Annotated in this window: 53 protein-coding genes and 2 tRNA genes (2 of these 55 only partly in view); 41 read left to right on the plus strand and 14 right to left on the minus strand. The window is 67.9% G+C overall.

Annotated elements, in window-relative coordinates; genetic code table 11:
* On the minus strand, positions 1–1,967 hold the 5' portion of the coding sequence (gene mfd, locus QTH87_RS11780; RefSeq protein WP_286609146.1) for a transcription-repair coupling factor. 1,519 nt of this gene lie to the left of the window's left edge; the window shows 1,967 of its 3,486 coding nt (coding positions 1–1,967); it begins with the start codon at positions 1,965–1,967; the stop codon falls past the left edge of the window.
* Between the two features lie 104 nt (positions 1,968–2,071).
* On the opposite strand from mfd, the gene ispD reads away from it, so the two are divergent.
* Positions 2,072–2,782 carry a 2-C-methyl-D-erythritol 4-phosphate cytidylyltransferase gene (ispD, locus tag QTH87_RS11785; protein ID WP_286609148.1) on the plus strand — a complete coding sequence of 237 codons (711 nt, stop codon included), beginning with the start codon at positions 2,072–2,074 and terminating at the stop codon, positions 2,780–2,782.
* Positions 2,779–3,282, plus strand: coding sequence for a 2-C-methyl-D-erythritol 2,4-cyclodiphosphate synthase (gene ispF / locus QTH87_RS11790; protein ID WP_286609149.1), 504 nt, complete (start codon positions 2,779–2,781; stop codon positions 3,280–3,282). The genes ispD and ispF overlap by 4 nt, the downstream gene beginning before the upstream one ends.
* 18 nt (positions 3,283–3,300) lie before the next feature.
* On the opposite strand, the gene QTH87_RS11795 is transcribed toward ispF, so the two are convergent.
* A complete protein-coding gene (locus QTH87_RS11795; protein WP_286610365.1) occupies positions 3,301–4,725 on the minus strand; it encodes a sensor histidine kinase family protein in 1,425 nt (474 codons plus the stop codon).
* Between the two features lie 97 nt (positions 4,726–4,822).
* Positions 4,823–5,554 carry an osmolarity response regulator transcription factor OmpR gene (ompR, locus tag QTH87_RS11800; protein WP_028250078.1) on the minus strand — a complete coding sequence of 244 codons (732 nt, stop codon included), beginning with the start codon at positions 5,552–5,554 and terminating at the stop codon, positions 4,823–4,825.
* Positions 5,555–5,726: 172 nt separating this feature from the next.
* Here ompR and QTH87_RS11805 point away from each other — a divergent pair, with 172 nt between their 5' ends.
* Together QTH87_RS11805 and QTH87_RS11810 are read left to right on the plus strand one after the other, a co-directional pair.
* Positions 5,727–6,026 carry a hypothetical protein gene (locus tag QTH87_RS11805; RefSeq protein ID WP_286609151.1) on the plus strand — a complete coding sequence of 100 codons (300 nt, stop codon included), beginning with the start codon at positions 5,727–5,729 and terminating at the stop codon, positions 6,024–6,026.
* 70 nt (positions 6,027–6,096) lie between these two features.
* Positions 6,097–6,792, plus strand: a complete 696-nt coding sequence (locus QTH87_RS11810; protein ID WP_286610367.1) for an SIMPL domain-containing protein — start codon at positions 6,097–6,099, stop codon at positions 6,790–6,792.
* 9 nt (positions 6,793–6,801) lie between these two features.
* Here QTH87_RS11810 and QTH87_RS11815 read toward each other — a convergent pair whose 3' ends face one another.
* Positions 6,802–7,572, minus strand: coding sequence for a 3-hydroxybutyrate dehydrogenase (locus QTH87_RS11815; protein ID WP_286609152.1), 771 nt, complete (start codon positions 7,570–7,572; stop codon positions 6,802–6,804).
* Positions 7,573–7,826: 254 nt separating this feature from the next.
* On the opposite strand from QTH87_RS11815, the gene QTH87_RS11820 reads away from it, so the two are divergent.
* The gene (locus tag QTH87_RS11820) at positions 7,827–9,968 is read left to right on the plus strand and encodes a RelA/SpoT family protein (RefSeq protein ID WP_286610369.1); all 2,142 of its coding nucleotides are present in this window, start codon (positions 7,827–7,829) and stop codon (positions 9,966–9,968) included.
* Between the two features lie 49 nt (positions 9,969–10,017).
* Positions 10,018–10,094, plus strand: a tRNA-Val gene (locus QTH87_RS11825).
* Positions 10,095–10,226: 132 nt separating this feature from the next.
* Here QTH87_RS11825 and QTH87_RS11830 read toward each other — a convergent pair.
* Entirely contained in the window at positions 10,227–11,141 is a 915-nt protein-coding gene (locus QTH87_RS11830; protein ID WP_286609154.1) for a LysR family transcriptional regulator, read from the minus strand.
* A gap of 213 nt (positions 11,142–11,354) precedes the next feature.
* On the opposite strand from QTH87_RS11830, the gene QTH87_RS11835 reads away from it, so the two are divergent.
* Entirely contained in the window at positions 11,355–12,596 is a 1,242-nt protein-coding gene (locus QTH87_RS11835; protein WP_286609155.1) for an acyl-CoA dehydrogenase family protein, read from the plus strand.
* Positions 12,597–12,612: 16 nt separating this feature from the next.
* On the opposite strand, the gene gdhA is transcribed toward QTH87_RS11835, so the two are convergent.
* A complete protein-coding gene (gene gdhA / locus QTH87_RS11840; RefSeq protein WP_286609157.1) occupies positions 12,613–13,956 on the minus strand; it encodes an NADP-specific glutamate dehydrogenase in 1,344 nt (447 codons plus the stop codon).
* A 234-nt stretch (positions 13,957–14,190) separates the two neighbouring features.
* Between gdhA and QTH87_RS11845 the strand changes: the two genes are divergently transcribed.
* The 5 genes from QTH87_RS11845 to QTH87_RS11865 all read left to right on the plus strand — a co-directional run bounded on the left by QTH87_RS11845 (position 14,191) and on the right by QTH87_RS11865 (position 18,325).
* A complete protein-coding gene (locus QTH87_RS11845; RefSeq protein WP_286609159.1) occupies positions 14,191–14,559 on the plus strand; it encodes a hypothetical protein in 369 nt (122 codons plus the stop codon).
* Between the two features lie 114 nt (positions 14,560–14,673).
* Complete coding sequence (gene phaR, locus QTH87_RS11850) at positions 14,674–15,207, plus strand: polyhydroxyalkanoate synthesis repressor PhaR (protein WP_286609160.1); 534 nt, start codon at positions 14,674–14,676, stop codon at positions 15,205–15,207.
* Between the two features lie 39 nt (positions 15,208–15,246).
* Positions 15,247–16,653 (plus strand): 30S ribosomal protein S12 methylthiotransferase RimO, encoded by a 1,407-nt coding sequence (rimO, locus tag QTH87_RS11855; protein ID WP_286609162.1) that lies wholly within the window; start codon positions 15,247–15,249, stop codon positions 16,651–16,653.
* An 11-nt stretch (positions 16,654–16,664) separates the two neighbouring features.
* Positions 16,665–17,882, plus strand: coding sequence for a GAF domain-containing sensor histidine kinase (locus QTH87_RS11860; protein ID WP_286609164.1), 1,218 nt, complete (start codon positions 16,665–16,667; stop codon positions 17,880–17,882).
* 53 nt (positions 17,883–17,935) lie between these two features.
* On the plus strand, positions 17,936–18,325 hold the full coding sequence (locus QTH87_RS11865; protein WP_286609167.1) for a DUF1090 domain-containing protein: 390 nt from the start codon (positions 17,936–17,938) through the stop codon (positions 18,323–18,325).
* A 31-nt stretch (positions 18,326–18,356) separates the two neighbouring features.
* Here the strand turns inward: QTH87_RS11865 and QTH87_RS11870 are convergent, their stop codons facing one another.
* Together QTH87_RS11870 and QTH87_RS11875 are read right to left on the minus strand one after the other, a co-directional pair.
* Entirely contained in the window at positions 18,357–18,698 is a 342-nt protein-coding gene (locus QTH87_RS11870; protein WP_286609169.1) for a DUF1090 family protein, read from the minus strand.
* Positions 18,699–19,186: 488 nt separating this feature from the next.
* A tRNA-Leu gene (locus QTH87_RS11875) sits at positions 19,187–19,271 on the minus strand.
* A gap of 90 nt (positions 19,272–19,361) precedes the next feature.
* On the opposite strand from QTH87_RS11875, the gene rnr reads away from it, so the two are divergent.
* A complete protein-coding gene (gene rnr, locus QTH87_RS11880; RefSeq protein ID WP_286609171.1) occupies positions 19,362–21,701 on the plus strand; it encodes a ribonuclease R in 2,340 nt (779 codons plus the stop codon).
* Between the two features lie 26 nt (positions 21,702–21,727).
* Positions 21,728–22,489 carry an SDR family oxidoreductase gene (locus QTH87_RS11885; RefSeq protein WP_286609172.1) on the plus strand — a complete coding sequence of 254 codons (762 nt, stop codon included), beginning with the start codon at positions 21,728–21,730 and terminating at the stop codon, positions 22,487–22,489.
* 30 nt (positions 22,490–22,519) lie between these two features.
* Here the strand turns inward: QTH87_RS11885 and QTH87_RS11890 are convergent, their stop codons facing one another.
* The 3 genes from QTH87_RS11890 to QTH87_RS11900 form a co-directional block, all read right to left on the minus strand.
* Positions 22,520–23,986 carry an NAD(P)H-hydrate dehydratase gene (locus QTH87_RS11890; RefSeq protein ID WP_286609174.1) on the minus strand — a complete coding sequence of 489 codons (1,467 nt, stop codon included), beginning with the start codon at positions 23,984–23,986 and terminating at the stop codon, positions 22,520–22,522.
* 21 nt (positions 23,987–24,007) lie between these two features.
* Complete coding sequence (locus tag QTH87_RS11895) at positions 24,008–25,264, minus strand: D-amino acid dehydrogenase (protein WP_286609176.1); 1,257 nt, start codon at positions 25,262–25,264, stop codon at positions 24,008–24,010.
* Positions 25,265–25,329: 65 nt separating this feature from the next.
* Positions 25,330–26,649: an amidase gene (locus tag QTH87_RS11900; RefSeq protein WP_286609177.1), complete on the minus strand. Its 1,320-nt coding sequence runs from the start codon at positions 26,647–26,649 to the stop codon at positions 25,330–25,332.
* Positions 26,650–26,873: 224 nt separating this feature from the next.
* Between QTH87_RS11900 and rpsB the strand changes: the two genes are divergently transcribed.
* From rpsB to QTH87_RS12005, 21 genes are all read left to right on the plus strand, one after another.
* The gene (gene rpsB / locus QTH87_RS11905; RefSeq protein WP_286609178.1) at positions 26,874–27,629 is read left to right on the plus strand and encodes a 30S ribosomal protein S2; all 756 of its coding nucleotides are present in this window, start codon (positions 26,874–26,876) and stop codon (positions 27,627–27,629) included.
* Positions 27,630–27,743: 114 nt separating this feature from the next.
* Positions 27,744–28,667, plus strand: coding sequence for a translation elongation factor Ts (gene tsf, locus QTH87_RS11910; RefSeq protein ID WP_286609180.1), 924 nt, complete (start codon positions 27,744–27,746; stop codon positions 28,665–28,667).
* A gap of 92 nt (positions 28,668–28,759) precedes the next feature.
* The gene (pyrH, locus tag QTH87_RS11915) at positions 28,760–29,482 is read left to right on the plus strand and encodes a UMP kinase (protein WP_286609181.1); all 723 of its coding nucleotides are present in this window, start codon (positions 28,760–28,762) and stop codon (positions 29,480–29,482) included.
* Between the two features lie 13 nt (positions 29,483–29,495).
* Entirely contained in the window at positions 29,496–30,056 is a 561-nt protein-coding gene (gene frr / locus QTH87_RS11920; RefSeq protein ID WP_286609183.1) for a ribosome recycling factor, read from the plus strand.
* A 2-nt stretch (positions 30,057–30,058) separates the two neighbouring features.
* Complete coding sequence (uppS, locus tag QTH87_RS11925; protein ID WP_286609185.1) at positions 30,059–30,796, plus strand: polyprenyl diphosphate synthase; 738 nt, start codon at positions 30,059–30,061, stop codon at positions 30,794–30,796.
* Between the two features lie 4 nt (positions 30,797–30,800).
* Entirely contained in the window at positions 30,801–31,646 is an 846-nt protein-coding gene (locus QTH87_RS11930; RefSeq protein WP_286609187.1) for a phosphatidate cytidylyltransferase, read from the plus strand.
* Positions 31,643–32,830: a 1-deoxy-D-xylulose-5-phosphate reductoisomerase gene (gene ispC / locus QTH87_RS11935; protein WP_286609189.1), complete on the plus strand. Its 1,188-nt coding sequence runs from the start codon at positions 31,643–31,645 to the stop codon at positions 32,828–32,830. Before QTH87_RS11930 ends, ispC begins: the two co-directional genes overlap by 4 nt.
* A 23-nt stretch (positions 32,831–32,853) precedes the next feature.
* Positions 32,854–34,224, plus strand: coding sequence for an RIP metalloprotease RseP (gene rseP, locus QTH87_RS11940; RefSeq protein ID WP_286609190.1), 1,371 nt, complete (start codon positions 32,854–32,856; stop codon positions 34,222–34,224).
* Positions 34,225–34,264: 40 nt separating this feature from the next.
* Complete coding sequence (gene bamA / locus QTH87_RS11945; RefSeq protein WP_286609191.1) at positions 34,265–36,682, plus strand: outer membrane protein assembly factor BamA; 2,418 nt, start codon at positions 34,265–34,267, stop codon at positions 36,680–36,682.
* Positions 36,682–37,248: an OmpH/Skp family outer membrane protein gene (locus QTH87_RS11950; protein ID WP_286609193.1), complete on the plus strand. Its 567-nt coding sequence runs from the start codon at positions 36,682–36,684 to the stop codon at positions 37,246–37,248. The genes bamA and QTH87_RS11950 overlap by 1 nt, the downstream gene beginning before the upstream one ends.
* 14 nt (positions 37,249–37,262) lie before the next feature.
* On the plus strand, positions 37,263–38,246 hold the full coding sequence (gene lpxD, locus QTH87_RS11955) for a UDP-3-O-(3-hydroxymyristoyl)glucosamine N-acyltransferase (protein WP_286609195.1): 984 nt from the start codon (positions 37,263–37,265) through the stop codon (positions 38,244–38,246).
* On the plus strand, positions 38,243–38,689 hold the full coding sequence (fabZ, locus tag QTH87_RS11960; protein ID WP_286609197.1) for a 3-hydroxyacyl-ACP dehydratase FabZ: 447 nt from the start codon (positions 38,243–38,245) through the stop codon (positions 38,687–38,689). Before lpxD ends, fabZ begins: the two co-directional genes overlap by 4 nt.
* Positions 38,690–38,711: 22 nt before the next feature.
* Entirely contained in the window at positions 38,712–39,500 is a 789-nt protein-coding gene (gene lpxA, locus QTH87_RS11965) for an acyl-ACP--UDP-N-acetylglucosamine O-acyltransferase (protein WP_286609199.1), read from the plus strand.
* Positions 39,501–39,503: 3 nt separating this feature from the next.
* Positions 39,504–40,661: a lipid-A-disaccharide synthase gene (lpxB, locus tag QTH87_RS11970; RefSeq protein WP_286609201.1), complete on the plus strand. Its 1,158-nt coding sequence runs from the start codon at positions 39,504–39,506 to the stop codon at positions 40,659–40,661.
* Positions 40,633–41,370 carry a ribonuclease HII gene (gene rnhB, locus QTH87_RS11975; RefSeq protein WP_286609203.1) on the plus strand — a complete coding sequence of 246 codons (738 nt, stop codon included), beginning with the start codon at positions 40,633–40,635 and terminating at the stop codon, positions 41,368–41,370. The genes lpxB and rnhB overlap by 29 nt, the downstream gene beginning before the upstream one ends.
* A 55-nt stretch (positions 41,371–41,425) precedes the next feature.
* The gene (locus tag QTH87_RS11980) at positions 41,426–42,205 is read left to right on the plus strand and encodes a TrmH family RNA methyltransferase (protein WP_286609205.1); all 780 of its coding nucleotides are present in this window, start codon (positions 41,426–41,428) and stop codon (positions 42,203–42,205) included.
* A 136-nt stretch (positions 42,206–42,341) separates the two neighbouring features.
* Positions 42,342–43,526, plus strand: coding sequence for a glutamine-hydrolyzing carbamoyl-phosphate synthase small subunit (carA, locus tag QTH87_RS11985; RefSeq protein ID WP_286609207.1), 1,185 nt, complete (start codon positions 42,342–42,344; stop codon positions 43,524–43,526).
* Positions 43,519–46,746 carry a carbamoyl-phosphate synthase large subunit gene (gene carB / locus QTH87_RS11990; protein WP_286609209.1) on the plus strand — a complete coding sequence of 1,076 codons (3,228 nt, stop codon included), beginning with the start codon at positions 43,519–43,521 and terminating at the stop codon, positions 46,744–46,746. The genes carA and carB overlap by 8 nt, the downstream gene beginning before the upstream one ends.
* Positions 46,747–46,756: 10 nt before the next feature.
* Complete coding sequence (kdoO, locus tag QTH87_RS11995; protein ID WP_286609211.1) at positions 46,757–47,626, plus strand: Kdo hydroxylase KdoO; 870 nt, start codon at positions 46,757–46,759, stop codon at positions 47,624–47,626.
* 64 nt (positions 47,627–47,690) lie between these two features.
* Complete coding sequence (gene greA, locus QTH87_RS12000) at positions 47,691–48,167, plus strand: transcription elongation factor GreA (RefSeq protein WP_286609213.1); 477 nt, start codon at positions 47,691–47,693, stop codon at positions 48,165–48,167.
* A 14-nt stretch (positions 48,168–48,181) separates the two neighbouring features.
* Entirely contained in the window at positions 48,182–48,586 is a 405-nt protein-coding gene (locus tag QTH87_RS12005; RefSeq protein ID WP_286609214.1) for a DUF4149 domain-containing protein, read from the plus strand.
* 29 nt (positions 48,587–48,615) lie between these two features.
* Here the strand turns inward: QTH87_RS12005 and QTH87_RS12010 are convergent, their stop codons facing one another.
* Together QTH87_RS12010 and QTH87_RS12015 are read right to left on the minus strand one after the other, a co-directional pair.
* Positions 48,616–49,365: a glycosyltransferase gene (locus tag QTH87_RS12010; protein ID WP_286610371.1), complete on the minus strand. Its 750-nt coding sequence runs from the start codon at positions 49,363–49,365 to the stop codon at positions 48,616–48,618.
* A gap of 17 nt (positions 49,366–49,382) precedes the next feature.
* The gene (locus QTH87_RS12015) at positions 49,383–49,862 is read right to left on the minus strand and encodes a YhbY family RNA-binding protein (RefSeq protein WP_286609216.1); all 480 of its coding nucleotides are present in this window, start codon (positions 49,860–49,862) and stop codon (positions 49,383–49,385) included.
* 20 nt (positions 49,863–49,882) lie between these two features.
* On the opposite strand from QTH87_RS12015, the gene QTH87_RS12020 reads away from it, so the two are divergent.
* The 6 genes from QTH87_RS12020 (at position 49,883) to QTH87_RS12045 (ending at position 55,955) form a co-directional block, all read left to right on the plus strand.
* Entirely contained in the window at positions 49,883–50,551 is a 669-nt protein-coding gene (locus QTH87_RS12020) for an RlmE family RNA methyltransferase (protein WP_286609218.1), read from the plus strand.
* Between the two features lie 151 nt (positions 50,552–50,702).
* A complete protein-coding gene (ftsH, locus tag QTH87_RS12025) occupies positions 50,703–52,619 on the plus strand; it encodes an ATP-dependent zinc metalloprotease FtsH (RefSeq protein ID WP_286609219.1) in 1,917 nt (638 codons plus the stop codon).
* A 70-nt stretch (positions 52,620–52,689) separates the two neighbouring features.
* Entirely contained in the window at positions 52,690–53,565 is an 876-nt protein-coding gene (folP, locus tag QTH87_RS12030; protein ID WP_286609220.1) for a dihydropteroate synthase, read from the plus strand.
* A complete protein-coding gene (glmM, locus tag QTH87_RS12035) occupies positions 53,562–54,896 on the plus strand; it encodes a phosphoglucosamine mutase (RefSeq protein ID WP_286609221.1) in 1,335 nt (444 codons plus the stop codon). The genes folP and glmM overlap by 4 nt, the downstream gene beginning before the upstream one ends.
* A gap of 31 nt (positions 54,897–54,927) precedes the next feature.
* The gene (locus tag QTH87_RS12040; RefSeq protein WP_286609223.1) at positions 54,928–55,476 is read left to right on the plus strand and encodes an MOSC domain-containing protein; all 549 of its coding nucleotides are present in this window, start codon (positions 54,928–54,930) and stop codon (positions 55,474–55,476) included.
* Entirely contained in the window at positions 55,473–55,955 is a 483-nt protein-coding gene (locus QTH87_RS12045; protein ID WP_286609224.1) for a GNAT family N-acetyltransferase, read from the plus strand. Before QTH87_RS12040 ends, QTH87_RS12045 begins: the two co-directional genes overlap by 4 nt.
* 71 nt (positions 55,956–56,026) lie before the next feature.
* On the opposite strand, the gene QTH87_RS12050 is transcribed toward QTH87_RS12045, so the two are convergent.
* Positions 56,027–56,300, minus strand: the final stretch of a protein-coding gene (locus tag QTH87_RS12050; RefSeq protein ID WP_286609225.1) for an acyl-CoA dehydrogenase family protein. 1,001 nt of this gene lie beyond the right edge of the window; 274 of the gene's 1,275 nt are visible here — the last part of the coding sequence; its start codon lies beyond the right edge, outside the window — the gene reads right to left on this strand; its stop codon occupies positions 56,027–56,029.

A 56,300-nucleotide genomic window follows, 5' to 3' on the forward strand; every position in this document is an offset into this window, starting at 1 on the left:
GTGACCGCCACGAAGGCGGCGCGCAAGGCGACTTCGGTCTTGCCGAAGCCGACGTCGCCGCAGACCAGCCGGTCCATCGGCTGCGGCGAGATCAGGTCCTGGATCACGGCATGGATCGCGGCCTTCTGGTCGGCCGTCTCGTCGAAGCCGAAGTCGTTCGCGAACACCTCGTAGTCGGCAGCCGAGAAGCGGAAGGCATGGCCCTCGCGCGCCGCTCGCCGTGCGTAGATGTTGAGCAGCTCGGCGGCCGAGTCGCGCACCTGCTCGGCGGCTCGGCGCTTGGCCTTCTCCCACTGGCCCGAGCCCAGCTTGTGCAGCGGCGCCTCGTCGGCGCTCACGCCCGTGTAGCGGCTCACCAGGTGCAGCTGCGACACGGGCACGTAGAGCGTGGCCTTGTCGGCGTACTCGAGGTGCAGCATCTCCTGCAGCAGCGGCTTGCCCTCGGCGTCCTTGCCCTGGCCGAGGTCCATGTTGATGAGACCCCGGTAGCGGCCGATGCCGTGCGCCGAATGCACCACCGGATCGCCGATCGCGAGCTCGCTCAGGTCCTTGATCAGCGCCTCGACGTCGCTGACCTGTTCCTGCTTCTTGTTGCGCCGACGCGTGCTCGGCGCCGTGGCGAAGAGCTCGGTCTCGGTCACGAAATCGATCGCCTGCTCGCGCCACGCGAAGCCGGCCACCAGCGCCGCGGTCGCGATGCCGACCTTCTCGTCGCTCGCGGCCTCGAACTCGGCCAGCGAGTCGAAGGCCGGCGGGCTCACGCCGCTGGCGCGCAGGAAGTCGAGCAGGCTCTCGCGCCGGCCGTTGCTCTCGGCGATGACCAGCACGCGGTGCGGCGTCGCCGCGATGTGAGCCTTCAGCCGCACCAGCGGGTCGTCGGCGCCGCGCACCACTGCGAAGGGCGGCAGCAGGTCGAACTCGGCATAGGGCGGCGCATCGGCGTCGGCCTGCCCGCGGATCGCGAGCTGCGCGTGCGGCTTGGCGCGCTGGTAGAACTGCTCGGCATTGAGGAACAGGGCCTCGGGCGGCAGCGCCGGCCGCTCGGGATCGCCGCGCACCAGCCGGTAGCGCTCGGCCGTGTCCTGCCAGAAATGCTGGAACGCGGGTTCCAGTTCGCCGTGCATGACCACCGTGGCGTCGGCGCCCAGGTAGTCGAAGACCGTCGCGGTCTCCTCGAAGAAGAGCGGCAGGTAGTACTCGATGCCGGCCGTGGCGACGCCGTTGCCCATGTCCTTGTAGATGCGGCTGCGCGTCGGGTCGCCCTCGAGCAGCTCGCGCCAGCGGCTGCGAAAGCGCGCGCGGGCATCGTCGTCCATCGGGAACTCGCGCCCGGGCAGCAGCCGCACCTCGGGCACCGGGTAGAGGCTGCGCTGGGTGTCGGGGTCGAAGGTGCGGATCGAGTCGATCTCGTCGTCGAACAGGTCGACCCGGAACGGCACCGGCGAGCCCATCGGGAACAGGTCGATCAGGCCGCCGCGCACCGCGTACTCGCCGGGGCTCACGACCTGCGTCACGTGCGTGTAGCCGGCCAGCGTGAGCTGCGCCTTGAGCTTCGAATCCTGCAGCTTCTGGCCGCTCTTGAACTGGAAGGTGTAGCCGGCCAGGAAGGCCGGCGGTGCCAGCCGGTAGAGCGCGGTGGTCGCCGGCACCAGCACCACGTCGGCTTCCTTCTGGCTGATGCGCCAGAGCGTCGCCAGCCGTTCGCTGATCAGGTCCTGGTGCGGCGAGAAGGCGTCGTAGGGCAGGGTCTCCCAGTCGGGAAACAGCGCGCAACGCAGCTCCGGCGCGAAGAAGGCGACCTCGTCGATCAGCCGCTGGGCGTCGTTGGCGTCCGCGGTGAAGACCGCGGTGGCGCGGCCGGCGGCCTTCTCGCGTTCGGCCAGCCGGGCCAGCATCAGCGCGTCGGCCGACAGGGGAGGGCGCGGCAGCGTGAAGCGCTTGCCCGCCGTGAGGTGGGGGAGATCCATGGAATGCCTGGAGAAATGCAGCACACCCCGCGCCGGTCGGCGTGGGGTGTGCCAGGGCCGATTCTAGAATGGCAGCCCCTTCGTCGCTGGCCGCCTTCGCATCCATGTCCGCTTCCCGTCTCTACGTCGTGATCCCGTGCGCCGGCTCCGGCAGCCGCGCGGGTGGCGCGCTTCCCAAGCAATACCAGCGAATTGCAGGCCGGCCGATGGTCGAGCACACGCTCGAGGCCTTTCGCGCGCTGCCGGGTACCTTCGCGGGCCTGGCGCTCGTGGTGGCGCCCGCGGATTCCGAGGTCGGCGCCGTGCTGCCGCGCTTTCCTGCCCCCGGCGAGCACCTGCTGCGGGTCGGCGGTGCGACCCGTGCCGCGAGCGTGCGCAACGGCCTGCGCGCGCTGCGCGATCTCGGGGCCGGCGCCCATGACTGGGTGCTGGTGCACGATGCGGCCCGCTGTCTGGTCACGCCGAGCCAGATCGAGGCGCTGATCGCCGCCTGCCAGCACGACGCGGTGGGCGGGCTGCTCGCGCACCGGCTGGCCGACACCCTCAAGGTGGCTTCGCCCGAAGGCCGGGTCGCGAGCACGCCGACCCGCGCCGACAAGTGGCTGGCCCAGACGCCGCAGATGTTCCGCCTCGGCATCCTGCTCGACGCGCTCGAGCGCAGTGGCGACACGGTCACCGACGAAGCCAGCGCGATCGAGGCGATCGGCCTCGCGCCGCTGCTGGTGCCCGGCAGCGCCCAGAACTTCAAGCTCACGCAGGCCGAGGACTTCGCCCTCGCCGAGGCCGTGCTGCGCAGCCGGCGGAGCGTGCCATGAGCGGCTTTTCGATCCGTGTCGGCGAAGGCTGGGACGTCCACCAGCTCGTGGCGGGCCGCAAGCTGATCCTCGGCGGCATCGAGATCCCGCACGTCACCGGCCTGCTGGGCCATTCGGACGCCGACGTGCTGCTGCACGCCATCACCGATGCGCTGCTCGGCGCCGCCGGCTTGGGGGACATCGGCCGCCACTTCCCCGACACCGATGCGCAGTTCCGCGGCGCCGATTCCGCGGTGCTGCTGGCCGAGGCGGCCCGGCGCGTGCGCGCGGCAGGCTGGGCGCTCGGCAATGTCGATGCCACGGTGATTGCGCAGGCGCCCAAGCTCGCGCCGCATATCGGGGCCATGTGCCAGCGCATCGCCGACACGCTCGGCATCGCGGCCGACCAGGTCAACGTCAAGGCCAAGACCGCCGAGAAGCTCGGTCCCGTCGGCGAGGGCAGGGCGATGGAAGCACGCGCTGTGGTGCTGCTGCACCGCCAGCCCCAGCCGGGCCGGTAGCGCGCCCGGGTCGGCTTCTCAGGCCTTGCGGTGCCCCGACCCGGGAGCGGGCGGCGCGGCCTTTTCCTTCGCAGCGTCCGGGCCCGCCTTGGCCGCCGCAGCGCGCGGCATGCGGATATGGGCGGCCAGCCCGCGGCCCGGCGTGCTGGTGAGCGCGAAGGTGCCGCCCATGCGCTCGATGTTCTTGGTCACGATCGACAGCCCGAGCCCGGCTCCGGCCGCCGAGGTGCGCGCCGCATCGCCGCGGAAGAAGGGCTTGCTGAGCTGCGACAGCATCGCGGGCGCCACGCCCGCGCCGTGGTCGCGCACCTTGATCAGCACGGCATCGTTGTGCGCCTGGGCCTGGATCGTGATGTCGGCCACGCCGGTGGATGGCGTCTTGCCGTAGCGCCGCGCGTTCTCGATCAGGTTGGAGATCACGCGCTGTAGCTCGACCTCGTCGGCCATCACGCGCAGGTCGGACGGCACGTCGACCGTGATGTGGATGTCCTCGTGGTCCTGCACCGCGTAGCTGCAGGCGTCGATCACGTCGCGCAGCAACACCGGGCGGAAGTCCACGTGATCGGGCCGCGCGTAGTCGAGGAACTTGTCGATGATGGCGTCGAGCTGCGCGATGTCCGCAGCCATGTGGTCGCGCGCATCCTCGTCGGCCACGCTCATCTCGGTCTCGAGCCTGAGGCGGGCGAGCGGCGTGCGCAGGTCGTGCGAGATGCCGGCCAGCATCACGGCGCGGTCCTGCTCGATCTTGGCCAGCTGGTCGGCCATGCGGTTGAAGCCCACGTTGACGGCCCGGATCTCGTTGGTGCGGGCCCGCTCGTCGAGCCGGTGCGCCTCGTATTCGCCTTCGCGCACCTGCAGCGTGGCCTGCGACAGCTGCTTGAGCGGGCGGTTGATCAGCCGCGTGATCAGCGCCGCACCGGCCAGCGACAGCGCCATCGTGGTCGCGAGCCAGATCATCCAGGTGCGGCGGTCGAGCCGGCTGAAGCGGGTCGGATCGACCAGCAGCCAGTAGGTATCGCTCTCGATCGTGAAGCCGACCCAGAGGCCGGGCTCGTCGTTGACCCGGCTGGCCACGGTCGTGCCTTCGCCCAGCCGCGCGATCAGCTCCTCGGTCACGCGCTGGTCGAGCGCGCCGCTGGTGTAGGGCATGAAGCGGTCGCCCGGCTCGCGCGGCAGGATGCGCACGCCTTCCTGGTCGGCCAGCGTCTTGATCAGCGAGACCCGCGTGATGGCGTCCGAATACACCAGCGCCGCGCGCGTGAGATTCACGAGCGAGGCGATCTGGTGCGCGGTCTGGATCGCGCGCGGCTCGTACTCCAGCGCGCGGAAGGTCTGCAGCCAGGCCACCGTGCAGCCGACCAGCAGCAGCACGAGCAGGAAGAAGGTGCGCCAGAACAGGCTGAGCCCCAGGTGCAGCCGGGTCTTGCGGCGCCTCGGGCTCATGCCCAGCGGCGACGGCAGGGTGCCCTGTGTGCTGTCCTCGAGCGGGCTCGGCTGTGTGGTCTGGGGGCCGATGCTTGCGGCCACGGGCGTCAGCCGTTCAAGTCGTGCCGTCCGGCACGAACACGTAGCCCACGCCCCAGACGGTCTGGATGTAGCGTGGCGCCGCGGCGTCGGACTCGACCAGCTTGCGCAGGCGCGAGATCTGCACGTCGAGGCTGCGGTCGAAGGGCTCGAACTCCCGGCCGCGCGCCAGCTGGGCCAGCTTTTCGCGCGACAGCGGCTGGCGCGGATGGCGCACCAGTGCCTTCAGCATCGCGAATTCGCCCGTGGTGAGCGAGAGTTCCTCGCCGTCCTTCTTGAGCGTGCGCGAGCCCAGGTCGAAGCTGAAGGGGCCGAAGTTGACCGTCTCGTTGTCGGTCGAGGGCGCTCCGGGCGCCTCGAGCGGGGGCCGGCGCCGCAGCACCGCGTGCACGCGGGCCAGCAGCTCGCGCGGGTTGAAGGGCTTGCCGAGGTAGTCGTCCGCACCGACCTCGAGGCCCACGATGCGGTCCACGTCCTCGCCCTTGGCCGTGAGCATGATGATGGGCGTGCGGTCGTTCGCGGCACGCAGCCGGCGGCACACGGAGAGGCCGTCCTCGCCCGGCATCATCAGGTCGAGCACGATCAGGTCGACCGTGTCGCGCAGCAGGATGCGGTTGAGGGCCTTGCCGTCCTCGGCCACGATGACCTCGAATCCTTCCTGGGTCAGGTAGCGGCGCAGCAGGTCGCGGATGCGGGCGTCGTCGTCGACGATCACGATCTTGTCTGTGCGAGCAGGAGCTTGATTCATTTTCACAACACCGAATTTGTAACAGCGCCAATTCTGAAGCCGTTGTCGGTCCATTCGCTGGCTTTCTCTTCGGGGTTGACACTAAGTTACAAAACTTGCGACCCGTCTCGGTAGCGACGCCAAGGGCTTGCACGGCAGTGGCAAAGTCGATTTGTCGTCACTCACTGCCGCCATGAAATTCCAATTTCTCATGCTGTCCGCGCTGCTCGCGAGCGCGACCGCCCCGGCCTGGTCCGGTGCCGCCGCCGATTCGCTCGTGGCTGGCAGCGGTTCCGCCTCCGATGCGCGCGAAGCCAACCCCGGCCGGCGCCTGACGCAGGCCGAGCTGGCCCAGTTGCGCCAGCAGGTTCGCCAGCAATGGTTGCCCGCGCAGGACACGGTGCATTCGGCGGAATCGCAACCGGCCGAGCGCATGATGCCGGACGCATCCACCAAGGGTGCGTTGACCGCCCCGCGCAGCCAGCGGCCCTGAACGACCGCGGCCCGCCAGGGCTTTTTCGATTCGCTTTTCCAGGATTTCCGATTTGAACAACGTCAAGAGAATGGCGGCATGTGCCGTCCTGATCAGTGCCGGCGCTGCCGCCTGGGCCCAGACTGCCGTGCTGGCGCCCCCTCAGAACGTGCTGCAACTGTCGGCCAACGCCACGGTCGAGGTCCAGCAGGATCTGCTGAGCATGACGCTCAACACCACGCGCGAGGCTGCCGACGCCGGCACCGTGCAGACCCAGCTGCGGACAGCACTCGACGCCGCACTGGCCGAAGCCCGCAAGAGCGCCCAGCCGGGCCAGCTCGACGTGCGCACCGGCAATTTCAACCTCTCGCCGCGCTACAGCCGAGACGGCAAGATGACCGGATGGCGCGGCACCGCGGAGCTGGTGCTCGAAGGCCGTGATTTCCCGCGCATCACGCAGACCGCGGCGCGCATCAGCACGCTGACGATCGCCAACGTCGGTTTCGGCCTGAGCCGAGAGCAGCAGTCCAAGACCGAGACCGAGGCCCAGGCGGTCGCGATCGACAACTTCAGGCAGCGTGCCGACGAACTGGCCAGGCGCTTCGGCTTCAGCGGCTTCACGCTGCGCGAGGTGGCGGTCAACGCCCATCTCGGCGGCCCGGTGCAGCCGCGCATGATGGCGATGGACGCCATGGCCAAGTCTTCGGCAGATGCGCCGCCGGTGCCGATCGAGGCCGGCAAGGCCAACGTGGTCGTCAACGTCTCCGGCTCGGTGCAGCTGAAATAGGGCCTGGCGCTACTGCGCGGTCCAGCCGCCGTCGACCTGCCAGGCGACACCGCGCACCTGGTCGGCCGCCGGCGAGCACAGGAACACCGCGAGCCCGGCCAGTTGCTCGACCGTCGTGAATTGCAGCGAAGGCTGCTTTTCGCCGAGCAGTTCGTTCTGCGCCTGCAGCACCGAAATGCCTTCGCGCGCCGCGCGGTCGTCGATCTGCTTTTGCACAAGTGCGGTCAGCACCCAGCCGGGGCAGATCGCGTTGCTCGTGATGCCGGTGGTGGCGGTTTCCAGGGCCACGGACTTCGTGAAGCCCACGATGCCGTGCTTGGCGGCCACGTAGGCCGATTTCTGGGCCGAGGCGACCAGGCCGTGCGCGGATGCGATGTTGATGATGCGGCCCCAGTTGGCTTCGCGCATCGCGGGAACGGCGAGGCGCGTGGTGTGGAAGGCGCTGGTGAGGTTGATCGCGATCACGGCGTCCCAGCGCTCGGTCGGGAAGTCCTCGACCTTGGCGACGTGCTGGATGCCGGCGTTGTTGACCAGCACGTCGATGCGGCCGAAGCGCTCGGCCGCGAACCTCATCATGTCCTCGATCTCGGCGGGCTTGCTCATGTCGGCCCCGTGATGTTCGACCGCGACGCCGAGTGCCTCGACCTCGGCCTTGGCCGCGCCGGCGTCGCCGAATCCGTTGAGGACGAGGTTGGCACCCTGGGCGGCCAGTGCCTTCGCGATGCCGAGCCCGATGCCGCTGGTGGACCCCGTGACGAGGGCGGATTTGCCTTTGAGCATGATGTGACTATCTCCGAATGAATTAGGATGCTGCGAGCCGATTATCTTCACCGCGAACCCGCCTGTTTCCCCATGACCGAGACCGTCCTTCCTCACGTTGCGCGTGATGCTTGCCGGTCCGCCGGGCGGCGCTCGCCGCGCTGGCGGAAGCAGCCGTGAAGCGCGAACAGTCCAACCTCCACGTGCCCGCGCCGTCCGAGTCGCTGGTGGTCGACTATCCCTTGTCGGCCGCCACCACCGAGCGCACGCCCGTGATGGAGAACATGCTCGCGCGGGCCCGTGCCTTCGCCGAGCCCCTGATCGCCGACGAGATGCTCGACACGGGCGAGAACACGCTCGCGCATGCCGATGCGGTGTCGGCCATCGTGCGCGCCATGGGCGGCTCCGAGGCCATGCAGGCGGCCAGCTACCTGGTCTATTCGTGCCAGCACCTGAACCGGCCGCAGGAGGTGATTGCCAAGGTCTTCGGCGAGAACTTCGCCGCGCTCGCGGTCGAGACCACCAAGCTGGTCCACGTGCAGAAGCAGGCCCGCTCGGCCACCGCCAGCGTGCACGCCGATGGCGCCGGCACCCAGCAGACCGAAAACGTGCGCAAGATGCTGCTCGCGTTCTCGCGCGACCTGCGCGTCGTGATGCTGCGGCTTGCCTCGAGGCTCCAGACCCTGCGCTACGCCGCCGCCAGCAAGCGCCCTCTGCCCGAGAACGTGGCGCGCGAATCGCTGCAGGTGTTCGCGCCGCTGGCCAACCGGCTCGGCATCTGGCAGGTCAAGTGGGAGATCGAGGACCTCTCTTTCCGCTTCCTCGAACCCGAGACCTACAAGCTCATCGCCCGGCTGCTCGACGAGAAGCGCATCGAGCGCGAAGGCTACGTCGAGCAGCTGCGCACCCGGCTCGAACGCGAGCTCGCCGCCGAAGGCATCAAGGCCACGGTGCAGGGTCGGCCCAAGAACATCTACAGCATCGTCAAGAAGATGCGCGGCAAGTCGCTCGACTTCGCGCAGGTCTTCGACATCATGGCGCTGCGCGTCGTGGTGGCCGACGTCAAGGACTGCTACGCGGCGCTGGCCTGGGTGCATTCGCACTTCCAGCCGATCGACGAGGAATTCGACGACTACATCGCGCGGCCCAAGCCCAACGGCTACCAGTCGCTGCACACCGTGGTGCGCAGCGTGGTCGACGGCCAGGTCGGCAAGCCGATCGAGATCCAGATCCGCACCGAGGAGATGCACGACCATGCCGAGCACGGCGTGGCCGCGCACTGGGCCTACAAGGAGGCCGGCCACAAGGGCTACGCAGGCGTCTGGGCCAGCGGCGAATACGACGCCAAGATCGCGGTGCTGCGCCAGCTGCTGGCGTGGGAGCGCGACCTGCTGGGCGGCCAGCGCGGGCAGGGCCTGTTCGACGACCGCATCTACGTGCTCACGCCCGACGCGGCGATCGTCGAGCTGCCGCAGGGCGCGACCGCGGTCGACTTCGCCTACACGGTGCACACCAGCCTCGGTCACCGCTGTCGCGGCGCGCGCGTGGACGGCGCCATGGTGCCGCTCAACACCCCGCTGCAGAACGGCCAGACGGTCGAGATCATGGCGGCCAAGGAAGGCGGACCGTCGCGCGACTGGCTCAACGCCGATCTCGGCTATCTCGCGAGCCACCGTGCGCGCGCCAAGGTGCGCGCCTGGTTCAACGCCCAGATCACGCACGAGACCGTGGCGCGCGGCCGCGAAGCGGTCGAGAAGCTGCTGCAGCGCGAGGGCAAGACGGCGCTCAAGCTCGACGACCTGGCGTCGCAGCTCGGCTTCAAGTCGGCCGACCACCTGTTCGAGGTGGTGGGCAAGGACGAGTTCTCGCTGCGCAACATCGAGATGCTGCTGCGTCCGCCCGAGCCGGTGCCGGGCCCCGACGACGGCGTCATCATCAAGAAGTCGCGCGGCAGCGAGCAGGCCGGCCGAGGTGGCGTGCTGGTGGTGGGCGTGTCGTCGCTCATGACGCAGCTGGCCAAGTGCTGCAAGCCGGCGCCGCCCGATGCGATCCGCGGCTTCGTCACCAAGGGCCACGGCGTCAGCGTGCACCGCGCGGACTGCAGCAACTTTCGCACGATGTCGGCGCAGAACGCCGAACGCGTCATCGACGTCGAATGGGGCGCACCGAAGGCCGATGCGGGCTCGGTCTATGCGGTCGACGTGGCTGTGGAGGCCGCGGACCGTCAAGGCCTGCTGCGCGACATCTCGGACGTCTTCACGCGCGAGAAGATGAACGTGATCGGCGTGCAGACCCAGTCCGTCAAGGGAACGGCGTGGATGACCTTCACGGTCGAGATCGCCGACGCCACGCGCCTCAAGCAGGTGCTCGCGATCGTTGCGGCGGTGGCCGGTGTGCGTTCTGCACGACGCCGCTGAAAAAGGGCGCTCGCAGCCTGCTATACTTCGGCCTCTCGAATACAACCTCAGGCGCGTAGCTCAGCTGGTTAGAGCACCACCTTGACATGGTGGGGGTCGTTGGTTCGAGTCCAATCGCGCCTACCAGATTTTCCCTCCGAGAGTGACCAGCTCTCGGACCTTCGGGAACATCGACATGGAGATCAGATCTCCTGAACAGCCTGAACTGACGTCGTCAGTTCAGGCTTTTTTCATTTGTGCACTGAAGCGCGCCGCGATTCAGAGGCGGTCGGCGCCGACACAACGCCGAAGCACCGATCGCAGCCATCGGTTGCCTGCATCGTTGTCGTTGTCAGCGTGCCAGTACAGATAGCCGTCCAGCGACGAGAAGGGGGCAGGCACGGGCAGGATCTGGTTGTCGAACTGCCGGTTGACCCCATGCGCGTGGCTCTCGGGCATCGTGAGGATCAGGTCGGTCAGCGATACGGCATGGCAGGCCGCCGAGAAGTGCTGGCAGCGCAGCGTCACATGCCGATCCAGGCCCAGGCGCCGCAGTTCCGCGTCCTCGAAGCCGGGCCCGCGGGGGCGTGAGGTCACGAGCACATGGCGTTGTGCCAGATAGGTCTGCAGGTCGATGCTGCCGCGGATCGCCGGATGCCCGTTGCGGGCGACCACCACCATGCGGTCCCTGATGATGTGCGCGAACCTGATGTTCTCCGACATCGGCAGCAGCACGTCGATTGCCAGATCCATCGTGCCGCTGGACAGCCCGGCCTCGAGGGTGCGCCGGCGATACGGGATGCTCGACAACCGCGCGTCTGGCGCCTCCTGCGCGACCGTGCACATGAGCACAGGCATCACGGTCGAATCCATGAGGTCGGGCAGGCCGATGACGAAGTGCTTGCGCGACGAGGAGGGGTCGAAATCCCGGGCATCGCTGAGCAGGCCGCCGAGCGAGCGCAGCGATTCGCGCAGCGGGCCGATCACGCGCAGGGTCAGCGCCGTCGGCACCATCCGGTGGCCCTGCAGCTCGAACAGGGGGTCGTTGAACAGGTCGCGCAGCCGGCGCAGGGCATGGCTGATGGTCGGCTGCGTCAGATGCAGTTTCTCGGCAGCCAGCGTGATGCCGCCTTCGGTATAGATGGCATCGAGCACGACGAGAAGGTTGAGATCGACTCTCGACAGGGGCAGCATGACCGCTTCATTATGGGTTGCCCGTTGCCACGCCTCCCGGCGCGCTGCCTGCATCGACGGCCGTCATGTTCCGCATGCAGACTGTTCATGCAAGAGGCGCCCGCCACGCTTGGGAATTGGGCACCATTCGGACTGCGGCGAGCGTTGGGCTGCGCCGCATCGACGCGTCGGATGCCTGCCCTCCCGGCAGGCGCCGCCTGAAACGGAGACACCATGGATTTCGAGTACAGCCCCCGCGTGCGGGAATTGAGCCAGCGCCTGCAGTCCTTCATGGACGAGCACATCTATCCCAACGAGAAGCGCCATGCCGAAGAGGCGCATCGATCCTTCCTCGATGCCTCGGGCGGTGGCGGCCGATACACGGGCCTGCCGCTGCTGGAAGAACTCAAGCCCAAGGCGCGCGCCGCCGGCCTGTGGAACCTGTTCCTGCCGGGCGAGGAACACGGTGCGGGCCTGACGAACCTCGAGTACGCGCCGCTCTGCGAGATCATGGGCCGGCGCTACTGGAGCGCGGAGGCCTTCAACTGCAGCGCCCCCGATACCGGCAACACCGAGGTGATCGAGCGCTACGGCTCGCCCGAGCAGAAGGCGCGCTGGCTCCAGCCCCTGCTGGAGGGCGAGATCCGCTCGGCCTTCGCGATGACCGAGCCTGCCGTGGCCTCCTCGGACGCCACCAACATCAGCACGCGCATCGAACGCCAGGGCGACGAATATGTCATCAACGGACGCAAGTGGTACATCACCGGGGCCATGAACGAGCGCTGCAAGCTCTTCATCCTGATGGGCAAGAGCGACCCACAGAACCCGGACCGCCATCGCCAGCAATCGATGATCATCGTGCCGGCCGATACGCCCGGCATCACGGTGGTTCGCGACATGGCGCTGGTCAATCACTACGACGCGCCGTTCGGCCATCCGGAGGTGAGCTTCGACAACGTGCGGGTACCCGCGGGCAACATCCTGCTGGGGGAAGGCCGCGGCTTCGAGATCGCTCAGGGACGGCTGGGCCCGGGACGCATCCATCACTGCATGCGCATGATCGGCATGGCCGAGTCGGCGCTCGAGATGATGTGCGAGCGCGCCGTTTCGCGCGTGGCCTTCGGCAAGCCGCTGGCGGAGCAGGGTGTATGGCGCGAGCGCATCGCCCGGGCGCGCATGCTCATCGACCAGGCGCGCTGGATGGTGCTTCACGCCGCCTGGCGAATGGACACCGTGGGCAACAAGGTGGCGGCCAAGGAGATCGCGATGATCAAGGTCATCGCCCCGAACAACTGCATCCAGGTCATCGACGACGCGATGCAGGCCTTCGGCGCGATGGGCCTGAGCCAGGACACGCACCTGGTCAGCTTCTGGGCCTATGCGCGCCACCTGCGGGTGGCCGATGGCCCCGACGAGGTCCACCGCAACGCGGTCGCCAAGCAGGAGTTGGGGCGCTATCGGCCCAAGGCCGGTTGAATGCTCGCGCTGCGTCTCAGGTCACGCCCTGCGCCAGCATCGCGTCCGCCACCTTGACGAAGCCAGCGACGTTGGCGCCGTCGACATAGCTCACGGTGCCGTCCTCGCGCAGGCCGTGGTGCAGGCAGTTGTCGTGGATGTTGCGCATGATGGCGCGCAGGCGGGTGTCGACCTCTTCGCGCGACCAGGAGATGCGCATCGCGTTCTGGCTCATCTCGAGGCCCGACGTGGCGACGCCGCCGGCATTGCTGGCCTTGCCGGGCGCGAACAGCACGCCGTTGTGCTCGAAGCACGCCATGGCCTCCATGGTCGATGGCATGTTGGCGCCCTCGGCGACGCAGATCACGCCGTTCTTCACGAGCAGGGCTGCGTCCTCGCGCCCCAGCTCGTTCTGGGTCGCGCAGGGCAGGGCGACGTCGACCGGCACGTGCCACGGCGTGCGCCCCGCGATGAACTCGGCGCCGACCCGGCTGGCGTAGTCGCCCACGCGGCCGTACGACTTGTTCTTCACCTCCATCAGTTGAGCGAGCTTGGCCGGCGTGAAGCCGGCGTCGTCGACGACGGTGCCGCTGGAGTCGGAGACGGTCACGACCCGGGCGCCGAGCGCCATCGCCTTCTCGACTGCGTATTGGGCGACGTTGCCCGAACCCGAGATGCCGACGCGCAGGCCCTCGAAGCTCATGTTCCTGCGTCGCAGCATCTCCTCGGCGAAGTAGACCGTGCCGTAGCCCGTGGCTTCGGGCCGCACCAGCGAGCCTCCGAAGCTCAGGCCCTTGCCCGTGAAGACGCAATCGGCGCGGTTGGACAGCTTCTTCATCATCCCGGCCATGAAGCCGATCTCGCGCGCGCCGACCCCGATGTCGCCGGCCGGCACGTCGCGCTCGGCCCCGATGTGGCGATGCAGTTCGGTCACGAAGGCCTGGCAGAAACGCATGATCTCGCCGGGGCTGCGTCCCTTGGGATCGAAATCGGAGCCGCCCTTGCCGCCGCCCATCGGCAGCGTGGTGAGCGCGTTCTTGAGCGTCTGCTCGAAGGCCAGGAACTTGAGGATCGAGAGGTCGACCGTGGGATGAAAGCGCAGGCCGCCCTTGTAGGGGCCGATGGCCGAGCTGTGCTGGACGCGGAAGCCGCGATTGACGTGGACCCTGCCGCCGTCGTCGACCCACGAGACCCGGAAGATGATGATTCGTTCGGGCTCGATCAGGCGCTCGAGCAGGCCATGCTCGGCGTACGCGGGGTGCCGTTCGATGTAGGGCCACAGGCTCTTCATCACTTCGGCGATGGCCTGGAGGTATTCGGGCTGGGCGGGGTTGCGCGCCTGGACGCGGCTCAGGAAGTCTGCGAGTGTCTTGGTTGTCATCTTTGGAATGGGCTGGCCGGCCGCGTGCCGGCCGGGAAGCCGGCCATTGTCTGCGGCGATGGCGAGGGCGCCCGCGCGAAAAGGTCGGCCGACATGGGGGATTGTTCGCAAGCGGCGTGCTTGCCCACAGGAAATATGGCGTTCGGGCGACTGGCGATCGCGTCTTCAGATGTGGTAACTTGACCTTTCCGTCACGTTTCAAGCATCCGAATCAGGGAACAAAACAGGGAACCGATGAGCACGCCCGAGGCCGAAATCGATTCATCGCAGGAAGAGCTTCGCATCGCTGCCCTGGTGCGGCAGGCGCCGCTCGAGTTCGCACGCGTGGTCTACGGCCTGAACGATCGGGCCAACGGCCGTGCCGGCACGATGGCGGCCGAGGACGTGGCGCGCACCGTGCGCCAGGGGGTGCCGGTCACGCGCGAGCGGGCCGAGCAGCGCGCCCGCGGCTATCTGCCGCTGGCCGGCCACGAGCATTGCCCGCGCTGCTGGGTCTTCAACGGGATCAAGAGCCCGTTGCAGTACAGGCCCGTGACCGACGAACGGCCCGAGTCCGGGGCCTGCAAGGTCTGCGGCGCCGAGTACGCAACCACGCTCGACTGAGCACGCCTGAGGTCGGGAAATGCCGGTCAGGGTAAACCTTGGCGCGGTGCAACATGGGCGCTCCCTAGAATTGCTCGCCCATCGCAGCAGCCGTCCAACCTGAAGGAGTTTCCAGTGCAGAGCAAGAAGTCCGGTGCCAAGCCGGCCCAGCGGGTGATCAAGAAGTACCCGAACCGACGGCTCTACGACACGGAAACCTCCAGCTACATCACGCTTGCCGAGATCAAGCAGCTGGTGATGGACAAGGCCTCGTTCGTGGTGCGCGACGCCAAGAGCGGCGACGACCTCACGCGCAGCATCCTGCTGCAGGTGATCCTCGAGGAGGAAGCCGGCGGCGCGCCGATGTTCACCGAGGCCGTGCTCGCGAGCATCATCCGCTTCTACGGCCAGACCATGCAGAGCTACATGGGGCCCTACCTCGAGAAGAACATCCAGGCGATGTCCGAGGTGCAGGCGCAGCTCAGCGAGAAGTCCGAGGGGCTGACGCCCGAGATGTGGTCCAAGTTCATGGCCATGCAGTCGCCGATGCTGCAGGGCCTGATGGGCAACTACGTCGAACAGTCCAAGAACGTGTTCCTGCAGATGCAGGAGCAGATGCAGAAGAACACCGAGCAGGTTCTCGGCGTTTTCGGGCTCAAACGGCCCTGATCGAGCCCTCCGGGCCGATAGCTGGGACAATAGGGGGATATGAGCGATGTTGTCTCCCCCGAACGAATTTCCCCGCCGGCCGCCCCCAAGGTCGGCTTCGTGAGCCTGGGCTGCCCCAAGGCCCTGACCGATTCCGAACTGATCCTGACCCGGCTGAGCGCCGAGGGCTATCAGACTTCCAAGACCTTCGAGGGCGCCGACCTGGTGATCGTCAACACCTGCGGCTTCATCGACGACGCAGTCAAGGAAAGCCTGGACACCATCGGCGAGGCGCTGGCCGAGAACGGCCGCGTCATCGTCACGGGCTGCCTGGGCGCCAAGACCGGCGATGCCGGCGGCAACCTGGTGCGTCAGATGCATCCCAGCGTGCTGGCCGTCACCGGCCCCCATGCGACCCAGGAGGTGATGGACGCGGTCCACCTCAACCTGCCGAAGCCGCACGACCCCTTCATCGACCTGGTGCCGCAGGCCTTCGGCGTTGCCGGGCTCAAGCTCACGCCGCGCCACTACGCCTATCTCAAGATCAGCGAAGGCTGCAACCACCGCTGCACCTTCTGCATCATCCCGTCGATGCGGGGCGACCTGGTCTCGCGGCCGGTCGGCGACGTGCTGGCCGAGGCCAAGGCGCTCTTCGAGGGCGGCGTCAAGGAACTGCTGGTGATCAGCCAGGACACCTCGGCCTACGGCGTGGACGTCAAGTACCGCACCGGCTTCTGGGACGGCAAGCCGGTCAAGACGCGCATGCTCGAGCTGGTGCGTACCCTGGGCGAGATCGCCGAGCCCTACGGCGCCTGGGTGCGGCTGCACTACGTCTATCCCTATCCGAGCGTCGACGAGGTGATTCCGCTGATGGCCAGCGGCCAGGTGCTGCCCTACCTCGACGTTCCGCTGCAGCACAGCCACCCCGACGTGCTGCGCCGCATGAAGCGTCCCGCCAGCGGCGAGCGCAACCTCGAGCGCATCGCGCGCTGGCGCGAGGTGTGCCCCGAGCTCGTGATTCGCAGCACCTTCATCGCCGGCTTTCCGGGCGAGACCGAGGGCGAGTTCGAGCACCTGCTGGACTTCATCCGCGAGGCCGGCATCGACCGCGCGGGCTGCTTCGCCTACAGCCCGGTGCAGGGCGCGACCGCCAACGACATCCCGGGCATGCTGCCGGAGGCCGAGCGCGAGGCGCGCCGCGCGCGCTTCATGGAAGTCGCCGAGGCGGTTTCCATCGCCAAGCTGCGCCAGCGCATCGGCGCCACGATGCAGGTGCTGGTCGATTCGGCGCCCGCGCTCGGCCGCAAGGGCGGCGTCGGGCGCAGCTACGCCGACGCACCCGAGATCGATGGCGTCGTGCGCCTGCTGCCACCCGAGAAGATCAGCAAGACGCTCAAGGTGGGCGAGTTCACGCGTGCGCGCATCGTCGGCGCCGAAGGGCATGACCTGATCGCCGTGCCGGTCTGAGTCAGCACGCCGTGTCCGGACCCGCCAGCAACAGCGACGACCCGCTCGAGATCGCGCGCGATGTCGCACTGGTGCGGCGCATCAGCGCGGTGCCCTCGCTGCTGAAGCTCGTCTGCCAGAACACCGGCATGGGCTTCGCGGCCGTGGCGCGTGTCACCGACGGCACCTGGACGGCCTGCGCAGTGCAGGACGACATCGAGTTCGGCCTTGCGCCCGGCGGCCAACTCGACGTGAAGACCACGCTGTGCCGAGAGGCGCGGGCTGCGCGCCAGCCCGTGGTGATCGACCACGCAAGCCAGGACCCGGTCTACTTCGACCATCACACGCCCAGGCTCTACAACATCGAGAGCTACATCTCGGTGCCGATCCTGCGTCCCGGCGGCGACTACTTCGGTAACCTGTGCGCGATCGATCCACGACCGCACGTCGTTTCCGATCCGCGCACCGTGACCATGTTCACCGTGTTCGCCGAACTGATCGGACTGCAGCTCGCGAGCGAAGATCACCAGGCCGAGGTCGAGAGCGCATTGGCCCTCGAACGCTCGACTGCCGAGCTGCGCGAGCAGTTCATCGCGGTGCTCGGCCACGACCTGCGCAATCCGCTGGCGGCGGTTGGCGCCACGGCCGAGCTCATGGTGCGCAGCACCGGTGAGCCGCAGATGGTGAAGCTCGGCACGCGGCTGCGCGCCACGGCGCGGCGCATGTCGAACCTGATCGACGACGTGCTCGACTTCGCACGCGGCCGCCTTGGTTCGGGCATGGGCATCGAGGCCGCCGAGGTTCCCGACCTGGCGCGGTCGATGCATGAAGTGGTGGCCGAGTTGCGCGAGGCGAATCCGCAGCGCGAGGTGGTCGAGCAGATCCGCATCGATCGTCCGGTGCACTGCGACCGCGGGCGGCTGCAGCAGCTGCTGTCCAACCTGCTCGGCAATGCGCTGACCTATGGCGCGGCAGACCGTCCGGTCGCCGTGTCGGCCGGCTTCGAGGACGACCGCTGGCTGGTGCTGTCCGTCGCCAACCAGGGTGAGCCGATCAGTCCCGCCAATCTGCCGCTGGTGTTCGAGCCTTACTGGCGACCTCATACGAGCAAGCCTGGCGGCGGCTTGGGCCTGGGCCTGTACATCTGTGCGCAGATCGCACGTGCGCATGGCGGCGAGCTGTGCGTCAGTTCGACCGTGGAGTCTGGTACCGTCTTCACGGCGCGGCTGCCGATCGGCGTGACCCCCTGATTCCCGAAGCCATTGGCTTCGACGTCTGAACCTCATTCACTGGGAGCGATTCGATGAAATCCTGGCAATCCATTCTGGCTATCGGCTGCATGTCGATGGCCTTCGGTGCGGCAGCGCAGCCTGTGCCCGGCGGCCCGTGCCGCGCCAAGTACGACTCGATCAGCGCCGAGATCGAGCAGGCGAAGGCCCATGATCAGAAGTACCGGCTGCGCGGCCTTCAGCGCGCGCAGAACGAAGTCGTGAATCATTGCCGCGACGACAAGCTCGTGGCCGAGCACGGACGCAAGATTGCCAGGCAGGAGAAGGTGGTTGCCGAGCGCCAGCGGGAGCTGGCCGAGGCACAGCAGAAGGGCGCGAGCAAGGACAAGCTGGCGCGCCGCGCGAGCAAGCTCCAGGCGGCTCAGGACGAACTGCAGCGCCTCAAGGCGAGCGGTCCGGCTTGACGACGACCTCCGGCACCGCCGCGCGCAAGCCTCAGGACTTCTGAGCCTTGAGCTTGCGGAGTTCGGCTTCGGCGCGCTCCAGCTCCAGGCGCAACTGCTGCACTTCCTGCTCCTGGCGCTTGATTCGCGTGGCCGGATCCTTGGCGGCCATGAGCGTTTCGCAATGCACGTGCAACACCGCCAGAGACTCTGTCAGCTGGCGGCGCCGCAGCATCTGGCCGCGCGCACGGGCATCGGAAATATCGCGCTCGAGCGCGGACTCCTGCGCCTGGCAGCTGGCGGCATCGGTCGGGTCCTGGGCCTGGGACTGGGCGAAGGAAGCGCTGGCAGAAGCAAGCAGTGCGATGGCCAGAAGGCCCTTGGGAATGCGCATGAGATGTTGCCCGGCAGAAGAGGGTGGAAGAGATTGGCGTGCATTCTGCACCGGAGGCGAAGGCATGCGCCAGCGCAACGAATTGGGGCCATGCGAAGCCCGTCGCAGGCCACCGCTGGCCGGTGATTGCGGGGGGCGCGTGTTAAGGTGCGGTCGGCGTCATGGCCGCTGAGCTGTCGCAATCCCGCGGCGTGTGAGGCGGCCTGCAAACCCAGTCAGACGAAGCCTGTTCCACCTTCCCGTATCCGTGTCTCTGTCGATTCGATCGAACTCAGCCTCGAGGCTGCTGTCGGACGCAGTCCCTGCGTTCAGGGCGCCGTCCGTGGCATTTCAGCAGATCGGGTTTTCGTCGTGGCGCGGGGCGCGCACAATCCGCGTTGCCGCATCGCAGATGACGTGTGCAGCGAAGGGTGCAGTGAAGACAAGTGGGGCACAAACAGAAAACCCCGCCAAGTCGTTGACTTGTCGGGGTCTCTATGCTTTCGCCTTGGTGCCCAGAAGAGGACTCGAACCTCCACGATGTTACTCGCTAGTACCTGAAACTAGTGCGTCTACCAATTCCGCCATCTGGGCCCACATGCTGCTTGGAGTGAATCCCTGCAGCAGGTTTTGAATTTCAGGAACGAAGGAGATCATATCAAAAATATTGGCCATCCCAGCGGCTTGCTGGATGAAATTGAAGGAGCGGTGCAAGGACATCGCGATGGACATGGTTTCGTGCAGCGCGATGACGGCGAGGCCGACATCTATCTGCCCCCCAACGAAATGCGCGCGGTGTTGCACAAGGACCGCGTCAAGGCGCGTGTCGTGCGCCAGGACCGGCGGGGCCGGCCCGAGGGCCGCGTGGTCGAGATCATCGAGCGGCCCGAGCAGCCCATCATCGGCCGCCTTCTGCATGAAGGCGGCGTATGGCTGGTCGCGCCGGAGGACAAGCGCTACGGACAGGACGTGCTGATTCCCAAGGGCGCCACCGGCACGGCCAAGGTCGGACAGGTGGTGGTGGTGCAGCTCACCGAGCCGCCCGCGCTCTTCGGCCAGCCCGTGGGCCGTGTGAAGGAAGTGCTCGGCGAGATCGACGATCCCGGCATGGAGATCGAGATCGCGGTGCGCAAGTACGGCGTGCCGCACGAGTTCTCGGAAGCCTGCCTTGCGGAAGCAAAGGCAATCCCCGACAAGGTGCGGCCGGCCGACAAGCAGGGCCGCATCGATCTCACCGACGTGCCGCTCGTGACGATCGACGGCGAGGACGCGCGCGACTTCGACGACGCCGTGTACTGCGAGCCCGCCAAGGTCGGGCGGGGCAAGGGCTGGCGGCTGCTGGTCGCGATCGCCGACGTCAGCGCCTACGTGAAGACCGGTTCGGCGATCGACATCGACGCCTACGACCGCGCCACCAGCGTGTATTTCCCGCGGCGCGTGATCCCGATGCTGCCCGAGAAGCTGTCGAACGGCCTGTGCTCGCTGAACCCCGAGGTCGAGCGGCTGTGCATGGTGTGCGACATGCTGGTCGCCGCCGATGGCGAGATCTACGCCTACCAGTTCTACCCGGCCGTGATGTGGAGCCATGCCCGCTTCACCTACACCGAGGTGGCCGCGATCCTCGGCAACACGCGCGGCCCCGAGGCGCAGAAGCGCAAGGAACGCGTCAAGGATCTGCTGAACCTGGCCGATGTCTATCGCGCGCTGCTCAAGCAGCGCAGCAAGCGCGGTGCGGTCGACTTCGAGACGACCGAGACGCAGATCATCTGCGACGACGCCGGCCGGATCGAGAAGATCGTCCCGCGCACGCGCAACGAAGCCCACCGCCTGATCGAGGAGGCGATGCTCGCGGCCAACGTCTGCAGCGCCGACTTCATCGCCGAGGGCAAGCATCCGGGTCTCTTCCGCGTGCATGAAGGCCCGACCCCCGAGAAGAAGGAGATCCTGCGCGGCTACCTGAAGGCCATGGGCGTGGGCCTCTCGATCACGGACGATCCGAAGCCCGGCGAGTTCCAGGCCATCGCCGAGGCCACCAAGGACCGGCCCGATTCGCAGCAGATCCACACCATGCTGCTGCGGTCGATGCAGCAGGCGATCTACACGCCGATCAACAGCGGCCATTTCGGCCTCGCCTACGAGGCCTACACGCACTTCACCAGCCCGATCCGGCGCTACCCCGACCTGCTGGTTCACCGCGTGATCAAGGCCATCCTCGGCAAGACCAAGTACCAGCTGCCCATGCTGCCGACGCCGGGCGAGGCCCATGCCAAGCTGGCCAAGCGGCTGGCTTCGCGCGTCAAGGCGCCGACCTCGAAACCGCAGAAGGCGACGGTCGCTCCGACCAAGGAAACACTCGCCTGGGAGGCCGCCGGCCTGCACTGCAGTGCCAACGAGCGGCGCGCCGACGAGGCCAGCCGCGACGTCGAGGCCTGGCTCAAGTGCAAGTACATGCGCGAGCACCTCGGCGAGGAATACGGCGGTGTGGTGACCTCCGCAACCACCTTCGGCATCTTCGTCACGCTCGATGCGATGTACGTCGAGGGCCTGGTCCACATCACCGAGCTGGGCGGCGAGTACTTCAAGTTCGACGAGCATCGGCAGGAGTTGCGCGGCGAGCGCACGGGCATCCGCTACGCCATTGGCACGCGTGTGCGGGTGCAGGTGAGCCGGGTCGACCTCGACGGCCGCAAGATCGACTTCCGCCTCGTGCGCGAAGGCGAGGAACTGCCATCGAGGCCGACCAAGGAGAAGGGCGCCGCCACGGGCGGAGCGCCGGCCAAGGCGTCTTCCAAGCGCTCGCGGCAGAAGGCCGAGGCGCCGGCCGATCGGAGCGAGCGCGGTGATCGCGGTGATCGCTCCGATCGAGGCGAGCGGTCCGATCGTCCAGAGCGCAGCGAACGGACTGCGCGCGTCGAGCGCCCCGACACCGTCGCTGCGGCCGCGCCGCAGACCGCCATGCAGGCCTTTCGCACCGCGGTCAAGAAGGCCGCCAACAAGATGAAGGGGCGCAAGCCGCGCCGCTGACGACGACAACGAGAAGGAGCAGACGCATGAGTGCAGACAAGACGAGCCGCATCGCGGTGGTCACGGGCGCCGGAAGCGGCATCGGTCGGGCGGCAGCGCTGGCCTTGCTCGGCGACGGCTGGAGCGTGGTGCTGGCCGGGCGCCGGCTCGAGCCCTTGCAACAGGTGGCGCAGGAATCGGGCGCGGGCGACCGCGCGCTTGCGGTGTCGACCAACGTCGCCGAGGCCGAATCGGTGCGCGCGCTGTTCGCCGCCGCGGTCGAGCGCTACGGCAGGGTCGACCTGCTGTTCAACAACGCGGGCGTCGGTAATCCGCCGGGCCCGTTCGAAGATTGGACGCCCGAGCAGTGGCAAGGCGTGGTCGACATCAACCTGACGGGCATGTTCTTCTGCATTCAGCAGGCCTTCCGCACGATGAAGGCGCAGACGCCACGCGGGGGGCGCATCATCAACAACGGCTCGATCTCGGCCACCACGCCGCGGCCGAACTCGATCGCCTACACCTCGACCAAGCATGCGGTGCAGGGGCTCACCAAGACCGCCTCGCTCGACGGTCGCAAGTACGACATCGCCGTGGGCCAGGTCGACGTCGGCAATGCCTTCACCGAACTGGCGGCACGCATGACCAAGGGCGTGCCGCAGGCGAGCGGAGAGATCGCGATCGAGCCCGTGATCGACGTCGCGATCGTCGGCCAGTCGGTGCTCTACATGGCGAACCTGCCGCTCGAGGCCAACGTGCTTTTCCACACGATCATGGCGACCAAGATGCCCTTCGTGGGCCGCGGCTGAGCGCGCTGCGCCCGACGGCGATTCGCCGATTCAGTTGCAGGCGGCGCCGCCGCGTGCCAGCGCGCCGGCCGTGAGCGGCAGATCGGCCGGCCAGCGATCGGCCAGGTCGCCATGGCGCCAGACCGCCTCGCGTGCCGCGGCGGCGGCCGGCCGTCCCGCTGCCAGAGCGGCGCCGACCATGCCGGCCAGCACGTCGCCGGTGCCGGCCGTCGCCAGCCGAGCGTTGCCGCTGAGGTTGATCGCGGCGAGCTCGTCGGGCCCGGCGATCACCGTGCCGGATCCCTTCAGAACCACCACGGCACCGAAGCGCGCCACGAGGGCGGCCGCGGCCCCCAGGCGGTCGGCCTGGACTGCCGCGGTGTTCGTGCCTGAAAGTCGTGCGGCTTCGAGCGGATGCGGCGTGAGCACGGTCGCGAGGCCGTCGTCGCGGCGCGCCGTGAGCAGCGCCTGGAGCCCCGCATCGCGCGCGATCGCATTGAGCGCATCGGCATCCAGCACCAGCGAGCCGGCTTCGGCCAGCAGCCGCGGCAGCACGGCAGCGACCGCATCGCCGCCGCCGCAGCCGCACACCACGCTCAGCGCGCGCAGGTCCAACGCCGCCGGATCGCGAAGCATCAGCTCGGGCCGCATCGGATCGAGCGGCGGAACGTTGCGATCGAGCGGCGCGACGAAGACCCGGCCGGCACCCGCGGCCAGGGCTGCGCCGGCGGCGAGCAGGGCGGCGCCCGCCATGCCGGGCGCACCGCCGATCACCGCGACGTCGCCGTAGCTTCCCTTGTGCGAAGACGCGCGACGCGCCGGATGGTCGGCCGCGCCATACAGCCGAGCGACGGGTCGCTGCGCGTGCGCGGCGCCGCCCAGGTCGTCGAACCACACCTCGCCGGCGGCATCGCGGCCCTGGGCCGTGAACAGGCCGGGCTTGAGCGCCAGCAGGCTCAGGCAGTAGCGCGGAGCGGCACCGGCCGCAGGCGGCGGTAGTTCGAAGGAGAGCGTGCCCGAGTCGGCGTGCAGGCCGGAGGGCGTGTCGACGCCGAGCAGCGGCGCGGGCGATCCGTGCATGCGCAGCAGCCACTCGCGCATCGTCCCCTCGGGCGCGCGGCGGGCGCCGATGCCCAGCAGCGCGTCGATGGCCAGGTCGTGCTGCGGTGGCGGGTCGCGCTCGAAGACCACGCCGGCGTCGAGAGCCCGCTGCAGCGAGGCCCGTGCATCTGCGGGCAGGCTGGCGTCGTCTCCGATGCGTGTGACCACGGGCGCGAAGCCGCGCAGCCTCAACTGCGCCGCTGCCTCGAAGCCGTCGCCGCCGTTGTTGCCGGGACCGCAGGCGATCCAGATGGTGCGGGCCCGGGGCGCCACCGCCATGGCCAGCCGCGCGACCGCGAGGCCGGCGCGCTGCATCAGCGCATGGGGCGGCAGGGCGGCGGCGGCGGCCTGCTCGATGCGTCGCACGGCCGCGATGTCGAAGAGGTCGGCGGTGGTGGCGGAATCGATGCGCTGCATGGGGTCGGGCCGCCCGTCGGGTCAGTGTTGGCGCAGCCGTTCGACGCCGAGGCCTTCGAGGTCGATGCCGGCGTCATGGCCGCCGATCAGGTCGGCCAGCACGCGCGCACTGCCGCACGACAACGCCCAGCCGCTCGACCCATGGCCGAGGTTGAGCCAGACCCCCGGAACGCCGCTGGCGCCGAGCACCGGCGGGCCATCGGGCAGCATCGGACGCGCGCCCTTCCATTGCTGCACGCCCGAACGCAGCGTGACCGCACCCGGGTACCAGTCCTGCAGCACCTTGTAGAGCGTCTGCAGCGCCGCGCCGTGGATGTTGCCCGGCGTGCCGCCGAGCTCGGCGCTGCCGGCCACGCGCACGCGCAGGCCGAGGCGCGAGATGGCGACCTTGTAGCGCTCGTCCATCACGGCACTGCGCGGCGCGTTGAGCGGCTCGCGGATGTTGGCGCTGACCGAATGGCCGTAAACCGGCGCGAGCGGGATGTGCAGCCCCAGCGGCTTCAGCAGGGCTGCCGAATCGACGCCCGCGCAGACCACCACGGCATCGAAGCGGTGCGCCTCGGAGCCTGCGGCCAGCGCGATCGAGGTCGGCGCCGCACGGCTCAGCGGTGCCAGGTCGCAGTTGAAGTGGAACTGTGCGCCCAGCGCCTCGGCCTCCCACTTGAGGAGCAGCGCGAACTGGCGGCAGTTGGCGACCTCGTCGTCGGGCAGATGGATGGCGCCGGCCAGCGCCGTATCGGCGTTGAGCGCGGGCTCGATCTTTCGCGCCTCGTCGGCGTCGATTTCCCGGAAGCTGGTGCCGGCGGCGCGCAGCAACTCGAGCCCCGCCTGCACCAGCTTCTTCTCGCGCCTGGAGCGCAGCAGCACGAGGTAGCCGTCGCTGCGCTCGTACTCGAGCTCGCAGGCCTCGGTGATCGCGTGCAGGCGGTTGCGGCTGTAGAAGGCCAGCCGCTGCATGCGCGACCGGTTGGCTAGGTAGCTCTCGAGCTTGCAGGCGCGCTGCCAGCGCGCCATGAAGCCGAGGTCGCGCATGGACAGCGGCCAGCGCAGCTTGACCGCGCCGTGCGTCGACAGCAGCGATCGCAGCACCTTGCCGCGCATGCCCGGACCGGCCCAGGGCGTCACGTAGCCTGGCGCAACGACGCCGGCATTGGCGAAACTCGATTCTTCGGCGGCGGCGCCGCGGCGCTCGAAAACGACGACCTCATGGCCATCCGAGGCCAGCTCCCAGGCAGTGGTGACGCCGATGATCCCGGCTCCCACGATCGCGATTTTCATGCGGTTCTTTGACGGTGAAACAAGTGGCTCGGTGCCCGCCCAAGGCGCACCGATGCAGCCGCACTTTATAGCGCCTGTTCGATCAGCCCCGAGACGGCAAGCACCGTGTCGTCGTGCAGGGCGCCATGCCAGACCATGAGGCCGACCGGCAACTCCCCCGCCGCATGGCAGGGCAGGGAGAGCGCGCAGCCATCGAGCATGTTCACCACCGCGGGATTGCGCAGCAGCAGGCCGTTGACGCGGAAGAATGCCTCGTCGCGCGCTTCGCCGGGTGCCACGCTGGCGATCGCGGGCGCGACGATCGGCACGGTCGGTGACAGCACCGCATCGAAGGGCTCGAGCGCATGCGTCATGCGCCCGATCCAGTCCCGCCGGGCCTTGACGAGATCGAGGTATTCGTGGGCCTTCATGCCCGCGCCCTTGAGGATGCGCTGCGCCACCCGAGGGTCGTAGCCGGCGCCACTGCGCTCCAGCAGCAGCCGGTGCCAGGCATAGGCCTCGGCCGCCGAGAAGCCGCCGGTGGCGTTGATCTGCGCCAGTTCGGACAGCGCCGGCAGATCGATCTGCTCGATCCGCGCGCCGGCCGCCGAGAGCTTGCCGAGCGCGCGCTCGAAGGCCCCCGCGACCACCGGGTCCAGGTCGTCCTGGAACAGCTGGCGCGCAACCGCGAGCCGGAAGCCGGACAGCGGCCGTGCATCGGGGACCACCTCGCGCGCAGCGAGGATCGCGTGCGCGGTCACCGCATCGCGCACCGAGCGCGTCATGGCGCAGACCGTGTCGAGCGTGGTCGAAAGCGGCAGGGCACCGTCCGCCGGCACCAGCCGCGCCGTGTTCTTGAAGCCGACGATGCCGTTCAGCGCAGCCGGGATGCGGATCGAGCCGCCGGTGTCGGAGCCGAGGCCGACGAAGGCCGCGCCGCTGGCCACCGAGATCGCGGCGCCGCTCGACGAGCCGCCAGGGATGCGTGGCGTCTCGGGATCGGCCAGGTTGGTCGGCGTGCCGTGGTGCGGGTTGATGCCGACCCCCGAAAACGCGAACTCGGTCATGTTGGTGCGGCCCATCAGCGCGCCGCCGGCCGCGCGCAGGCGCGCCACGGCCACTGCGTCGGCCCTGGCGGCCGGGGCATGGGCCAGCACCACCGAGCCCGCGGGCGTCGGCTGCCCGGCGATGTCGAACAGGTCCTTGGCCGAGAAGGCGAGGCCGGCCAGCGGCTGGCCGGGGCCGGCCGCGGCCGCTTCAAGCCGGGCTTCGTCGAACAGCGTGCGCGTGAAGACGTGGTTGCAGGCCGGTGATTCGGCCGCGGTGATGCTGTGCGCCATTTCGGTGCGTGCGTCGGTGGTTCCGGAGCGCAGGGCGAGGCGGATGTCGTGCAGGTCGGAGCGCATGGGATGGGCGGGGCGGTGGGTGGGAAGGGCGAGGAGAGAGGCCTTGCGTGCTATACTCCTTGGGTTTCGCGCGGCGGCCATGAGGTCCGTCGCCAGCGAGACGCATCCGCAAACCAGCCCACTCAAGGTGTTGCAGGTTCCGCTTCGAGGCTCCATTCGGGAGTCGCTCGAAAAGGGCACGCAAAACGGGCTGGATTTTAGACCCAACCTTTGGAGTTATTCCTATGTCGACCACCATGCGCGAAATGCTGGAAGCCGGTGTCCATTTCGGACACCAGACCCGCTTCTGGAACCCCAAGATGGCCCCGTTCATCTTCGGCCATCGCAACAAGATTCACATCATCAACCTGGAAAAGTCGCTTCCGATGTTCCAGGACGCGATGAAGTACGCCAAGCAGCTCACCGCCAACCGCGGCACCATCCTGATGGTCGGCACCAAGCGCCAGGCTCGCGAGATCGTCGCTGCCGAAGCGCGTCGCGCCGGCGTGCCCTTCGTCGACACCCGCTGGCTCGGCGGCATGCTGACCAACTTCAAGACCGTCAAGACCTCGATCAAGCGTCTGAAGGAAATGAAGGCCCAGCAGGAAGCCGGCCTCGACAGCCTGAGCAAGAAGGAGCAGCTCACGTTCTCGCGCGAGATCGCCAAGCTCGAAAAGGACATCGGCGGCATCCAGGACATGACCGCGCTGCCCGACGCCATCTTCGTGATCGACGTGGGCTTCCACAAGATCGCCGTGGCCGAAGCCAAGAAGCTCGGCATTCCGCTGATCGGCGTGGTCGACTCCAACCACTCGCCTGAAGGCATCGACTACGTGATTCCCGGCAACGACGACTCGTCGAAGGCCGTCACGCTGTACGCCCGCGGCATCGCCGACGCGATCATCGAAGGCCGCTCGAGCGCCGTGAACGACGTCGTCAAGGCCGTCGCCGAAGGCAGCGGCGACGAGTTCGTCGAAGTCGAAGAAGGCGCTTCGGCCTGATTCGCGCTCGCAAGAGCCTGAAGAAGGGGCTTCGTTGCCCCTTTTTTTTAATCTGATTTTCGCGGGCGTCCTCGACGGACGGCCGCCATTGACAAACCGAACGGAGAACACGAGATGGCAACAATCACCGCAAGCATGGTCGGCGAACTGCGCGCAAAGACCGACGCCCCGATGATGGAATGCAAGAAGGCCCTGACCGAAGCCGAAGGCAACATGGACAAGGCCGAAGAGCTGCTGCGCATCAAGCTCGGAAACAAGGCCGGCAAGGCCTCGGGTCGCATCACCGCCGAAGGCGTGGTCACGGCATTCGTCGACGGCGATGCCGGCGCGATGGTCGAGATCAACTGCGAGACCGACTTCGTCACCAAGAACGACAGCTTCCTGGCCCTGGCCAACGCCGCCGCGATGCTGGCCGCCAAGAACAATCCGGCCGACCTGGCCGCGCTCGGCGCGCTGCCCTACGAGCAGGACGGCTTCGGCCCCACGCTCGAGGACGTGCGCAAGGGCCTGATCGGCAAGATCGGCGAGAACATGAGCTTCCGCCGCTTCAAGCGCTTCGCGGGCAACGGCAAGCTGGCTTCCTACCTGCACGGCACGCGCATCGGCGTGATGGTCGAGTTCGAAGGCGACGACACCTCGGCCAAGGACGTCGCGATGCACATCGCCGCGATGAAGCCGGTCGCGATCTCCGCTGCCGACGTGCCCGCCGAGCTGATCGAGAAAGAACGTGCCGTTGCCAAGGGCAAGGCCGACGAAGACCGCAAGACGGCCGAAGCCGAAGGCAAGAAGCCGCAACCCGACGACATCGTCGCCAAGCGCATCGAGGGTGGCGTGCAGAAGTACCTCAAGGAGGTCTCGCTGCACAACCAGGCTTTCGTGAAGAACGACAAGCAGACCGTCGAGCAGATGCTCAAGGCCGCCAACACCTCGATCAAGGGCTTCACGCTCTACGTGGTCGGCGAAGGCATCGAGAAGAAGGTCGACGACTTCGCGGCCGAAGTGGCGGCGCAGGTTGCTGCCGCCAAGGCCGCAGCCTGAGTCGGGCCGCAGGCGGCAGCGCCGGTGACGCGCTGCCGCTTCTTCACAGTCACGTCTTACACTCGCCCTCGCCAACACCAAAGGAACCGCCCATGTCAGAAGCCCGCCCAGCCCACAAGCGAATCTTGTTGAAGCTGTCGGGCGAGGCGCTGATGGGGGACGATGCCTTCGGCATCAACCGCGCGACCATCGTGCGGATGGTCGGCGAGGTGGCCGAGGTGGTGAACATGGGCGTCGAGGTCGCGGTGGTCATCGGCGGCGGCAACATCTTCCGCGGTGTCGCGGGAGGCTCGGTCGGCATGGACCGCGCCACCGCCGACTACATGGGCATGCTGGCCACGGTGATGAACTCGCTGGCGCTGGCCGACGCCATGAACAAGCAGGGGCTGATCGCGCGCGTGATGTCGGCCATCGCCATCGAGCAGGTGGTCGAGCCCTACGTGCGTCCCAAGGCCCTGCAGTATCTCGAGGAAGGCAAGGTCGTCGTCTTCGCCGCCGGCACGGGCAACCCCTTCTTCACCACCGATACGGCCGCCGCTCTGCGCGGCGCCGAGATCGGTGCCGAGCTGGTGCTCAAGGCCACCAAGGTCGACGGCGTCTACACTGCCGACCCCAAGAAGGACCCGAACGCCAAGCGCTACACCAACCTGAGCTTCGACGAAGCCATTGCCCAGAATCTCGGCATCATGGACGCCACGGCCTTTGCGCTGTGCCGCGACCAGAACCTGCCCATCAAGGTGTTCTCGATCTTCAAGAACGGCGCCCTCAAGCGCGTCGTGATGGGCGAGGACGAAGGTACCCTCGTGCACGCTTGAGGAGAATGAATCCATGACCATTGCAGAAATCCGCAGCGCGACCGACGCCAAGATGAACCAGTCGCTCGCCGCCTTCCAGAACAACCTCACGAAGATCCGAACCGGTCGCGCCAATCCGGCGCTGCTCGACTCGATCCACGTCGACTACTACGGCTCGCAGGTGCCGCTGTCGCAGGTCGCCAACGTCTCGCTGCTCGATTCGCGCACCATCAGCGTCCAGCCCTGGGAAAAGGGCATGGGCGCCAAGATCGAGAAGGCCATCCGCGAAAGCGACCTGGGCCTGAACCCGGCCTCGATGGGCGACCTGATCCGCGTGCCGCTGCCCGCGATGAGCGAGGAGCGCCGCAAGGAGATGACCAAGCTCGTGCGCAACGAGGGCGAGTCGGCCAAGATCGCCACGCGCAATCTGCGCCGCGATGCCAACGACGCGATCAAGAAGCTGGTCAAGGACAAGCTGGCGTCGGAAGACGATCAGAAGCGTGCCGAGGCCGAGATCCAGAAGGTGACCGACCGTCACATCGGCGAGATCGATCGCCTGGTGGTGTCGAAGGAAGCCGAGATCATGGCGGTCTGAAGATGGCCCACAGCGCCCCCGCGGTCCCGAACCACATCGCCATCGTGATGGACGGCAACGGCCGCTGGGCGACGCGACGCTTCCTGCCCCGCGTGGCGGGCCACAAGCAGGGCGTGGAATCGCTGCGCCGCTGCGTCAAGGCCTGCGCGGCGCGCAACGTCAAGGTACTGACCGTGTTCGCGTTCTCGTCCGAGAACTGGAACCGGCCGGTCGAAGAGGTCTCCGGCCTCATGGACATCATGGTCGGTGCGCTCGAGCGCGAGGTGCCTCGCCTCACCCAGGACGGCGTGCAGCTGCACTTCATCGGCGAGCGTGGCGGCCTGTCCGACAAGATGGCCGCCGGCCTTCGCAACTCGGAGGCGGCCACCGCCCACAACTCGCGCCTGGTGCTCAACGTCTGCTTCAACTACGGCGGCCGCTGGGACATCGCGCGCGCTGCTGCCGATCTGGCCGCGCGCGGCGAGGCCATCACCGAGGCCAGCCTCGACCGCGCGATGGCGCTCGCCCACGTGCCGGACCCCGACCTGTTCATCCGCACCGGCGGCGAGCAGCGGCTGTCGAACTTCCTGCTCTGGCAGAGCGCCTATTCCGAGCTCTTCTTCAGCGACCGCCTGTGGCCCGAATTCGACGAGGCGGCGCTGGACGAAGCCATCGCCGCCTTCCAGCGCCGCGAACGGCGCTTCGGCCAGACCTCCGCCCAGCTCGGCGCGGCCGGCCTGCGCGATCCGCAGGCGGCCTGAACGCATGCTCAAGCAACGCATCCTGACCGCGATCGTCCTGCTGGCGATCCTGCTGCCCGCGCTCTTCTATCCGTCGTACGTTCCCTTCGCCTGCGTGATGCTGGCGCTGATCGGCGCAGCGGCCTGGGAATGGGGCCGGCTCAACGGCTACGGCCCGGCGGTGTCGCTGTTCCTCGGCGCCGAGATGGTGCTGCTGTGCGCGCTTTCCTGGTGGCTGGGCCTGCTGCAGGCTTCGCTGCTCGGCGTGTGGATCGTCGCCAGTGCGGCCTGGGTACTGGGCGGTGCGGCGCTGCTGCGCGTGGCGGTGCCCGGCTGGCCGCGCATTCCCAAGGGGCTGCGGCTGGTGGGCGGACTGCTCGCATTGTGGGTGGCCTGGCTGGCGGCAGTGCAGGCCCGCATCGTGGGCATCAACTTCCTGCTCTCGATCCTGGTGCTGGTCTGGGTGGCCGACGTCTTCGCCTATTTCACCGGCCGCGCCTTCGGCCTCAAGTTCACGCGCGGCAAGCTCGCGCCCTCGATCAGTCCCGGCAAGAGCTGGGAAGGCGTCTGGGGCGGCATGGCGGGCGTGCTGGTGCTGGCACTGGCCTGGGTCTGGGCCGATTCGGCGACGCAGGCTTCGGTGGCGAGTCTCTACACGCGGCTTGCCGACCGCAGCTGGTGGCTGCTGCTGATCGCCGTGGTGTTCCTGGCTGCGATGAGCGTGGTCGGCGACCTGGTCGAATCGCTGATCAAGCGCAGCGCCGGCGCCAAGGACAGCAGTGCCCTGCTGCCGGGCCACGGCGGCGTGCTCGACCGCATCGACGCGTTGCTGCCGACGCTGCCGATCGCCCTGATGCTGGCCTCGCTATGAACCCGATCCGCCAACGAATCACGGTGCTCGGATCGACCGGCTCCGTCGGCGCCAGCACGCTCGACGTGATCGCGCGCCATCCCGAGCGCTTCGAGGTCTTCGCGCTGTCGGCCGCCACCAAGGTCGACGAGATGCTGGCCCAGTGCGCGCAGTTCAAGCCGCGTTTCGCGGTCATGGCGAGTGAGCCGCATGCGGCCCTGCTGGCTGCCAGGCTCGAGCAGAACGGCCTCGCGACCCGCGTGCTGGCCGGTCCCGCCGCGATCGAGGAGATCGCCTCGCACGAGCAGACCGACGCCGTGATGGCCGCCATCGTCGGCGCCGCCGGGCTCGCGCCCTGCCTCGCGGCGGCGCGCACCGGCAAGCGGCTGCTTCTGGCCAACAAGGAGGCGCTGGTGGTGGGCGGCGAGCTCTTCATGCGCACCGTGGCCGAGGGCGGCGCCACGCTGCTGCCGATCGACAGCGAGCATTCGGCGATCTTCCAGTGCCTGCCCGAAGACCGCGCTACCTGGGCCGAACGGGTCGACCACGTGCTGCTGACCGCTTCGGGCGGACCGTTCCGCACGCGCGCGCCCGGCACGCTGGCCGACATCACGCCGGCCCAGGCCTGCGCCCATCCCAATTTCTCGATGGGCCGCAAGATCTCGGTCGACTCGGCCACCATGATGAACAAGGCGCTCGAGGTGATCGAGGCGCGCTGGCTGTTCGATCTGACGCCCGAGCAGGTCAAGGTGGTCATCCACCCGCAGCAGATCATCCATTCGATGGTGCAGTTCCAGGATTCGTCCGTCATCGCGCAACTCGGCACACCCGACATGCGGGTGCCGATCGCCTGCGGGCTGGCCTGGCCCGAGCGCATCGCGAGCGGGGCCGGCCGGCTCGACTTCTCGGCGCTGGCCGCGCTCACCTTCGAGGCGGCCGATGCCGAGCGCTTCCCCGGCCTGCACCTGGCGTGGCAGGCCTTGCGCGCGGCGCCCGGCACCACGGCCGTCCTCAATGCCGCCAACGAGATCGCGGTGGAAGCCTTCCTCGAGGGGCGCCTCCGCTTCGACCGCATTCATGCGGTCAATCTTGAAACTTTGGAGTCGATCCGACCCTCCAAGCCCTCGTCGCTGGCCGACCTGCTCGAACTGGACGCCGGCGCGCGTGCCGCGGCCCGTGCCGCGGCGCTTCGTTTCGCGACCTGAACCTTCCAACTCCGGGGATCCCGATGCTCACAGTCGTTGCCTTCATCGTCGCGCTCGGCCTGCTGATCGCGGTGCACGAGTACGGCCACTACCGGGTGGCCGTCGCCTGCGGCGTCAAGGTGATCCGCTTCTCCATCGGCTTCGGCAAGACGCTCTATCGCTGGAGTCCCAAGCGCCAGCATCCGGGCCAGAACACCGAGTTCGTGATCGCCGCCTTTCCGCTCGGCGGCTACGTGAAGATGCTCGACGAGCGTGAGGCCCCGGTCCCCGCCGAGGAACGCCATCGCGCCTTCAACACCCAGCCGTTGCGCTCGCGCGCCGCGATCGTGGCCGCGGGCCCGATCGCCAACCTGCTGCTGGCGGTGCTGCTCTACACCCTGGTCAACTGGATCGGCGTGCAGGAGCCCGCCGCGACGCTGGCGCGTCCGGTGGCGGCCTCGCTGGCCGAGCGCGCGGGGCTGCAGGGCGGCGAACATGTCACGCGGGCCGGCTTCGACGGCCAGCTCGAACCGGTGCAGTCCTTCGAGGACCTGCGTTGGCGGATGACCCGCGGCGCGCTCGACGGCCGCGACCTCACGCTGGAGATCGCGGGCGAGGGCGCAAGGCCGACGCGCGAACTGATCCTGCCGCTCAGCCGCATCGAGGCCAAGGACGCCGACGCGCAGCTGTTCCGGAAGATCGGCGTGATGACGCCGATGACACGGCCCGAGATCGGCGAGGTCATGGCGGGCAGCGCGGCCGAGCGCGCGGGCCTGCGCAACGGCGATCTGGTGCGCGCGGTCGGCCCCACCGCCATCGTCGACGGCCAGCAGTTGCGCGAGGTCATCCGGGCGTCGGTCGATGGAACGCAGCCGCGCACCCAGTCCTGGCAGATCGAGCGTGCCGGGCAGCCAGTGACCATCGAGGTCACGCCCGAGGTGCGCGAGGAGGGTGCTGCCCGCATCGGGCGCATCGGCGCGTATGTCGGCGCGCCGCCCCAGATGGTGCTCGTGCGCCAGGGTGTCTTCGACGGCATCTGGCACGGCGTGGTCCGGACCTGGGAGGTCTCGGCCCTGACCGTGCGAATGATGGGCAAGATGGTGATCGGCGAAGCCTCGCTCAAGAACCTCAGCGGCCCGCTCACGATCGCCGACTATGCCGGCAAGTCGGCCAGCCTCGGCCTGACCCAGTACATGGTGTTCCTGGCGCTCATCAGCGTGAGTCTCGGGGTGCTCAACCTGATGCCGCTGCCGGTCCTCGATGGGGGGCACCTGATGTATTATCTTTGGGAGGGCCTGACCGGCAAGAGCGTCTCCGACGCCTGGATGGAACGGTTTCAGCGCGGCGGCGTCGCGCTGCTCCTGGTCATGATGTCCATCGCGCTCTTCAACGACGTCACGCGGCTCTTTGGTTAACTTTTCTGCCAGCCCCTTCCGGTCCTGGCCCATTTCACAGATGAACACAACATTCAGTCGCTTTCGCCTGCGTAGCGTTGCCGCGGTGGTGGCCAGCGCGTTGGCGGCCACGGCAGCCTGGGCGGTCGAGCCCTTCACCGTTCGCGACATCCGGGTCGAAGGCCTGCAACGCGTCGAGCCGGGCACGATCTTCGCGTCGATCCCGCTGCGTGTCGGCGAGACCTACACCGACGAGCGTGGCTCGGCGGCGATCCGGGCGCTGTTCGATCTGGGCCTGTTCAAGGACGTTCGCATCGACGTCAACGGCAATGTGCTGGTGGTGATCGTCGAGGAACGTCCGACCATCGCCGACGTCGACTTCGTCGGCACCAAGGAATTCGACAAGGCCAACCTGCAGAAGGCGCTGCGCGAAGTCGGCCTGGCCGATGGCCGGCCCTACGACAAGGCCCTGACCGACCGCGCCGAGCAGGAGCTCAAGCGCCAGTACGTGAGCCGCAGCCTCTACAACGCGCAGGTCGTGACCACGGTCACGCCGATCGAGCGCAACCGCGTCAACCTGACCTTCACCGTGACCGAAGGCGAGCCCGCGCGCATCCGTGAAGTGCACATCGCCGGCAACAAGGATTTCAGCGAATCGACCCTGCTGAGCCTGTTCGACCAGGACTCGGGCGGCTGGCTCAGCTGGTACACCAAGTCCAACCAGTACTCGCGCGCCAAGCTCAACGCCGACCTCGAGACGCTGCGCTCCTACTACCTCACGCGTGGCTACCTCGAGTTCCGCATCGACTCGACGCAGGTCGCGATCTCGCCCGACCGTCAGGACCTGACGGTGACGGTCAATATCTCGGAAGGCGACAAGTTCGTCGTCTCCGGGGTGAAGCTCAACGGCAACTACCTGGGTCGCGAAGAAGAATTCAAGACCCTCGTGACGATCAAGCCCGGCGAGCCCTACAACGCCGAGCAGGTGACGCAGACCACCAAGGCCTTCTCCGACTACTTCGGCTCCTTCGGCTACGCCTTCGCGCGCGTGCAGGCGACGCCCGAGATCGACCGCACCACCAACCGCGTCGCGCTCACGATCAATGCCGAGCCCGAGCGCCGTGTCTACGTGCGCCGCGTCATCGTCGGCGGCAACAACCGCACGCGCGACGAAGTGATCCGGCGCGAGTTCCGCCAGTACGAGGCCTCCTGGTACGACGGCGACAAGATCAAGCTCTCGCGCGACCGCGTCGACCGCCTGGGCTTCTTCACCGAAGTCACGGTCGACACTCAGGAAGTGACCGGCACGCCCGACCAGGTCGACGTGGTCATCAACGTCACCGAGAAGCCGACGGGTTCTTTGCAGCTGGGTGCCGGCTTCTCGAGCGCCGAGAAGGTGAGCCTGACCTTCGGGATCTCGCAGGAGAACGTCTTCGGCTCCGGCAACTACCTGGGCGTGCAGATCAACACCAGCAAGTACAACCGCACGCTGTCCCTGGTCACCACCGATCCCTACTTCACGAAGGAAGGGATCTCGCGCAGCTTCAGCCTCTACACGACGACGACGCAGCCCTACTACAGCAGCATCAACGGCGACTACAAGCTCACCAACGAAGGTGCCAACATCCGCTTCGGCGTGCCGTTCAGCGAACGCGACACGGTGTTCTTCGGTGCCGGCCTCGAGCGCTACCGCTTCGATCCGGGCACCGCGGTCTACGGCCTGGTGCCGAACTCCTACCTCGGCTACTTCGGTTGCGTCACCGGGCCGTCGGGCATCTTCTTCACCTGCGCCAAGGATTCGGTCTGGGGCATTCCCATGACCATCGGCTGGGCCCGCGACGACCGCGACAGCGCGCTGGTCCCGACCACTGGCGTGCTGCAGCGCGCCAACCTCGAGGTCGGCGTCGGCGGGGACATGAAGTACTACAAGACCAGCTACCAGTACCAGCAGTACTTCGCGCTGAACAAGCAGTACACCTTTGCGATCAACGGCGAACTCGGCTATGCCAAGGCCTACGGCGGCGACGTCTACCCGATCTTCAAGAACTTCTACGCCGGCGGCCTGGGCTCGATCCGCGGCTTCGAGCAGAACTCGCTCGGCCCGCAGGACATCCCGCTGATCGGCCAGACCCAAGGCGCGGCCATCGGCGGCACCAAGCGCGCGATCTTCAACGCCGAACTGAGCACGCCGTTCCCCGGCGCAGGCAACGACCGCACGCTGCGGCTCTACACCTTCTTCGACGTCGGCAACGTGTTCGGCGACCGCACCGCCTGGTCGACGCAGGCCCAATGGGATGCCATCAACAAGGTGCGCGCCTCGATCGGCATCGGCATCAGCTGGATCTCGCCGCTGGGCCCGCTGCGGATCGCCTATGCCTTCCCCGTGGTGTACCAGAAGGAAGACCTCACCAATCCGCTGGCGCCGATCCCGGAGGATAGAATCCAACGCCTGCAATTCCAGATCGGAACCACCTTCTAATGACTCCTTTGCTTCGCGCTGCCGGTGCGCTGCTCGTTCCCCTGGTCATGGCTGCGGGCATGCCCGTCCATGCGCAGGAAACGTTCCGCATCGGTTTCGTCAATCCGGACCGGGTGCTGCGCGAAGCGCAACCGGCGAAAGCCGCCCAGGCCAAGCTGGAGGCCGAGTTCCTCAAGCGCGAAAAGGATTTGACGACGCAGGGCACGGCGCTGAAGGCGGCCTCCGAGCAGTTCGAGCGCGAGGCTGCGACCCTGTCGGAGTCCCAGCGCGTGACGCGCCAGCGCGCCCTGGTCGACCAGGACCGCGACTTCCAGCGTCGCCGGCGTGAATTCCAGGAAGACCTGAACGCGCGCAAGAACGAAGAACTGCAGCAGGTCTACGAGCGTGCCAACCGCGTGGTCAAGCAGGTCGCCGAGGCCGAGAAGTACGACGCCATCCTGCAGGAAGCGATCTACATCAATCCGAAGCACGACATCACCGAGAAGGTGATCAAGGCTCTCAACGCGTCGGTCAACGGGTCGGCCCCCTCGGGCTCCTCGGCCGCTTCCCCGGCGGGCGGCAAGTAGCGCCGCGACACCGCGTGGCATTGCGGCTAGGCGCCATCGTCGAGGCCCTGGGAGGCGAACTCCGGGGCGATCCCGAACTGTCGATCGAACGGCTGGCCCCGTTGGCCACGGCTGGCTCCGACGCGATCGCCTTCCTGAGCCATCCCAAGTACCGCAAGGAACTCGCCGCCTCGGCCGCGGGCTGCGTGATCGTCGCACCGGCGATGCGCGAGGCAGCCGCCGAGCGCGGCGCCTTCATCGAGACCGCCGACCCCTACCTCTACTTCGCACGCCTGACCCAGCTCTGGAAGAAGGCCCATGCCAGGCCGCAGGCGCAGCGCATCCATCCGAGCGCGGTGATCGACCCCGATGCAACCATCGATCCCAGCGTGCGCATCGGCGCGCTGTGCGTGATCGAGCGCGGCGTGCGCATCGGTGCCGACACGGTGCTCAAGTCCGGCGTCACGATCAGCGAGGACTGCGTCATCGGAGAGCGCTGCCTGCTGCATCCGGGCGTCGTGATCGGCGCCGACGGCTTCGGGCTGGCGCCGCACGAAGGCGCCTGGGTCAAGATCGAGCAGCTCGGCGCGGTGCGGATCGGCAATGACGTCGAGATCGGCTCCAACACCTGCATCGATCGCGGGGCGCTCGAGGACACCGTCATCGAGGACGGCGTCAAGCTCGACAACCTGATCCAGATCGGCCACAACGTGCGCATCGGCCGCCACACGGCCATGGCGGGCTGCGCCGCGGTGGCCGGCAGCGCCGTGATCGGAGCCCATTGCACGTTCGGCGGCCGCGCCGGCGTGCTCGGCCACCTCACGATCGCGGACCATGTCCACATCTCTTCCATGTCGCTCGTGACGCGCTCCATCCTCAAGCCGGGCCAGTACACGGGCGTCTTTCCCATCGACGACAATGCCGCGTGGGAGAAAAACGCTGCCACGCTCAAGCAACTGCACGGCCTGCGCGATCGCCTCAAGGCGCTCGAGAAAATGACGCAGGAAAGAACATCATGACGACGCTCGACATCCACCAAATCCTCAAGCTGCTTCCCCACCGCTACCCGTTCCTGCTGGTGGACCGCGTGCTCTCGATGGAGAAGGGCAAGCGCATCACGGCGCTCAAGAACGTGACGATGAACGAGCCCTTCTTCAACGGCCACTTCCCGCACCGGCCGGTGATGCCCGGCGTGCTCATGCTCGAGGCGATGGCGCAGGCGGCTGCACTGCTGTCCTTCCACTCGCTCGACATCGTTCCCGACGACAACACGGTCTACTACTTCGCGGCCATTGACGGCGCGCGCTTCAAGCGGCCGGTCGAGCCCGGCGACCAGCTCACGCTCGAGGTCGAGATCGAACGCATGAAGGCCGGCATCTCGAAGTTCAAGGGCCGCGCGCTCGTGGGCACCGAGCTGGCCTGCGAGGCCACGCTGATGTGCGCGATGCGCCAGATCAACTGACCGTGCCGGTTCCGGTTTGCGCATGACCCTGATCCATTCGACGGCGATCGTCGATCCCCGGGCCGAACTCGATCCCACCGTGACGGTGGGGCCCTTTGCCGTCATCGGCGCCCAGGTGCGCATCGGTGCCGGCACCCGCGTCGGCGCGCACTGCGTGATCGAAGGCCGCACGACGCTCGGCCGCGACAACCACGTGTTCCAGTTCGCATCGCTCGGCGCCGACCCGCAGGACAAGAAATACGCGGGCGAGCCGACCGAGCTCGTGATCGGCGACCGCAACACGATCCGCGAGTTCTGCACCTTCAACCTCGGCACCGTGCAGGATGGGGGCGTGACGCGCATCGGCGACGACAACTGGATCATGGCCTACGTGCACATCGCGCACGACTGCCAGCTCGGCAGCCAGATCACGATGGCCAACAACGCGACCCTCGCGGGCCATGTCGTGGTCGGCGACTGGGCCACCATCGGCGGGCTCACGGGCGTGCTGCAGCGCATGCGCATCGGTGCGCACGCGATGATCGGCTTCGCGAGCCACGTCGGCAAGGACGTCCCGCCCTTCATGGTGGTGGACGGCAACCCGCTCGCGGTGCGCGGCGTCAACCTGGTCGGCCTGCGCCGGCGCGACTTCTCGAACGCGCGGATCGCCGCGATCCGCGAGATGCACAAGCTGATCTACCGACAGGGCCGCACGCTCGACGAGGCCCGCACCGCCATCGCCACACTGGCCGACGAGACGCCCGAGGCCGCCGCCGATGCGGCGCTCATGGACGCCTTCCTCGGCAGTTCGGCCGCAGGCATCGCACGCTAGCCCATGGCGCCGGATTCCGCGGCAGCGAGGCGCTTCGCGATGGTCGCCGGCGAAGCATCGGGCGACCTGCTGGCCGGCCTGATGCTCGACGGGCTGCAGTCGCGCTGGCCCGGCGTCGAGGCGGTCGGCATCGGCGGCCCCCAGATGCTCGCGCGCGGATTCCAGACCTGGTGGCCGCAGGAAAAGCTCGCGGTCAGCGGCTACGTCGAGGTGCTTCGCCACTATGCCGAGATCGCCGGCATCCGGCGCCAGCTGAAGGGCCGGCTGCTGCGCGAGCCGCCCGACATCTTCATCGGCGTCGACGCGCCCGACTTCAACCTCGACCTCGAGGCCGGCCTGCGGGAACGCGGCATCCGCACCGCGCATTTCGTCTGTCCCTCGATCTGGGCCTGGCGTCCGGAGCGGGTGGTGAAGCTGCGCGCCGCCGCCGACCACGTCCTGTGCATCTTCCCGTTCGAGCCGGAGCTGCTCGCCAAGCACGGCATCGACGCCAGCTTCGTCGGTCATCCGCTGGCCAAGGTGATCCCGATGACACCCGACCGCGCCGCAGCGCGGGCCGCGCTCGGCCTGGACGACGAAGCCGAGGTGGTCGCGATCCTGCCCGGCAGCCGGCGCTCGGAAGTGCGGCAGCTGATGCCGCTGTTTCTGGCGGCCGCGGCCCTGATGCTGAAGGCGCGACCGGGCCTGCGCTTCGTCTGCCCGGCGCTGCCGAACCTGCGCGCCGAACTCGAGCAGCAGTTGCAGGCCAGCGCGATGGCAGGACGCGTGCAGTTGCTCGACCGCCAGTCGCATGCCGCGCTCGCCGCCTGCGACGTCACGCTGATCGCGAGCGGCACCGCGACCCTGGAGGCAGCGCTGTTCAAGCGGCCGATGGTGATCTCCTATCGCGTCAACACATTGACCTGGCGGCTCGTGATGCAGCGCAAGCAATTGCAGCCGTGGGTCGGGCTGCCCAACATCCTGAGCCGCGAGTTCGTGGTGCCCGAGATCCTGCAGGACGCCGCCACGCCACAGGCCCTGGCCGAGGCCACGCTGGCCTGGCTGTCCGAACCGGACAAGGTTCACGCCTTGCAACAACGTTTTTCCGCCATGCACGCCGAATTGCTGCGTGATACCCCGACACTGTGCGCCGATGCGATCCAGAAAGTTCTTGCAGGCTGAGCAGGCCACCCTGGTCTGGGACGGCCCGGGTCTCACGGCCGGCGTCGACGAGGCCGGCCGCGGCCCGCTGGCCGGGCCCGTGGTGGCTGCGGCGGTGATCCTCGACGACCGGCGGCCGATACGCGGCCTGGCCGACTCCAAGACGCTCACGGCCCTGCAACGCAGCCGTCTCAACGACCAGATCCTCGCGAAGGCACTGTGCTGCTCGGTGGCGCAGGCCAGCGTCGAGGAGATCGACACCCACAACATCCTGCAGGCGACCATGATCGCCATGCGGCGCGCGGTCGAGGGCCTGCGGCTCACGCCCGCCAAGGTGCTGGTCGACGGCAATCGCCTGCCCACGCTCAGCGTGCTGGCCGAGGCGATCGTCAAGGGCGACGCGCGCGTGAAGGCCATCTCGGCCGCCTCGATCCTCGCCAAGGTGCATCGCGACCGCCTCTGCGAGGACCTGCACGCCGAGTTCCCGCACTACGGCTTCGCGGCCCACAAGGGCTATGGCACGCCCGAGCACCTCGAGGCCCTGCAGCGCCATGGCGCCTGCGTGCACCACCGGCGCTCCTTCAGCCCGGTGGCGGCGGCGCTGGCGCGTACCGTGAGTCCGCCCGCGCCGGATGTCGCCATCGGCGGCGCATCGATGGTGATCCAGGCATGGGAAGGCACGTCGATCGCGGTGACCACCGCGACCGCGATTGGCGGGAGCGCCCCGTGAGCGGCCCGGCTGCTCCGAAGGCGAACACCGGCGTATTGCTTCGCGGAGGGACGCCATGAGCGTCGCCGAGCCGAGCCACGTCAGTTCGCGCGACAACCCGTTGCTCAAGGAACTGCGCAAGCTCGCGCACGATCCAGGCGGCTACCGCAGGAACGGCCGCATCTGGCTCGAGGGCGACCACCTCTGCCGCGCCGCGCGCGACCGTGGCGTGCGGCCCGCGGTGGCGGTGTTCGCCGAATCGCTGTGGGCGACGGCGCGCCATGAATGGGCGGACGCGGCCGACAAGACCGTCGTCGTCGCCGATGCGCTGCTGGCGGGCATCAGCGGCCTCGAATCGCCGGCACCGATGGGGTTCCTGCTGGACCTGCCGGCGCGACCCCAGGTCGCACCCGACGCGCCCACCGTGGTGCTCGACCGCCTGCAGGATGCCGGCAACGTCGGCTCCATCCTCCGGAGCGCGGGCGCCTTCGGCTTCCGTCAGGTGGTGGCGCTCAAGGGCACGGCCGCGCTGTGGGCGCCGAAGGTGCTGCGGGCCGGCATGGGCGCGCACTTCGGCCTGAAACTGATCGAAGGGGTGGAGGCCGACGCGCTCGATGCGCTGGCCGTGCCCTGGATCGCGACGAGCTCGCACCGGGGCGACCTGCTGCATCGCACGCGGCTGCCGTTTCCCTGCGCCTGGCTCATGGGCCATGAAGGGCAGGGCGTCTCGGCCGCGCTGGAGGCGCGGGCCGCCCACCATGTGCGCATCGCGCAGCCGGGCGGCGAGGAATCGCTGAACGTGGCTGCGGCGGCTGCGATCTGCTTGCATGCAAGCGCCGCCGGGGCAGATTCCTGATGCCGGCAAGGCTATAATCGGGGGCTTTCCCGCTCACACCCCGCCCTCAGCGCACGCAAGCCAATTCCTCGACGAAGGTCGCAGCCCAAAGTCTTTTCTTGGGTTCGCTTTGGGCGTCATCCTTCCGGAGAACCCAGTGCTTTTGTCTCTCAAGGGAAAATTCCCGCCCGCCATCCTGGCGCTTGCAGACGGCACGGTCTTTCTCGGCAACTCGATCGGCGCCACCGGCGCCACGACCGGCGAAGTGGTGTTCAACACCTCGATGACCGGTTACCAGGAAATCCTGACCGACCCGAGCTATTGCCAGCAGATCGTGACCCTCACGTATCCGCACATCGGCAACTACGGCGTCAACGACGAGGACATCGAAGCCGACAAGATCCACGCCGCCGGCCTGATCATCAAGGACCTGCCTCTGGTGGCGTCCAACTTCCGCAAGACCGCCACGCTCAACGAGTACCTGGTGCGCGGCAAGACGGTTGCCATCGCCGACATCGACACCCGCAAGCTGACCCGACACCTGCGCACCCACGGCGCACAGAACGGCTGCATCCTCGGCCTGGCCGAGGGCGAGCAGGTCAGCCAGGCGCTGATCGACAAGGCCGTGGCTGCGGCCAAGGGCGCGCCGTCGATGGCCGGGCTCGACCTGGCGAAGGTCGTGTCGGTCAAGGAAACCTACGAGTGGACGCAGACCGAGTGGAAGCTCGGCGCCGGCTACGGCGTGCAGATCACGCCCAAGTTCCACGTCGTCGCCTTCGACTACGGCGTCAAGAAGAACATCCTGCGCATGATCGCCCAGCGCGGCGCGCGCATCACCGTGGTGCCCGCGCAGACACCGGCGGCCGACGTGCTGAAGCTGCGTCCGGACGGCATCTTCCTGGCCAACGGGCCCGGCGACCCGGAACCCTGCGACTACGCGATCGCCGCGGTGCGCGAACTGATCGAGACCGGCATCCCGACCTTCGGCATCTGCCTGGGCCACCAGATCATGGCGCTGGCCTCTGGCGCGAAGACCTTCAAGATGAAGTTCGGCCACCACGGCGCCAACCATCCGGTCAAGGACCTCGACAACGGCCGCGTGAGCATCACGAGCCAGAACCACGGCTTCGCGGTCGACGAGAAGACGCTGCCCGCCAACCTGCGGCCCACGCACATCAGCCTGTTCGACAACACGCTGCAGGGGCTGGCCCGCACCGACAAGCCGGCGTTCTGCTTCCAGGGCCACCCCGAAGCCTCGCCAGGCCCGCACGACATCGGCTATTTGTTCGATCGCTTCACGGCACTCATGCAAGGTCACAAAGAAGGACAGAAGAATGCCTAAGCGCACAGATCTCAAGAGCATCCTCATCATCGGCGCCGGCCCGATCATCATCGGCCAGGCCTGCGAGTTCGACTACTCGGGCGTGCAGGCCTGCAAGGCGCTGCGCGAGGAAGGCTACAAGGTCATCCTGATCAACAGCAATCCGGCCACGATCATGACGGACCCGGCCACGGCCGACGTCATCTACATCGAGCCGATCACCTGGCAGACGGTCGAGAAGATCATCGCCAAGGAACGCCCGGACGCGATCCTGCCGACCATGGGCGGCCAGACCGCGCTCAACTGCGCGCTCGACCTGTGGCGCAACGGCGTGCTCGACAAGTACAAGGTCGAACTGATCGGCGCCACGCCCGAGGCCATCGACAAGGCCGAGGACCGCCTGAAGTTCAAGGACGCCATGACCAAGATCGGCCTGGGCTCGGCGCGCTCGGGCATCGCGCATTCGATGGACGAGGCCTGGGCGGTGCAGAAGTCGGTCGGTTTCCCGACGGTGATCCGCCCGAGCTTCACGCTCGGCGGCACCGGTGGCGGCATCGCCTACAACCCGGAAGAGTTCGAGATCATCTGCAAGCGCGGCCTGGAAGCCTCGCCGACCAACGAGCTGCTGATCGAGGAATCGCTGCTCGGCTGGAAGGAATACGAGATGGAGGTCGTGCGCGACAAGGCCGACAACTGCATCATCGTCTGCTCGATCGAGAACCTCGACCCGATGGGCGTGCACACCGGCGACTCGATCACCGTGGCGCCGGCGCAGACGCTCTCCGACAAGGAATACCAGATCCTGCGCAACGCCTCGCTGGCCGTGCTGCGCGAGATCGGCGTCGACACCGGCGGCTCGAACGTGCAGTTCTCGATCAATCCGAAGGACGGCCGCATGGTCGTGATCGAGATGAACCCGCGCGTTTCGCGCTCCTCGGCGCTGGCGTCGAAGGCCACCGGCTTCCCGATCGCCAAGGTCGCGGCCAAGCTGGCTGTCGGCTACACGCTCGACGAACTGCGCAACGAGATCACGGGTGGCGCCACGCCGGCCTCGTTCGAGCCGTCGATCGACTACGTGGTCACGAAGATCCCGCGCTTCGCGTTCGAGAAGTTCCCGCAGGCCGACTCGCGCCTCACGACCCAGATGAAGTCGGTGGGCGAGGTGATGGCCATGGGCCGCACCTTCCAGGAATCGTTCCAGAAGGCGCTGCGCGGCCTCGAGGTCGGCGTCGACGGCCTCAACGAGAAGACCCAGGACCGCGAAGTGCTCGAGAAGGAACTCGGCGAGCCCGGTCCCGACCGCATCTGGTACGTGGGCGACGCCTTCGCGATGGGGCTCAGCGTCGACGAGGTGTTCGCGCTGACCAAGATCGACCCCTGGTTCCTGGTGCAGATCGAGGAGATCGTGAAGATCGAGCTCGAACTCGAGACCAAGTCGCTCGAGGAGATCGACAAGGACACCCTGCTCGCCCTCAAGAAGAAGGGCTTCAGCGACCGCCGCCTCGCGCGCCAGCTCAAGACCACCGACACCGCGATCCGCGAGAAGCGCCGTGCGCTCGGCGTGCGCCCGGTCTACAAGCGGGTCGACACCTGCGCGGCCGAGTTCGCGACCAATACCGCCTACATGTACTCGACCTACGAGGACGAGTGCGAAGCGGCGCCCACCACCAACAAGAAGATCATGGTGCTCGGCGGCGGCCCGAACCGCATCGGCCAGGGCATCGAGTTCGACTACTGCTGCGTGCATGCCGCCCTGGCAATGCGCGAGGACGGCTACGAGACCATCATGGTCAACTGCAATCCCGAGACCGTGTCGACCGACTACGACACCAGCGACCGCCTCTACTTCGAGCCGCTCACGCTCGAGGACGTGCTCGAGATCGTCGACAAGGAGAAGCCGGTCGGCGTGATCGTGCAGTACGGCGGCCAGACCCCGCTCAAGCTTGCGCTCGATCTCGAGGCCAACGGCGTGCCGATCATCGGCACCAGCCCCGACATGATCGATGCGGCCGAGGACCGCGAGCGCTTCCAGAAGCTGCTGCATGATCTCGGCCTGCGCCAGCCGCCCAATGCCACGGCGCGCACCGAACCGGAGGCGCTCGAGAAGGCCGCCGCCCTCGGCTACCCGCTGGTGGTGCGTCCGAGCTACGTGCTCGGCGGCCGCGCCATGGAGATCGTCCATGAGCAGCGCGACCTCGAGCGCTACATGCGCGAGGCGGTCAAGGTGAGCAACGATTCGCCGGTGCTGCTGGACCGCTTCCTCAACGACGCGGTCGAATGCGACGTCGACTGCCTGCGCGATGCCGAGGGCACTACCCTGATCGGCGGCGTGATGGAGCACATCGAACAGGCCGGCGTGCACTCGGGCGACTCGGCCTGCTCGCTGCCGCCCTACAGCCTCAAGGCCGAGACGGTCGCCGAGCTCAAGCGCCAGAGCGCCGCCATGGCCAAGGCCCTCAACGTGGTCGGCCTCATGAACGTTCAGTTCGCGATCCAGGAGAAGGACGGCAAGGACGTCATCTACGTGCTGGAGGTCAATCCGCGTGCGTCGCGCACCGTGCCCTACGTGAGCAAGGCCACCGGCATCCAGCTCGCCAAGGTCGCGGCCCGCTGCATGGCCGGCCAGTCGCTGAAGTCGCAAGGCATGACCAGGGAGGTCACGCCACCGTACTTCAGCGTCAAGGAAGCGGTGTTCCCGTTCGTGAAGTTCCCCGGCGTCGACACCATCCTCGGCCCCGAGATGAAGTCCACCGGCGAAGTGATGGGCGTGGGCAAGACCTTCGGCGAGGCCTTCGTGAAGTCGCAGATCGGTGCCGGCACCATCCTGCCGAAGTCGGGCCGGGTCTTCATCTCGGTCAAGAACAACGACAAGGCGCGCGCGGTCGAGGTCGCCCGCGGCCTTGCGAAGCTCGGCTTCGAGCTGATCGCGACCAAGGGCACCGCCGCCGCCATCACCGGCGCCGGCATCGCCTGCGGGGTGGTCAACAAGGTCACCGAAGGCCGGCCGCACATCGTCGACATGATCAAGAACAACGAGATCGCCCTGGTCATCAACACGGTCGAGGAACGCCGCAACGCGATCGCCGACTCGCGCCAGATCCGCACCTCGGCGCTGCTCGCGCGCGTGACCACGATCACCACCATCTTCGGCGCCGAAGCCGCGGTGGAAGGCATGCGCTACATGGACGAACTCGACGTCATCTCGATCCAGGAGATGCACGCCCAGCTGGCCGCGGCCTGAGATCGGCACCATGGAAACGCAGCTGGTCGAACTCGACCTCGACGACTGGACGGCGGCCAGGCCCAACGAGGCCTGGATCGCGGCGCTCGAGGCCGGCAAGGTGCTGTACTTTCCGCGCCTGGGCTTCGACCTGCTGCCCGCCGAGCGCGCCCTGCTGACGCCCGAGGTTCTGGCGCCCAAGGTTCGCAACATCAGCCTCGACGCCAACGGGCGCCTCAAGGGCGTGGCCGGCGACGAGGCGCGGCAGCAGGCGGTGGCGGGCATGATCGGCCGCTTCCGCTCGCAGGCCCAGGGCCTTATCCACGGGCTGCTGCCGCATTACGTGCCGGCGCTGCGGATGGCGCCGACCAGCTACCGGCCGGCCAAGGTCGAGACCCGCGTGCAGTCGTGGCGCGCTGACGACCGGCGGCTGCACGTCGATGCCTTTCCGTCACGGCCGAACTACGGCGAGCGCATCCTGCGCGTCTTCACCAATGCCAATCCCGAAGGCGCGCCGCGCGTCTGGCGCGTCGGCGAGCCCTTCGAGGCCGTCGCGAAGCGCTTCCTGCCGCGCGCCCGGCCCTATTCGGCATGGCAGGCCTCGGTCCTGCGCGCGCTGCGCGTGACCAAGTCGCTGCGCAGCGAGTACGACCACCTGATGCTGCAACTGCACGACGGCATGAAGGCCGATCTCGAATACCAGCAGAAGAGCGACCAGGAGACCGTGCCGTTCCCGGCGGGATCGGTCTGGGTCTGCTTCTCCGACCAGACCTCGCATGCCGTGATGTCGGGCCAGTACATGCTCGAGCAGACCCTCCATCTGCCTGCCGCGAGGCAATACAATCCCGATTCCAGCCCGCTCGCGATCCTGAGCCGGCTGACCGGACGCAAGCTCGTCTGACTTTTTTCTCCCTTCGACCGCCGAACGGCAGCGTTCGGCGGTTTCGCTTTCTGGAGCAACGAAAATGGCAACCATCCCGATCACCAAGCTGGGTGCGCAGAAGCTGCGCGAAGAACTGCAGCGTCTGAAGACCGTCGACCGTCCCTGGGTCATCAACGCGATCGCCGAGGCGCGCGCGCAGGGCGACCTGAGCGAGAACGCCGAGTACGAGGTCGCCAAGGACCGTCAGGGCTTCATCGAGGGGCGCATCCAGGACATCGAGGGCAAGCTCTCGGCCGCCCAGATCATCGACCCGAGCACGCTCGACGCGGGAGGCAAGGTGGTGTTCGGCTCGACCGTCGAACTCGAGGAAGAAAAGACCGGCGAGGCCGTCAAGTACCAGATCGTGGGCGAGGACGAGGCCGACCTCAAGCTCGGCCTGATCAACGTCTCGAGCCCGATCGCGCGCGCGCTGATCGGCAAGGAGGAGGGCGATACCGCCGAGGTGCAGGCGCCCGGCGGCATCAAGCGCTACGAGATCGTCGGCGTCAGCTACCTCTGAAGCCCGCCGGCCGCATGAAGGATCGCATCGCGCTGCTGCTGGCCGCCCTCTGGTGGGGCAGCCTCACGACCATCGGCTTCCTGGTGGTGCCGATGCTGTTCGCACGGCTCGGCAACCCGGCGGTGGCGGGCAACTTCGCGGGCCAGCTGTTCGCCGCCCAGACCTGGATCGCGCTGGGCTGCGGGCTGGTGCTGCTGGTGCACTTCCGCGCCCAGGGCGGAGGCGAAAGCGTGTCGGCACCGGCGCGCAAGGCGATCTCGCTGATCGTGATCGCTTTGCTGCTGGCCCTGCTTCAGCAATATGCGGTCGCTCCGCACATCCTGGCGCGCGAGAACCTCAGGCTCTGGCACACGGTCGGCAGCGGCATGTACCTGGCGCAGTGGATCTGCGCCGGGGTGTTGCTGTGGCGCATGCATTGACCCGGCAGTGAGCCGATCTGGGGGGCGAGCTAAGTCTTCCAGTACTTGGTGATCCAGCGCGCCGGGCGGATGAAGCGGAAGGCGCGGTTGCGCCTGCCGGCGAGCGCATCGGGCGGATTGCATTCGCCGTGGAAGATCATGATCCGCGCGCCTTCGGGCACGAAGGGCTCGCGCCAGTAGTTGGTCGGCCAGTCCGGGATGCCGTGGTACTTGAAGCTCGGGCACCAGGCCTCGGGCCAGTAGCCCAGCTTGCCCTGGCGATACATGAAATCCGAGAGATAGGCCTGCTCGTTGCGGAATTCGGCCTGCACCGCATCCATGTTCTGGCGGAAATGCGCGAGCACGTCCGGATGAGCGCCGAGCTCGAAGCGGTAGACCGACGAGTTGCCGGTGATCTTGCGGCGCCGCCACGGGCGCTCGTAGTCATGGATGATCAGGAACTCGCCCGGCTGCTCGAAGAAGGCGTCGAGGCTGCCGACCACCACCACGTCGAGATCGACGAACAGCGCCGTGCCGCGCAGGCCGTGCAGGTCAGCCTCGAAGGTGGTGAGCTTCTTCCAGGCCCGATCGGGCTGCCCCGGCTTCAGCTCGAGGTCGAGCGGCGGGATCGGCAGGCACTGCACTTCCTTGCGGATGCCCTTGGCATCGTCGGTGAGGCAGACGAAGTTGAAGTCGCCCTTGAGGTGCCGGCGCACCATCGCATAGAGGCGGTTGACATATTCGGGGCCGTACTTGGTGCCCCATTTCATGCACAGGATGTGCCGCTCGCGCGCTGCCATCGGCTCGACCGGCATCCTCAGTCGGCCTGGTTGCGCTTCTTGGCCGACAGCGGGCGCTTGGCCTTGGCACGCTTGATGGTGCCCCCCGGCGTGAGCCGCTGGTTACCCAGCACGCGCAGGGTCTTGATCTCGGGGCGCTGGCCGAATCGCTTGCTGTACTTGACGACCTTGACGTCGCGCGGGCCCGGCATGCGGTCCTCGTCGATCGTGCGTTCCTTCTCGGGAATCGGGCGCCACAGCACGAGCAGCTTGCCGATGTGCTGGATCGGCGCGGCGTCCAGTTCGTCGGCCATCGTCTTGAGCATGGCTTCGCGCGCCGCGCGGTCGTCGGAGAAGACGCGCACCTTGATCAGGCCGTGGGCCTTGAGCGCGGCATCGGCTTCCTTGAGGACGGCAGGGGTCAGCCCGTCGCCGCCGACCATGACGATCGGATCCAGATGGTGCGCTTCGGAGCGGTGCACCTTGCGCTGCGCGGGGGTGAGTTGTATGGCGGACATGCCCGTATTATCGAGTGTCAATGAATCCCAAACCAAAAGCCAAGAAGCTGAGCAAGGCCTGGCTGCACGATCACCTCAACGATCCCTACGTCAAACTGGCCAATCGCGAGGGCTACCGCGCCCGCGCGGCCTACAAGCTCAAGGAAATCGACGAGACCCTGGGATTGATCCGTCCGGGCCAGCTGGTGGTCGACCTGGGCTCCACGCCGGGCGCCTGGAGCCAGTACGTGCGGCGCCGCATGTCGCCTGCCGGCGCGGCTTCCGGCGAGCTGGCCGGCACCATCATCGCGCTCGACATCCTGCCGATGGAACCGATCGAGGGCGTGACCTTCCTGCAGGGCGATTTCCGCGAGGACGAGGTGCTGGCGCGGCTCACCGCGGCCATGGATGGCCGGCGGGCCGACGTCGTGGTGTCGGACATGGCGCCCAACCTGTCGGGCATCGCCTCGGCCGACACGGCCCGGATCGCCCACCTGATCGAACTGGCGATCGATTTCGCGCGCCAGCACATGAAGCCCGAGGGCGCGCTGGTCGCCAAGCTGTTCCACGGCAGCGGCTACGCCGAGCTGACCCGGCTTTTCAAGGACAACTTCCGTGTCGTGAAGCCCCTGAAACCCAAGGCCTCGCGCGACAAGTCGTCGGAGACTTTCATGGTCGGCATCGGGCTCAAGAACCCTGATACCAATTGATACTTGTCAAAAACCGCGCGTCCTCCATGGCGGCTCCAGGGAATTCACGGCTTTTCGCAGGTTGAAAAGCCTAAAATAGACGCCAATTGCCGCCCAGAGTGCGCCTTTTCCTGTTCCCCTTATTCGTGCGCGCCCCCGACTGGAGTTTCGTTTGAACAATCAGTGGTTTTCCAAAGTAGCCGTCTGGCTCGTCATTGCGATGGTGTTGTTCACTGTGTTCAAGCAGTTCGACACCCGTGGCGGCGCCGGCGCCGGCAATATCGGCTACAGCGACTTCCTCGAGGAAGTGCGTGCCAATCGCATCAAGAGCGCCACCATCCAGGAAGGACAGGGCGGCAGCGAGATCGTCGCGATCACCAATGACGACCGGAAGATCCGCACCACCGCCACCTACCTCGACCGCGGCCTGGTCGGCGACCTGATCGCCAACAACGTCAAGTTCGACGTCAAGCCGCGCGAGGAAGGCTCGCTGCTCATGACCCTGCTGGTCAGCTGGGGCCCGATGCTGCTGCTGATCGGTGTCTGGGTCTACTTCATGCGCCAGATGCAGGGCGGAGGCAAGGGCGGTGCGTTCAGCTTCGGCAAGAGCAAGGCACGCATGCTCGACGAGAACACCAACCAGGTCACCTTCGCCGACGTCGCTGGCTGCGACGAGGCCAAGGAAGAAGTCAAGGAAGTGGTCGACTTCCTCAAGGACCCGGCGCGCTTCCAGAAGCTCGGCGGCCGCATTCCGCGCGGCCTGCTGCTGGTCGGCCCTCCCGGCACCGGCAAGACGCTGCTTGCCAAGAGCATCGCGGGCGAGGCCAAGGTGCCGTTCTTCTCGATCTCGGGTTCCGACTTCGTCGAGATGTTCGTCGGCGTGGGCGCAGCCCGCGTGCGCGACATGTTCGAGAACGCCAAGAAGAACGCGCCTTGCATCATCTTCATCGACGAAATCGACGCGGTCGGCCGCCAGCGCGGCGCCGGCCTCGGCGGCGGCAACGACGAGCGCGAGCAGACGCTCAACCAGATGCTGGTCGAGATGGACGGCTTCGAGACCAACCTCGGCGTGATCGTGGTCGCTGCGACCAACCGCCCCGACATCCTCGACGCCGCCCTGCTGCGCCCGGGCCGCTTCGACCGCCAGGTCTACGTCACGCTGCCCGACATCCGTGGCCGCGAGCAGATCCTCAACGTCCACATGCGCAAGGTGCCGCTGGGCCAGGACGTGAACGCGAGCATCATTGCGCGCGGCACGCCGGGCATGTCCGGCGCCGACCTCGCCAACCTCTGCAACGAGGCCGCGTTGATGGCCGCCCGCCGCAATGCCCGCGTGGTCGAGATGCAGGATTTCGAGAAGGCCAAGGACAAGATCTTCATGGGCCCCGAGCGCAAGAGCATGGTCATGCCCGAGGAAGAGCGCCGCAACACGGCCTACCACGAGTCGGGCCACGCCCTGATCGGCAAGCTGCTTCCCAAGTGCGACCCGGTCCACAAGGTCACGATCATTCCGCGCGGCCGCGCACTCGGCGTGACCATGAGCCTGCCCTCGCAGGATCGCTACAGCTACGACCGCGAATACATGCTGAACCAGATCAGCATGCTGTTCGGCGGCCGTATCGCCGAAGAGGTGTTCATGCACCAGATGACCACCGGCGCCAGCAACGACTTCGAGCGCGCCACGCAGATCGCGCGCGACATGGTGATGCGCTACGGCATGACCGAGTCGCTGGGCCCGATGGTCTACGCCGAAAACGAGGGCGAGGTGTTCCTGGGCCGCTCGGTCACCAAGACCACCAACATGAGCGAATCGACCATGCAGAAGGTCGATGCCGAGGTGCGCCGCATCATCGACGACCAGTACGCGCTGGCGCGCCGCCTGATCGAGGAAAACAGCGACAAGATGCACGCCATGGCCAAGGCGCTGCTCGAGTGGGAAACCATCGATTCCGAGCAGCTCGACGACATCATGGCCGGCCGCGCACCGCGTCCGCCGAAGGACTGGACGCCGCGCGTCCCGCCTTCGGGCAGCGGTGGTACCGGTGGCACGCCGGCGGTCAATCCCGACCCGGCACCGACGGCAGCCTGAGCATGCTGCGCTTGCGAATGACGGGGCCTCGGGCCCCGTTTTTCATGCGGTCTGCCAGCTCATGAGATTCATGGCGCCCGAGACATCGATCACGGCGGTCTGGCGCACCTCGCGCTTTGCCATCGAACTCGGGCGGCCGTGCGTGATGGGCATCGTCAACGTCACGCCCGATTCCTTCTCCGATGGCGGCGCCCATGCATCGACCGCCGCCGCCCTGCGGCACTGCGAGCGGCTGATCGCGGAAGGTGCGCACATCCTCGACATCGGCGGCGAGTCGACCCGGCCCGGCAGCCCCGCGGTGCCGCTCGAGGCCGAGCTCGCGCGCGTGCTGCCGGTCGTGCGCGAGGCCGTGAAGCTGCAGGTGCCGGTCTCGGTCGACACCTACAAGCCCGAGGTGATGCGCGCGGTGCTCGACCTCGGCGCCGACATCGTGAACGACATCTGGGCCCTGCGGCAGCCGGGCGCGGCCGAGGCGGTGGCGAGCCATCCTTCATGCGGCGTGTGCCTGATGCACATGCACCGCGAACCCAAGACCATGCAGGCGGTGCCGATGGCGGGCGACGTGCTGCCTGCGGTCGGCGAATTCCTGGCGGATCGGGCGCGCATGCTGGAGTCGCTCGGCGTGGCGCGAGAGCGCATCGTGATCGATCCGGGCATCGGTTTCGGCAAGACCGTGGCGCAGAATTTCGCCTTGCTCGCCCGTCAGCGCGAACTTCTGGCGGCCGGGTTCCCCTTGCTGGCCGGATGGTCGCGAAAATCCTCGCTGGGCGCGGTCACGGGCATCGACGCCGCTGCCGAGCGGGGCGCGCCCAGCGTGGCGGCGGCGCTGCTCGCCGTGGAGCGCGGCGCTGTGGTGGTGCGGGTGCACGATGTGCGCGACACCGTGGCTGCGCTCGCGGTCTGGCAGGCGATGAAACAAGAACAAGGACAGGACACACAACAATGACAAGACGATATTTCGGCACCGACGGCATCCGCGGCACGGTGGGACAGCCGCCGATCACGCCCGACTTCGTGCTGCGCCTCGCACACGCGGTGGGCCGCGTGCTCAAGAAGACCGAATCGCGACCGACCGTGCTGATCGGCAAGGACACGCGCATCTCTGGCTACATGCTCGAATCGGCGCTCGAGTCGGGCTTCAACTCGGCCGGGGTCGACGTGGTGCTGCTCGGGCCGCTGCCGACCCCGGGCGTCGCCTACCTCACGCGGGCCCAGCGCGCCAGCCTCGGCGTGGTCATCAGCGCCAGCCACAACGCATTTCCGGACAACGGCATCAAGTTCTTCAGCGCCCAGGGCACCAAGCTCGACGACGGCTGGGAGCTGGCGGTCGAGACTGCGCTCGAGGAAGCCCCGGTCTGGGCCGATTCGGCCCAGCTCGGCAAGGCGCGGCGGCTCAACGATGCCCCCGGCCGCTACACCGAGTTCTGCAAGAGCACCTTTGCGAACGACCTGACCCTGCGCGGCATGAAGCTGGTGGTCGACGCCGCGCATGGTGCGGCCTACCAGGTGGCGCCGCAGGTCTTTCACGAGCTCGGCGCCGACGTCGTGAGCATCGGCTGCGCGCCCGACGGCCTCAACATCAACAAGGGCTTCGGCGCCACTCATCCGCAGGCGCTGATCGACGCGGTGCGGGCGCAAGGCGCGGACTACGGCATCGCGCTCGACGGCGACGCCGACCGGCTGCAACTGGTGGACGCGAGCGGGCGCCTGTTCAATGGCGACGAATTGCTCTACCTGATGGTCACCGAGCGCATCGCGCGCGGCGAGAAGCCCGCGGGCGTGGTCGGCACGCTGATGACCAACAAGGCGATCGAGGTGGCGCTGAAGTCGCAGGGCATCGAGTTCGTGCGGGCGCGCGTCGGCGATCGCTACGTGCTCGAGGAGCTCGACAAGCGCGGCTGGATCCTCGGCGGCGAGGGCTCGGGCCATCTGCTCGCGCTCGACCGTCACACCACCGGCGACGGCATCGTGAGTGCGCTGCAGGTGCTGCAGGCCTGCGTGCGCAGCGGCAAGCGTGTCGACCAGCTGCTGGCCGGCGTGACCCTGTTCCCGCAGACGCTGCTCAACATCCGCCTCGAGGCCGGGCAGGACTGGCAGGCCAACGCGGCGCTCGCGGCCGAAAGCGAACGGGTCGAAGGCGAGCTCGGCGACACCGGCCGCGTGCTGATCCGGGCCAGCGGCACCGAACCGCTGCTGCGCGTGATGGTGGAAGCCCGCGACGCGGCGCAGGCCGAGGCCTGTGCGCGGCGTATCGCGGCCACGCTCAAGGTCGCCTGAGGCCGCCCGCATGCGCCAGGCCCTTGCCCCGATGGCCGCAAACGCCCAGGTGCGCGCCGTCCATTCGAGCGCGCTGCACAGCTTCTCGAAGTTTGCCGAACCTGCGATCCGACTGATCGAAGGGCTGGGCGTCGAGGGCGACGCGCACGCGGGTGCCACGGTCAAGCATCGCTCGCGCGTGGCGCGCAACCCGACGGCGCCCAACCTGCGCCAGGTTCATCTGCTGCATGCCGAGTTGTTCGACGAGCTCATCGGAGCCGGCTTCCCGGTCTTTCCCGGCGACCTGGGCGAGAACATCACGACCGCCGATATCGACCTGCTCGCGCTTGCGGCCGGTACCCGGCTGCATGTCGGCGCCGAGGCGGTGGTCGAGGTCACGGGCTTGCGCAATCCCTGTGTCCAGATCGATCGGTTCCAGCGCGGCCTCATGGCCGCGACGCTGGCGCGCGACGAGGCGGGCCGGCTGGTGCGCAAGGCCGGCGTGATGGCGATCGTGATCGCGGGCGGCGAGGTGCGTGCGGGCGATCCGATCCGCGTCGAGCCACCCGAAGGCCCCTTGCGGCCACTGGAGCCCGTGTGATCGATATCGTCCTGGCCGACTATCGCGACGCTTCGCATGCTCGCGCCGTGGTGAACCTGCTCGACGCCTACGCGCGCGATCCGGCCGGCGGCGGCACGCCGCTGGCGCCCGAGGTGATCGCCGGGCTGCCCCAGGCGCTGGCGCAGCGACCGCAGGCCTTCAGCGTGCTGGCCTTCGATGGCGCGCAGCCGGTCGGGCTGGTGAACTGCATCGAAGGCTTTTCCACCTTTGCCTGCCGTCCGCTGGTCAACGTGCACGACGTCGTCGTCCTGGCCAGCCATCGCGGACGGCGCATCACGCAGCGCATGCTGCAGCGTGTCGAGCAGGAGGCCCGCGGTCGTGGCGCCTGCAAGCTCACGCTCGAGGTGCTGTCGGGCAACGGCAGCGCGCGCCGCGCCTACGAGCGCGAGGGCTTCGCCGACTACCAGCTCGATCCGGCCTTCGGCTCGGCGCAGTTCCTGCAGAAAAAGCTGGCCTAGCCCAGCAAAAAGCCGCCGTCACCTCGCGGTGCGGCGGCTCGGTCTCTCGCGCTGTCTGCGTCGGAGGCTGATCAGAAGCGGGTCACGGGCATCGCCTCGTCGCCGGGCTTCGCGGGCGCGTACTTGCCCAGTTCCCACTTGGCGATCGCGTTGCGATGCACTTCGTCCGGGCCGTCGGCCAGGCGCAGCGTGCGCGCGCCCGCATAGGCGTAGGCGAGTGGGAAGTCGTCGCACATGCCGCCGCCGCCATGCACCTGCATGGCCCAGTCAATGACCTGGCAGGCCATGTTGGGTGCCACCACCTTGATCATCGCGATCTCGGTCTTGGCGACCTTGTTGCCCGCG

Source organism: Variovorax jilinensis (assembly GCF_030316885.1).
GTDB classification, from domain to species: domain Bacteria; phylum Pseudomonadota; class Gammaproteobacteria; order Burkholderiales; family Burkholderiaceae_C; genus Variovorax; species Variovorax jilinensis.

Coding starts and splice junctions, on each gene's coding strand:
- QTH87_RS11845 (WP_286609159.1), top strand. CDS start 14,191: ATGAGCACGCCCGAGGCCGAAATCGATTCATCGCAGGAAGAGCTTCGC.
- rnhB (WP_286609203.1), top strand. CDS start 40,633: ATGCGATCCAGAAAGTTCTTGCAGGCTGAGCAGGCCACCCTGGTCTGG.
- rseP (WP_286609190.1), top strand. CDS start 32,854: ATGCTCACAGTCGTTGCCTTCATCGTCGCGCTCGGCCTGCTGATCGCG.
- carB (WP_286609209.1), top strand. CDS start 43,519: ATGCCTAAGCGCACAGATCTCAAGAGCATCCTCATCATCGGCGCCGGC.
- glmM (WP_286609221.1), top strand. CDS start 53,562: ATGACAAGACGATATTTCGGCACCGACGGCATCCGCGGCACGGTGGGA.
- lpxA (WP_286609199.1), top strand. CDS start 38,712: ATGACCCTGATCCATTCGACGGCGATCGTCGATCCCCGGGCCGAACTC.
- QTH87_RS11885 (WP_286609172.1), top strand. CDS start 21,728: ATGAGTGCAGACAAGACGAGCCGCATCGCGGTGGTCACGGGCGCCGGA.
- lpxB (WP_286609201.1), top strand. CDS start 39,504: ATGGCGCCGGATTCCGCGGCAGCGAGGCGCTTCGCGATGGTCGCCGGC.
- QTH87_RS11835 (WP_286609155.1), top strand. CDS start 11,355: ATGGATTTCGAGTACAGCCCCCGCGTGCGGGAATTGAGCCAGCGCCTG.
- kdoO (WP_286609211.1), top strand. CDS start 46,757: ATGGAAACGCAGCTGGTCGAACTCGACCTCGACGACTGGACGGCGGCC.
- greA (WP_286609213.1), top strand. CDS start 47,691: ATGGCAACCATCCCGATCACCAAGCTGGGTGCGCAGAAGCTGCGCGAA.
- QTH87_RS11900 (WP_286609177.1), bottom strand. CDS start 26,649: ATGCGCTCCGACCTGCACGACATCCGCCTCGCCCTGCGCTCCGGAACC.
- QTH87_RS11865 (WP_286609167.1), top strand. CDS start 17,936: ATGAAATCCTGGCAATCCATTCTGGCTATCGGCTGCATGTCGATGGCC.
- QTH87_RS11980 (WP_286609205.1), top strand. CDS start 41,426: ATGAGCGTCGCCGAGCCGAGCCACGTCAGTTCGCGCGACAACCCGTTG.
- QTH87_RS12015 (WP_286609216.1), bottom strand. CDS start 49,862: ATGTCCGCCATACAACTCACCCCCGCGCAGCGCAAGGTGCACCGCTCC.
- rpsB (WP_286609178.1), top strand. CDS start 26,874: ATGTCGACCACCATGCGCGAAATGCTGGAAGCCGGTGTCCATTTCGGA.
- ompR (WP_028250078.1), bottom strand. CDS start 5,554: ATGAATCAAGCTCCTGCTCGCACAGACAAGATCGTGATCGTCGACGAC.
- bamA (WP_286609191.1), top strand. CDS start 34,265: ATGAACACAACATTCAGTCGCTTTCGCCTGCGTAGCGTTGCCGCGGTG.
- QTH87_RS11815 (WP_286609152.1), bottom strand. CDS start 7,572: ATGCTCAAAGGCAAATCCGCCCTCGTCACGGGGTCCACCAGCGGCATC.
- QTH87_RS11950 (WP_286609193.1), top strand. CDS start 36,682: ATGACTCCTTTGCTTCGCGCTGCCGGTGCGCTGCTCGTTCCCCTGGTC.
- QTH87_RS11870 (WP_286609169.1), bottom strand. CDS start 18,698: ATGCGCATTCCCAAGGGCCTTCTGGCCATCGCACTGCTTGCTTCTGCC.
- ispD (WP_286609148.1), top strand. CDS start 2,072: ATGTCCGCTTCCCGTCTCTACGTCGTGATCCCGTGCGCCGGCTCCGGC.
- ispC (WP_286609189.1), top strand. CDS start 31,643: ATGAACCCGATCCGCCAACGAATCACGGTGCTCGGATCGACCGGCTCC.
- QTH87_RS11890 (WP_286609174.1), bottom strand. CDS start 23,986: ATGCAGCGCATCGATTCCGCCACCACCGCCGACCTCTTCGACATCGCG.
- uppS (WP_286609185.1), top strand. CDS start 30,059: ATGGCCCACAGCGCCCCCGCGGTCCCGAACCACATCGCCATCGTGATG.
- QTH87_RS11830 (WP_286609154.1), bottom strand. CDS start 11,141: ATGCTGCCCCTGTCGAGAGTCGATCTCAACCTTCTCGTCGTGCTCGAT.
- QTH87_RS11895 (WP_286609176.1), bottom strand. CDS start 25,264: ATGAAAATCGCGATCGTGGGAGCCGGGATCATCGGCGTCACCACTGCC.
- QTH87_RS11930 (WP_286609187.1), top strand. CDS start 30,801: ATGCTCAAGCAACGCATCCTGACCGCGATCGTCCTGCTGGCGATCCTG.
- QTH87_RS11795 (WP_286610365.1), bottom strand. CDS start 4,725: ATGAGCCCGAGGCGCCGCAAGACCCGGCTGCACCTGGGGCTCAGCCTG.
- folP (WP_286609220.1), top strand. CDS start 52,690: ATGGCGCCCGAGACATCGATCACGGCGGTCTGGCGCACCTCGCGCTTT.
- ispF (WP_286609149.1), top strand. CDS start 2,779: ATGAGCGGCTTTTCGATCCGTGTCGGCGAAGGCTGGGACGTCCACCAG.
- tsf (WP_286609180.1), top strand. CDS start 27,744: ATGGCAACAATCACCGCAAGCATGGTCGGCGAACTGCGCGCAAAGACC.
- fabZ (WP_286609197.1), top strand. CDS start 38,243: ATGACGACGCTCGACATCCACCAAATCCTCAAGCTGCTTCCCCACCGC.
- rimO (WP_286609162.1), top strand. CDS start 15,247: ATGAGCGATGTTGTCTCCCCCGAACGAATTTCCCCGCCGGCCGCCCCC.
- QTH87_RS12010 (WP_286610371.1), bottom strand. CDS start 49,365: ATGGCAGCGCGCGAGCGGCACATCCTGTGCATGAAATGGGGCACCAAG.
- gdhA (WP_286609157.1), bottom strand. CDS start 13,956: ATGACAACCAAGACACTCGCAGACTTCCTGAGCCGCGTCCAGGCGCGC.
- QTH87_RS12020 (WP_286609218.1), top strand. CDS start 49,883: ATGAATCCCAAACCAAAAGCCAAGAAGCTGAGCAAGGCCTGGCTGCAC.
- QTH87_RS12040 (WP_286609223.1), top strand. CDS start 54,928: ATGGCCGCAAACGCCCAGGTGCGCGCCGTCCATTCGAGCGCGCTGCAC.
- pyrH (WP_286609181.1), top strand. CDS start 28,760: ATGTCAGAAGCCCGCCCAGCCCACAAGCGAATCTTGTTGAAGCTGTCG.
- QTH87_RS11805 (WP_286609151.1), top strand. CDS start 5,727: ATGAAATTCCAATTTCTCATGCTGTCCGCGCTGCTCGCGAGCGCGACC.
- QTH87_RS11810 (WP_286610367.1), top strand. CDS start 6,097: ATGGCGGCATGTGCCGTCCTGATCAGTGCCGGCGCTGCCGCCTGGGCC.
- QTH87_RS11820 (WP_286610369.1), top strand. CDS start 7,827: ATGGAGAACATGCTCGCGCGGGCCCGTGCCTTCGCCGAGCCCCTGATC.
- frr (WP_286609183.1), top strand. CDS start 29,496: ATGACCATTGCAGAAATCCGCAGCGCGACCGACGCCAAGATGAACCAG.
- QTH87_RS12005 (WP_286609214.1), top strand. CDS start 48,182: ATGAAGGATCGCATCGCGCTGCTGCTGGCCGCCCTCTGGTGGGGCAGC.